Annotated in this window: 50 protein-coding genes, 1 tRNA gene and 1 pseudogene (1 of these 52 running past the window's edge); 15 read left to right on the forward strand and 37 right to left on the reverse strand. The window is 68.3% G+C overall.

All coding sequences use genetic code 11. The annotated features are described in order from the left end of the window. Nucleotides 1-797, forward strand: a 797-nt coding sequence (locus tag N0B51_RS12895; RefSeq protein ID WP_259962892.1) for a restriction endonuclease, incomplete at its 5' end; no start/stop codon positions are given. A 28-nt stretch (nucleotides 798-825) separates the two neighbouring features. On the opposite strand, the gene N0B51_RS12900 is transcribed toward N0B51_RS12895, so the two are convergent. The 4 genes from N0B51_RS12900 to N0B51_RS12915 all read right to left on the reverse strand — a co-directional run bounded on the left by N0B51_RS12900 (nucleotide 826) and on the right by N0B51_RS12915 (nucleotide 4,484). Then, complete coding sequence (locus tag N0B51_RS12900; protein WP_259962893.1) at nucleotides 826-1,053, reverse strand: hypothetical protein; 228 nt, start codon at nucleotides 1,051-1,053, stop codon at nucleotides 826-828. Nucleotides 1,054-1,151: 98 nt separating this feature from the next. Beyond that, a complete protein-coding gene (terL, locus tag N0B51_RS12905) occupies nucleotides 1,152-2,576 on the reverse strand; it encodes a phage terminase large subunit (RefSeq protein WP_259962895.1) in 1,425 nt (474 codons plus the stop codon). Beyond that, entirely contained in the window at nucleotides 2,573-3,049 is a 477-nt protein-coding gene (locus N0B51_RS12910) for a hypothetical protein (RefSeq protein WP_259962897.1), read from the reverse strand. Before N0B51_RS12910 ends, terL begins: the two co-directional genes overlap by 4 nt. A 1-nt stretch (nucleotide 3,050) precedes the next feature. Next, the gene (locus N0B51_RS12915) at nucleotides 3,051-4,484 is read right to left on the reverse strand and encodes a DNA modification methylase (protein WP_259962899.1); all 1,434 of its coding nucleotides are present in this window, start codon (nucleotides 4,482-4,484) and stop codon (nucleotides 3,051-3,053) included. A gap of 974 nt (nucleotides 4,485-5,458) precedes the next feature. On the opposite strand from N0B51_RS12915, the gene N0B51_RS12920 reads away from it, so the two are divergent. Next, entirely contained in the window at nucleotides 5,459-6,838 is a 1,380-nt protein-coding gene (locus N0B51_RS12920; RefSeq protein ID WP_259962901.1) for a hypothetical protein, read from the forward strand. 53 nt (nucleotides 6,839-6,891) lie between these two features. On the opposite strand, the gene N0B51_RS12925 is transcribed toward N0B51_RS12920, so the two are convergent. From N0B51_RS12925 to N0B51_RS12990, 14 genes and pseudogenes are all read right to left on the reverse strand, one after another. Continuing rightward, a complete protein-coding gene (locus tag N0B51_RS12925; RefSeq protein WP_259962903.1) occupies nucleotides 6,892-8,088 on the reverse strand; it encodes a tetratricopeptide repeat protein in 1,197 nt (398 codons plus the stop codon). A gap of 63 nt (nucleotides 8,089-8,151) precedes the next feature. Then, nucleotides 8,152-8,439 (reverse strand): annotated as a pseudogene (locus N0B51_RS14900) (winged helix-turn-helix domain-containing protein); the annotation flags it as partial. Between the two features lie 143 nt (nucleotides 8,440-8,582). After that, on the reverse strand, nucleotides 8,583-9,896 hold the full coding sequence (locus N0B51_RS12935; RefSeq protein WP_259962906.1) for a radical SAM protein: 1,314 nt from the start codon (nucleotides 9,894-9,896) through the stop codon (nucleotides 8,583-8,585). 31 nt (nucleotides 9,897-9,927) lie between these two features. Beyond that, nucleotides 9,928-10,146, reverse strand: a complete 219-nt coding sequence (locus N0B51_RS12940; RefSeq protein WP_259962907.1) for a hypothetical protein — start codon at nucleotides 10,144-10,146, stop codon at nucleotides 9,928-9,930. Then, complete coding sequence (ccoS, locus tag N0B51_RS12945) at nucleotides 10,143-10,289, reverse strand: cbb3-type cytochrome oxidase assembly protein CcoS (protein WP_259962908.1); 147 nt, start codon at nucleotides 10,287-10,289, stop codon at nucleotides 10,143-10,145. Before ccoS ends, N0B51_RS12940 begins: the two co-directional genes overlap by 4 nt. Further along, nucleotides 10,286-12,409, reverse strand: coding sequence for a heavy metal translocating P-type ATPase (locus N0B51_RS12950; protein WP_259962909.1), 2,124 nt, complete (start codon nucleotides 12,407-12,409; stop codon nucleotides 10,286-10,288). Before N0B51_RS12950 ends, ccoS begins: the two co-directional genes overlap by 4 nt. Next, nucleotides 12,406-12,852 (reverse strand): FixH family protein, encoded by a 447-nt coding sequence (locus N0B51_RS12955; protein ID WP_259962910.1) that lies wholly within the window; start codon nucleotides 12,850-12,852, stop codon nucleotides 12,406-12,408. The genes N0B51_RS12950 and N0B51_RS12955 overlap by 4 nt, the downstream gene beginning before the upstream one ends. After that, a complete protein-coding gene (ccoG, locus tag N0B51_RS12960; RefSeq protein ID WP_259962911.1) occupies nucleotides 12,849-14,303 on the reverse strand; it encodes a cytochrome c oxidase accessory protein CcoG in 1,455 nt (484 codons plus the stop codon). The genes N0B51_RS12955 and ccoG overlap by 4 nt, the downstream gene beginning before the upstream one ends. After that, entirely contained in the window at nucleotides 14,290-15,201 is a 912-nt protein-coding gene (gene ccoP, locus N0B51_RS12965) for a cytochrome-c oxidase, cbb3-type subunit III (protein ID WP_259962912.1), read from the reverse strand. The genes ccoG and ccoP overlap by 14 nt, the downstream gene beginning before the upstream one ends. Continuing rightward, complete coding sequence (locus tag N0B51_RS12970) at nucleotides 15,191-15,355, reverse strand: cbb3-type cytochrome oxidase subunit 3 (protein WP_259962913.1); 165 nt, start codon at nucleotides 15,353-15,355, stop codon at nucleotides 15,191-15,193. Before N0B51_RS12970 ends, ccoP begins: the two co-directional genes overlap by 11 nt. Then, nucleotides 15,352-16,158 (reverse strand): cytochrome-c oxidase, cbb3-type subunit II, encoded by an 807-nt coding sequence (gene ccoO, locus N0B51_RS12975; protein ID WP_259962915.1) that lies wholly within the window; start codon nucleotides 16,156-16,158, stop codon nucleotides 15,352-15,354. The genes N0B51_RS12970 and ccoO overlap by 4 nt, the downstream gene beginning before the upstream one ends. A 15-nt stretch (nucleotides 16,159-16,173) precedes the next feature. Further along, a complete protein-coding gene (ccoN, locus tag N0B51_RS12980) occupies nucleotides 16,174-17,841 on the reverse strand; it encodes a cytochrome-c oxidase, cbb3-type subunit I (RefSeq protein WP_259962916.1) in 1,668 nt (555 codons plus the stop codon). Nucleotides 17,842-17,921: 80 nt separating this feature from the next. Next, nucleotides 17,922-18,638, reverse strand: coding sequence for a helix-turn-helix domain-containing protein (locus N0B51_RS12985; protein WP_259962917.1), 717 nt, complete (start codon nucleotides 18,636-18,638; stop codon nucleotides 17,922-17,924). 122 nt (nucleotides 18,639-18,760) lie between these two features. Continuing rightward, a complete protein-coding gene (locus tag N0B51_RS12990; protein ID WP_259962919.1) occupies nucleotides 18,761-20,056 on the reverse strand; it encodes a hemolysin family protein in 1,296 nt (431 codons plus the stop codon). A 200-nt stretch (nucleotides 20,057-20,256) separates the two neighbouring features. On the opposite strand from N0B51_RS12990, the gene N0B51_RS12995 reads away from it, so the two are divergent. Then, nucleotides 20,257-20,943: a YiaD family glycine zipper/OmpA-like lipoprotein gene (locus N0B51_RS12995; RefSeq protein ID WP_259962920.1), complete on the forward strand. Its 687-nt coding sequence runs from the start codon at nucleotides 20,257-20,259 to the stop codon at nucleotides 20,941-20,943. A 461-nt stretch (nucleotides 20,944-21,404) separates the two neighbouring features. Here N0B51_RS12995 and N0B51_RS13000 read toward each other — a convergent pair whose 3' ends face one another. Beyond that, the gene (locus N0B51_RS13000; RefSeq protein ID WP_259962921.1) at nucleotides 21,405-22,184 is read right to left on the reverse strand and encodes a 3'(2'),5'-bisphosphate nucleotidase CysQ; all 780 of its coding nucleotides are present in this window, start codon (nucleotides 22,182-22,184) and stop codon (nucleotides 21,405-21,407) included. Between the two features lie 116 nt (nucleotides 22,185-22,300). On the opposite strand from N0B51_RS13000, the gene sucC reads away from it, so the two are divergent. The 4 genes from sucC (at nucleotide 22,301) to N0B51_RS13020 (ending at nucleotide 26,230) form a co-directional block, all read left to right on the forward strand. Then, on the forward strand, nucleotides 22,301-23,500 hold the full coding sequence (gene sucC, locus N0B51_RS13005; RefSeq protein WP_259962924.1) for an ADP-forming succinate--CoA ligase subunit beta: 1,200 nt from the start codon (nucleotides 22,301-22,303) through the stop codon (nucleotides 23,498-23,500). Nucleotides 23,501-23,570: 70 nt separating this feature from the next. Continuing rightward, entirely contained in the window at nucleotides 23,571-24,323 is a 753-nt protein-coding gene (locus N0B51_RS13010; RefSeq protein ID WP_259962926.1) for an electron transfer flavoprotein subunit beta/FixA family protein, read from the forward strand. Nucleotides 24,324-24,349: 26 nt separating this feature from the next. Continuing rightward, nucleotides 24,350-25,279: an electron transfer flavoprotein subunit alpha/FixB family protein gene (locus tag N0B51_RS13015; RefSeq protein ID WP_259962927.1), complete on the forward strand. Its 930-nt coding sequence runs from the start codon at nucleotides 24,350-24,352 to the stop codon at nucleotides 25,277-25,279. A gap of 63 nt (nucleotides 25,280-25,342) precedes the next feature. Beyond that, complete coding sequence (locus N0B51_RS13020) at nucleotides 25,343-26,230, forward strand: energy transducer TonB (protein WP_259962928.1); 888 nt, start codon at nucleotides 25,343-25,345, stop codon at nucleotides 26,228-26,230. Here the strand turns inward: N0B51_RS13020 and N0B51_RS13025 are convergent. From N0B51_RS13025 to N0B51_RS13075, 11 genes are all read right to left on the reverse strand, one after another. Continuing rightward, entirely contained in the window at nucleotides 26,217-26,750 is a 534-nt protein-coding gene (locus N0B51_RS13025; RefSeq protein WP_259962929.1) for a GNAT family N-acetyltransferase, read from the reverse strand. The genes N0B51_RS13020 and N0B51_RS13025 overlap by 14 nt on opposite strands. After that, nucleotides 26,747-27,997, reverse strand: a complete 1,251-nt coding sequence (locus tag N0B51_RS13030; RefSeq protein WP_259962930.1) for a DUF445 domain-containing protein — start codon at nucleotides 27,995-27,997, stop codon at nucleotides 26,747-26,749. The genes N0B51_RS13025 and N0B51_RS13030 overlap by 4 nt, the downstream gene beginning before the upstream one ends. Before the next feature lie 38 nt (nucleotides 27,998-28,035). Further along, nucleotides 28,036-31,512, reverse strand: coding sequence for an efflux RND transporter permease subunit (locus tag N0B51_RS13035; protein WP_259962932.1), 3,477 nt, complete (start codon nucleotides 31,510-31,512; stop codon nucleotides 28,036-28,038). 10 nt (nucleotides 31,513-31,522) lie between these two features. Continuing rightward, a complete protein-coding gene (locus N0B51_RS13040; protein WP_259962935.1) occupies nucleotides 31,523-32,695 on the reverse strand; it encodes an efflux RND transporter periplasmic adaptor subunit in 1,173 nt (390 codons plus the stop codon). A gap of 152 nt (nucleotides 32,696-32,847) precedes the next feature. Then, a complete protein-coding gene (locus tag N0B51_RS13045; RefSeq protein ID WP_259962937.1) occupies nucleotides 32,848-34,626 on the reverse strand; it encodes a hypothetical protein in 1,779 nt (592 codons plus the stop codon). Then, nucleotides 34,623-35,042 (reverse strand): GtrA family protein, encoded by a 420-nt coding sequence (locus N0B51_RS13050; RefSeq protein WP_259962939.1) that lies wholly within the window; start codon nucleotides 35,040-35,042, stop codon nucleotides 34,623-34,625. Before N0B51_RS13050 ends, N0B51_RS13045 begins: the two co-directional genes overlap by 4 nt. A 118-nt stretch (nucleotides 35,043-35,160) precedes the next feature. Beyond that, the gene (locus N0B51_RS13055; protein WP_259962941.1) at nucleotides 35,161-36,744 is read right to left on the reverse strand and encodes an NAD(P)/FAD-dependent oxidoreductase; all 1,584 of its coding nucleotides are present in this window, start codon (nucleotides 36,742-36,744) and stop codon (nucleotides 35,161-35,163) included. A gap of 73 nt (nucleotides 36,745-36,817) precedes the next feature. Then, nucleotides 36,818-37,468: a PilZ domain-containing protein gene (locus N0B51_RS13060; protein ID WP_259962943.1), complete on the reverse strand. Its 651-nt coding sequence runs from the start codon at nucleotides 37,466-37,468 to the stop codon at nucleotides 36,818-36,820. A 154-nt stretch (nucleotides 37,469-37,622) separates the two neighbouring features. Further along, a tRNA-Leu gene (locus N0B51_RS13065) sits at nucleotides 37,623-37,707 on the reverse strand. 989 nt (nucleotides 37,708-38,696) lie between these two features. Further along, on the reverse strand, nucleotides 38,697-38,978 hold the full coding sequence (locus N0B51_RS13070) for an integration host factor subunit beta (protein WP_259962945.1): 282 nt from the start codon (nucleotides 38,976-38,978) through the stop codon (nucleotides 38,697-38,699). Between the two features lie 114 nt (nucleotides 38,979-39,092). Then, on the reverse strand, nucleotides 39,093-39,434 hold the full coding sequence (locus N0B51_RS13075) for a GntR family transcriptional regulator (protein ID WP_259962947.1): 342 nt from the start codon (nucleotides 39,432-39,434) through the stop codon (nucleotides 39,093-39,095). Nucleotides 39,435-39,673: 239 nt separating this feature from the next. Here N0B51_RS13075 and N0B51_RS13080 point away from each other — a divergent pair, with 239 nt between their 5' ends. The 6 genes from N0B51_RS13080 to N0B51_RS13105 all read left to right on the forward strand — a co-directional run bounded on the left by N0B51_RS13080 (nucleotide 39,674) and on the right by N0B51_RS13105 (nucleotide 46,505). Next, a complete protein-coding gene (locus N0B51_RS13080) occupies nucleotides 39,674-41,254 on the forward strand; it encodes a peptide MFS transporter (RefSeq protein WP_259962948.1) in 1,581 nt (526 codons plus the stop codon). Between the two features lie 79 nt (nucleotides 41,255-41,333). Continuing rightward, nucleotides 41,334-42,695: an amidohydrolase gene (locus N0B51_RS13085; protein ID WP_259962950.1), complete on the forward strand. Its 1,362-nt coding sequence runs from the start codon at nucleotides 41,334-41,336 to the stop codon at nucleotides 42,693-42,695. Continuing rightward, nucleotides 42,692-44,092, forward strand: coding sequence for an amidohydrolase family protein (locus N0B51_RS13090; protein ID WP_259962951.1), 1,401 nt, complete (start codon nucleotides 42,692-42,694; stop codon nucleotides 44,090-44,092). Before N0B51_RS13085 ends, N0B51_RS13090 begins: the two co-directional genes overlap by 4 nt. Next, nucleotides 44,089-44,601: an FKBP-type peptidyl-prolyl cis-trans isomerase gene (locus tag N0B51_RS13095; protein ID WP_259962953.1), complete on the forward strand. Its 513-nt coding sequence runs from the start codon at nucleotides 44,089-44,091 to the stop codon at nucleotides 44,599-44,601. Before N0B51_RS13090 ends, N0B51_RS13095 begins: the two co-directional genes overlap by 4 nt. A gap of 55 nt (nucleotides 44,602-44,656) precedes the next feature. Beyond that, entirely contained in the window at nucleotides 44,657-45,337 is a 681-nt protein-coding gene (locus N0B51_RS13100) for an NnrU family protein (RefSeq protein ID WP_259962956.1), read from the forward strand. A gap of 46 nt (nucleotides 45,338-45,383) precedes the next feature. Further along, complete coding sequence (locus N0B51_RS13105) at nucleotides 45,384-46,505, forward strand: threonine aldolase family protein (RefSeq protein ID WP_259962958.1); 1,122 nt, start codon at nucleotides 45,384-45,386, stop codon at nucleotides 46,503-46,505. Here the strand turns inward: N0B51_RS13105 and dxs are convergent. Beyond that, nucleotides 46,502-48,436 (reverse strand): 1-deoxy-D-xylulose-5-phosphate synthase, encoded by a 1,935-nt coding sequence (dxs, locus tag N0B51_RS13110; RefSeq protein WP_259962960.1) that lies wholly within the window; start codon nucleotides 48,434-48,436, stop codon nucleotides 46,502-46,504. The two genes, N0B51_RS13105 and dxs, sit on opposite strands and share 4 nt — an antisense overlap. A gap of 137 nt (nucleotides 48,437-48,573) precedes the next feature. On the opposite strand from dxs, the gene N0B51_RS13115 reads away from it, so the two are divergent. Beyond that, complete coding sequence (locus N0B51_RS13115; protein WP_259962962.1) at nucleotides 48,574-49,170, forward strand: GNAT family N-acetyltransferase; 597 nt, start codon at nucleotides 48,574-48,576, stop codon at nucleotides 49,168-49,170. On the opposite strand, the gene N0B51_RS13120 is transcribed toward N0B51_RS13115, so the two are convergent. Genes N0B51_RS13120 through N0B51_RS13130 form a run of 3 tightly spaced genes read right to left on the reverse strand, consistent with a single transcriptional unit; the run spans nucleotide 49,115 to nucleotide 50,454 of the window. Continuing rightward, the gene (locus N0B51_RS13120) at nucleotides 49,115-49,576 is read right to left on the reverse strand and encodes a Fur family transcriptional regulator (protein WP_259962964.1); all 462 of its coding nucleotides are present in this window, start codon (nucleotides 49,574-49,576) and stop codon (nucleotides 49,115-49,117) included. The two genes, N0B51_RS13115 and N0B51_RS13120, sit on opposite strands and share 56 nt — an antisense overlap. Before the next feature lie 54 nt (nucleotides 49,577-49,630). Further along, nucleotides 49,631-50,302, reverse strand: a complete 672-nt coding sequence (gene msrA, locus N0B51_RS13125; protein WP_259962966.1) for a peptide-methionine (S)-S-oxide reductase MsrA — start codon at nucleotides 50,300-50,302, stop codon at nucleotides 49,631-49,633. Next, a complete protein-coding gene (locus tag N0B51_RS13130) occupies nucleotides 50,299-50,454 on the reverse strand; it encodes a hypothetical protein (protein WP_259962968.1) in 156 nt (51 codons plus the stop codon). Before N0B51_RS13130 ends, msrA begins: the two co-directional genes overlap by 4 nt. A 104-nt stretch (nucleotides 50,455-50,558) precedes the next feature. Here N0B51_RS13130 and N0B51_RS13135 point away from each other — a divergent pair, with 104 nt between their 5' ends. Further along, nucleotides 50,559-52,133, forward strand: coding sequence for a phytoene desaturase family protein (locus N0B51_RS13135; protein ID WP_259962969.1), 1,575 nt, complete (start codon nucleotides 50,559-50,561; stop codon nucleotides 52,131-52,133). Between the two features lie 61 nt (nucleotides 52,134-52,194). Here the strand turns inward: N0B51_RS13135 and purH are convergent, their stop codons facing one another. The 3 genes from purH to rpe all read right to left on the reverse strand — a co-directional run. After that, nucleotides 52,195-53,784, reverse strand: coding sequence for a bifunctional phosphoribosylaminoimidazolecarboxamide formyltransferase/IMP cyclohydrolase (gene purH / locus N0B51_RS13140; protein WP_259963101.1), 1,590 nt, complete (start codon nucleotides 53,782-53,784; stop codon nucleotides 52,195-52,197). A 112-nt stretch (nucleotides 53,785-53,896) separates the two neighbouring features. Beyond that, nucleotides 53,897-55,744 carry a heparinase II/III family protein gene (locus tag N0B51_RS13145; RefSeq protein WP_259962971.1) on the reverse strand — a complete coding sequence of 616 codons (1,848 nt, stop codon included), beginning with the start codon at nucleotides 55,742-55,744 and terminating at the stop codon, nucleotides 53,897-53,899. Then, nucleotides 55,741-56,372, reverse strand: the 3' portion of a protein-coding gene (gene rpe, locus N0B51_RS13150) for a ribulose-phosphate 3-epimerase (protein WP_259962973.1). The gene runs 34 nt beyond the window's last position; only the last 632 of its 666 coding nucleotides appear in the window; its start codon lies off the right edge, out of view — the gene reads right to left on this strand; its stop codon occupies nucleotides 55,741-55,743. Before rpe ends, N0B51_RS13145 begins: the two co-directional genes overlap by 4 nt.

The raw sequence follows: 56,372 nt of genomic DNA on the forward strand, positions 1-56,372 counted from the left end.
GAGTGCGCCAGCACTATCTTTCGCAAGGCCTGCGCCCGGCAACCGCAACGGGCTACCTCAACGAGACCCGCGCCTTCCACGATGCCGATCCCGACGTGCTGTGGATCACCTTTGCCCGCGGGCGACTGTGGTGGGCCTTTGCGGGGCCCGAGGTGCACTGGATCGGCGGTGCGGGCGAGGCGCACGGCACTCGCTACCGCGAGACCCTCGACGGCTGGCACGACCATGACCTTGCCGGCAAACGGCTCGATCTTGAACGCCTGAGCACGAGCCTGACCCAGCTGGCCGGCTACCGACGCACGATCTGCCGCGTTGGGGAAGCCGACTACTGCCTGCAGATGATCAACGCGCAAGCCGATCCCCTGCTCGTGCAAATAGGAGAAGCGCGGCAGCAGCTCGAGGTGCATCTCGGGTCGGCCATTGCCAGGCTAAGCTGGGCCGATTTCGAGCTGCTGGTCGAGCTGATCCTCACCCGCAGCGGCTGGCGGCGGATTTCGGCGATCGGGGGCACGATGAAGGATGTCGACCTGGTGGTCGAACAACCGTTCACCGGTGAGCGAATGCTGGTCCAGGTCAAGTCGAAGGCGGACCAGGCCGTGGTGGACGACTATGCCCGCCGCCTCGGTGCCCGCGCGGGCGAGGAACGGCTTCTGCTCGTGTGCCACTCGCCGCGAGGCCAGCTGCGCGAACCCGAGATTGCTGGCGGGCGCCGGCTGCAGGTCATGGTCGGCACTGAGATCGCGCGCCGGGCGGCCGCTTGCGATCTTGTCGACTGGGTGATCGAGCGCGCGCGCTAGGTCGGTGGTCCAGTGAGTGTGCTTTGGGCTACGCGGCGGAGCCGGTGGGATCTTCCGCGTTATTCACGAGCACCGCCGCCGCCGCTCCCAACGCCGTCAGCTCGGCGCCCAGCGTCGCCAGCGTCGCGGCGGTGGCGGCAGCGGCGGCGAGGTCGCGCGGCGAGGTGACAAGCTTAAGGTGCCGATCTTCGAGCAGCATCGCGGCGGTCGTGCCGAGCTGGCCCACCAGGCTGCGGACGTGCTTCTCGTCGAGCATGGGGCAGGCGTCCTTTCGCCATTACCCAAGCGCGAGAACGGCGGTGAAGTCGAGTCGCAGCTTTTTCTATATGCGATTGGGCCGGCCCGCGCAGGCCGTCAGCTGTACCCGGTGATGTACCTGCCGATATAGAGGTCATCCGTGCGGTCCCTCTTCCAAGCAAGCAGCTGGGCAAGGGTGTCGATCTGATCGTCGTGCGTACCGTTGGGGAACCGGCGGACCTCGCACAGGAATTCGTCGAGCCACGGCGCGCTCGGTGGAAGGAGAACGAGCCCGCCTTCGATTGCAGCGGACTGGACGTGCACCCGCGCTTCCTTGTCGTAGGGGCCCGGATCATAGGCAACGACCGGATAACCCTCGTGCTCGATCCGCAGGTCCTGTATCAACCCCGTCCCGCTGCCCTTATCCTCGATGAGGATCGTGCTGGGCCGCAGGCGCTGGGCCATCTCGATCACGCAGTGTTTCAGCACCGGGTATTCAACCCGGCGGCGCCAGACGTTGAGCAGGTAATACCGTCCCCGAGCAATCCTCCAGACGGTGATCACCGACCAGTCGTTGCGCGCCCCGGCCTTGTAAGCGGTGTCGATGCTGAACACCGTCTCGCCGTCATCAGGCACGTCGTCGTAGGTGCCGAACCAACCGACCTTGATCATCCCCCCTTCGAGCGGCACCGGCGCCTGCTGGTACTGCGCGGCAAAGTCGTGCGAGCCCATCTCGCGCTTCAGCCGCTCGAGCACCTCGATCGGCTCGCGGACCGGATCGAGCACATCTCCTGCACGCCGATAATGGAATCGCAGCGGGCGCTTGCTGATCAGGATCGGCTCATCGACCTCGGCAATCGCGGGCAGGTTTAGGTGCAGCCAACCGCCTGCGCGCAGCATATGGCCCGACAGGTCATCCTCGTGCTGGCGCTGCTGGACCATGATGATGCCCCCGCGGCTCTTGTCGTCCAGCCGGGTGAACAGGGTGTTCCTGGTCCAGTCGAGCGCTGCATCGCGGGCAGCCTCGGAATGGGCGTCGGGACCCTTCAGCGGATCGTCGACGATGATCAGGTCGCCGCCCTTGCCGGTGAGAGTGCCGCCGGTCGAGGTTGCGATCCGGTAGCCGCCAGCACTGGTATAGAACGCGGTCTCGGCTGCGCGGGACGGGATCACGGTCGAGGGGAACAGCGCCCGGTACCACGGCGACAGCATGACCTGGCGGGTCTGCCGACTGAACAGGTTCGCCAGTTCCTGGTTGTAGGAGACGACGATCACCCGGAACGTGGGATCGCGGCCAAGAAGGAACGACGGCAGCGCCACCGACGCGATGGTCGACTTGGCCGAGCGCGGCGGCACATTGATCACCAGGCGATCGGTCTCATGTTCGAGAGCAACAATGCCGATAAAAGTGCACATCGCCTCGTGCACCCAACTCTGGTGGAACGTTCGGCCGCGGTTGAGCTCGGCGAACACGCGGTGGACGAACGACAGGAAGTCGTTGCGCATCAGCGCCTGAAGCAGGCGGACCTTGTCGGCGTTCATGGCAGGTCTCCTTGGGGAAGATCAGATCCGGACTCCGCCAGGGGAGGAGTGGCGGGCGGGTCGCCGGCGAGCGGCTGGACGCCGATCAGCCCTCGCTCGAACGCGCTGGCGAGGATCACTTCGTCCTCGGCGAGCAGCAAGGTGGTCCGGTCGGGTTCGACCTCGATCGGGCTGTACTCGGAGAGCCGCTTGAGAAAGTGCTCGCGCGCGCGGTGGTCGCCCTTCAGCGCCTGCTCGCGCTCCTTGAGCACGATCCCTTCCTTCGAGGTTATACGCTTGCGCTTGCCCTTGATCTCGGCATCGACGGGGATCTCGGCTACCGCCTGGTAAACCGTCTTCAGGCTCTTGGCGCCCTTCTTGCGGCCCGGCCGGGTCCGGTTGTCGTCGACAGCGAAGCGAGTGCTCTTCGAGCCTTCAGCGTGCCCGCGGCCGTCGGGCTGTCCATCTAGCCGGAACTTGGCTTCCTTGGCCATGTCAGTTCTCCTCGCTGATGGAGGGGCTCGCCCGGCGCTCGGCGGCCACTTCGGAAAACGTCTGCCCGGTTGCGGCAAGCACCGGCTCTCCGAGGTCCAGGTCGCGCCAGCGCTCGAGTGTGACGTCGACATAGCGCGGCGACAGTTCGCACAAGTAAGCCACCCGGTCGGTCTTCTCGGCCGCGATGAGGGTCGTGCCGCTGCCCCCGAAGCTGTCGAGCACCGCTTCGCCTGGCGCGCTCGCGTCGAGCATCAGGTCGGCGACGAGCGCGACGTTCTTGACCGTCGGGTGCATCGCGAGCGCCTTCTTGCGCCCGCTGCTGCCCATCACGCCGGGATAGGATAGAACGTTCGAGCGATTGCGCCCGTGCTTGCCGAGCTGGATGTTGTTGCGCGCGGGTCCCTTGCCGTGCTTGAAGACGCCGACCAGCTCGTGGCCGGACCTGTAGAAAGAGCCCATGCCGCCTCCACCGCTGGCGGACTTCACCCAGACCAGGAGCTGCTTGTAGGCGAGACCCGCTGCTTCGGCTCCGATCACGAGTTCCACGATGTGCCGCCAGTCCATGAAGGTGTAGAGCAGCGCGCCGTCGCGCAGGTGGGGGACCGCGGCCACGAAGAAGCGCCGGATGAAGCGGGTGAATTCTTCGGCGCTCATCTCGCCTGCGCCCGCGGAAAAATCACCATGCAGGCCGCTGCTGGAGAATGCCTTGGTCGGGAGGTTGTAAGGCAAATCCGCAATGACCTGGCCGATCGTTGCCCCATCGACCAGTTCGTCGATGACGCGCGCGTCGGTCGAGTCACCGCAGATCAGGCGGTGTCGGCCGCACAGCCACAGCTCGCCACGGCGACTGACGGCCTCGCGCTCTTCGTCCGGCTCGTGCACATCGACGAGGTCGTTGAGCGCCTTTGTGCGAATGCGGTTTTCAACCGCGTCAATCTCGCCGATGCTGAACCCGCTGTCGGTAAGTACGATCTCTGGCTCGCTCAGCCGCAGCTCGGTGAACGTCAGCGCAAGCGCCTCCTCGTCCCACTCCAGATCCATCGCGAACTTGGTCTGGAAGATGCGCCACAATTCCAGCTGCTCTTCGGAAAGATACGCCGCCTGCACGACAGGCACTTCAGTCAGCCCGAGCAGCAGAGCTGCTTCGAGCAACTCGTGACCATAGACAAGGCCGAGCTTGCCGTCGGTAATGAGTGGGATGACCAATCCCCACCGGTCAATGGCAGCCGCCAGCTTCTTGACCAGCGCCTTCTGACGCTTGGTCAACTGGCGACGCGCGACGACTATCGTGAGCGGATCAACGTACTCAATGCGAAGCCGGATGGCGTCAAAGTTCGGCCGCGACGCGGACGTGAGTAATTCAGACTTGGTACGCATGGCAGAGACTCCAAGAAGAAAGGGAGGCGGCGCTCGGGTGGAGAGCCGCGCGAGCAAGTCGCCCGGTGGGCGAGAAACCTGGCCCGCTTCGCGCGCACGCGAGAGTTAGCCAGGGCGGGCACGAGGCCCGCCACGTCTTCTTGGGTGTGCTGTCGGATATCCGGCGGCACCGGTGCCGTCAGGTGTTCAGCGGCACGGGCGCTTTTTAGCCGGTTGGGTTGCGGTAGCCGACCCCCTTTCGTCACGCTGCTTTTCAGCGTGTTCCAAGGGTTTGAATCGCCGAGCGAAAGCACTGCAGAAAAGTTTCCACCCCCCGCTTATTCCACTTTGCTTCTGTGGCTGCCGGGCGCCGGTTCGGCTCCAATTCGGGCGCAACATTGCCCACAAAAGTGGGTTTGATTCCCATTTGGGTCGACTCGGGAAATCGGCTGCGCGCCGCAGACTTCGGCCGATTTTCGATCGCAGAATGGCTGCGTGAGCGCTTCAGGCGCCGGATTTCCCAATTATTCCCATTTAAAGGTGGGTATGGCGACTGAGACGCGTTCGCTACGGACTGCGTCGCGCACCATACACTTGGGATGGTAGTTTCCCTGACAACAAGCGCAGCGCGGGGCCCGTGACTTCGCGAGCGGTTTTATCGATGAAGGACGTCGGCCGGTCCGAGCAGCCGGATCGCACCCACTTCAATCGGGGCATCGCGGCCCAAATTTCCAGCCACCATGTCCCAGAAAAGCAGAGGCCAGGCTGGGCAATCGCCCCGAAAGGCAGGGGGCGGAGCGGGCCTTCAGAGCCGTTTGGAGGGGCGACCCGCGTACTCTCGACGTGAATCGCATCTGGCCAGACAGAGTTGCATGGCACGCGAGCGCCGCAGTTTCGCCGGGCGACACCGCGGATAGCCAAACGCCCCCGGCGCGCCACGCCGATCTTTCGCGAAATGAGAAAAAGATGACAGATCCGTAAGGGTTTGCTGGTCGCGCGCAGACGGCTGATGGGAGCAGGTGGATGATGGTTTCACACCAGGGAGAACCATCATGTCCTTAAAGTACCTCTCTTCGTGCGCCGCACTGGCGCTTGTTCTTGCGGTGCCGGCCAAGGCCGACCCGACGCCTGAGTGCAACGACGGCGCCGGAGCCGGTTCGACCGAATGCGGCACCAATTCGAGCACCGGGGCAGCACCGGGCGCGACCGCCATCGGCAACACCGCCACCGCGAGCGCGCTCAACGCGATTTCGGTCGGTGCGCTCAGCAGTTCGACCGGAACTGCCGCCGTCGCCGTCGGCGGTACGAATCCTGTCAGCGGTCGCACGACCAGTGCCGCCGGCAATGTCAGCATCGCGATCGGAGCCGGCGCACAGACCACTGCGAGCGGCCTGGCCGCTACCGCGATCGGGCCGACCGCAACTGCCGCGGGAACGGGCGCGATCGCCCTTGGCGGGCGCACGCTGGCAGGCTCCGACAGGACGATCGCGATCGGCGGTGAAGCCCTACCGGCAGGGGCCTCGGTCAGCCGGGTCGTGAGCGCGACCAGCGCCGGCTCGATCGCGATCGGGGCGGGATCGACCGCGAGCGGTTCGGCCGGCGCCAGTTCGCCGGGAAGTGCAATCGCGATCGGGCAATTGGCCGAAGCGAGCAACAGCCGCACCGTCGCGCTGGGCGAAACGGCCGTGGCGTCGGGAGAGAACGGGACTGCCGTCGGTGCCGAAACGACCGCCAGCGGCCTTTCGTCATCGGCCCTCGGCTACCAGGCGGCGGCAACCGGGATCGCCTCCTCAGCGCTGGGCCACAACACGCGGGCCACCGGCCTTGCCGCCACCGCGGTGGGCGTGAGCGCGCAGGCAACGCAGGCCGGGTCGACGGCAGTCGGGCGACTGGCGAACGCGGCGTTCGCCGGCTCGACCGCCATCGGTGCCAATGCGACGACGACTGCGGCTAATCAGGTGGCGCTGGGCGGAGCGGGAAGTTCCGTGCGCATCGGTGATATCGCCGCGAGCACTGCGGCGCAGACGGGTGTCGTGGGCGTAGCGACGGTCGACGCCAACGGGGTGCTTGGCCGCAACACCACGCTGCTGCCCGCGGTTGCCGCGCTCCAGGCGTCATCTGCCGCGATGCAGGGCATGCTCGATGCGCTGGGAGGGCAGGTTGGCACGCTGTTCGACCTGCGCCAGGCGGACCGCACCGATTTCAGGAAGGGCATAGCCGCCGCAACGGCAATGGGCGAAGCTCCTTTCCCCTCCGAACCGGGCAGGACGAGCTACGTGCTGAACGGAGCGATTTTCCGCGGCGAACCCGCAGTCGGTGGATCGTTCATGCATCGCTTCAACGGCGACACGCCGGTGGCCTTCGGACTGGGGTTCAGCCTTGCCGGGAAGAAGAACAACGCTTTCCGCGCCGGCGTAGCGGGCGAATTCTGACCGGTGTGGACGGGCGGCGGCGTTGGCAGTCGCCTGCTCCCTGGGAAGGGCGGTCAGCTCCGGCGAAAGTCGGGCTGGCTGCCCGACCGCTGCCAGTAATCGTCGAGACCTGATCGAGCGAGAAGGTCACGATATTGCGGCATCCCGGCCAGTTGCAGGAACGAAGGGAAGAACAGCATGGCGGTAGAGCGGGCCGTCCACTGATCGGGTGCTGGCCATTGCCTGCTCTCGACCGTTCCGCCCAGGAAATATGCTGCGGCCACCGCTAGCGCACGTGCCGGCTCGCCCAGCATCGCAAGCATCGGTGCAGCATCGCCAGCGACTTCGGCCTCGGTCAGTCTTCTGCGAACTTGGGAAACGGCGCTTGCCCTTGCCCGTTGGCCGCCGTCCGCGATCGCATCTGCCTCGGCCGCCATTGAGGCCACCATCTCGTCTCCAAAGCCATCCGGCCGCGACGCGCGCGACCTGACGAACTGGGACGCCTCGAGCGGGCGGCCCGTTTCCAGAAGCACGCGGTAGCGCGTAAGCCAAAGTGCAGGGTGGTTGGGCCATTGGGCGTGCGCGTGTTCGAGCGCCATGTCCGCTTCGTGGAGCCGGTTCGCCTGGAGCCTGTTGAGCGCAAGCAACGACCATGCGACCGGAATCTTGGTATCGATCGCGATGACCCGCTCACGAAATGCGAGCGCCTCGTTCGCTCGGCCAACATCCATCAGGAGTAACGCGAGCTGCGCGTTCGCGTACCAGTGGTCAGGGTGGTCGCGTACGATCCGGCGCAGCCTTGCCTCGCTTGCATTCCAGTCGCGATAGAACGGGCGCTCGAGGGCCTTGGCCAAACGCGCGTCGGCCTGATCGGGATCGAGTTTGAGGGCGCGGCTTGCCGCAGAGTCCATCATGACGGTCAGATTGCGCCGCTCGCCGGCAGCATATCCATTCATGGCGTGGCGATACATCAGGGCGAGGTAACCCCAGCCATCGGCATAAGTCGGATCGATCTCGACCGCCATCTCCAGATTGCTGGTCGCCTGGCGCGTCGATCCGGGCAGACCGCTCTTCATCAGCAGGTCTGCCTGACGCGTCAGCTCGACCGCGCGTGGATCGGTTCGCGGTCGGCGAAGCGCGGTCCAACCACCCAGTGCGGCCGCGCCGATTGCGAAGCCACCGGCAAGGACAATCTTGCGCCTGTCGGTCGACGCAGCGCCGATGGCGTCAGTCCCTCCCTTGTCGGGCAAATGGGCGCCTTCGTTCGTCACGATACGAAAGCCGACCTTGGTAATGGTTTCGAGCCTTACCGCATCGTCTGCGACCTCCAGCAACGCCTGGCGCAGCAAGGAGATGACGCGGTTGATCGCATTGTCACCGACGATCCTCCCTACCCACGCGAGCGCGACGAGATCGTCCCGCGACAGGACCAGGCCCGGTTCCTGCCCGAGCGCCACGAGAACCTGCATGACCCGAGGTTCAAGTATAACCCGGCGATCGCCATTGACGATCGTGCGAATTGGCGGATCGACGTGGACCGTTCCGATGTTGAATGGTGGCACGCGCGCAAGGTCGGCCGCACCAACAAAAGCGGGAATGCTGGACCGCATTTCCATCGGCATAACCTCGCGAGACGCGCTGTCTTCGAAGGTGAAGCCGGCAAGTTGCCAACGGACCGTCTGACGAACAAGCAGAATCTGGGTCTACTTCGCATTGCGGGCTACCCGTCCAATCACCTCATCTGCATGTGGCCTGATCTCCGGGATCAGATCGCGGAACTGAAGCGCCGCGTCTGGGCGATCCGGAACGCATCGAACAGCGCCGCGATCGGGCGCGCGTAGGGCAACCCTTCGGGCGTTATCGACAACCAGTCGCCATCCAGCGAAGCCAGTCCGCGATCGACGAACGGCGCGAGGCGTTCGGCGATGCCGGCCTGCAGGTCCGCGCCGACCCGCGCCCGCCCTGCGCACAGCAGTTTCTCGATGACGGCGCCCCTTTCCCGGTCCGCCGGCCCGCGTTCGATCCCCCGGTTGGCCGTGACCCGGTTCTGCGAGGCGATCATCCGGTAGCGGCCGCTGTTCTTCTCATTCTGCGCCAGCAAATGCGGGAACTGGCTGATCGCCGACGCGCCCAGCCCGACCAGGTTCGGCGCAGCGTCATCGGTGAAGCCCTGGAAATTGCGCCGCACCCGCCCCGCGAGCGCGGCGCGGGCGAGGGGGTCGCCGCCGGGCCGCGCGAAGTGGTCGAAACCTACCGGCACGTACCCGTGCGTGCACAGATAGGTGTATCCCAGCGCCGCCATCTCGAACCGTTCGTGCTGGCCGGGCAGGCCCGAGGCGTCGATCGCGCGCTGGCGCGGCACGACATGGGGAACGTGGGCATACCCGAACAGCGCGATCCGGTCGGGCCCCAGCACCCGCGCGCGGTGCAGCGTGTCGACCAGGTCCGCGCGGGTCTGGCGCGGGAGGCCGTACATCAGGTCGAAATTGAGCGATGCCACCCCGGCGCCGCGCAAGAGGTCGACGGCGCGCACGATGGTGTCCTCGTCCTGGACCCGGCCGATCGCCCGTTGGCAGTGCGCGGCGAAGGTCTGGACCCCGAGGCTTGCCCGCTCGATCCCAACCGTCGCGATCGCCCGGGCCCAGTCGGCGGACATCGTGCGCGGGTCGAGCTCGATCGAGTAGACCGGATCGGTCAGCCGGAACGCGACGGTCAAACGGTCGACGAGGCGGATGAAGTCGACCGGGTCGAGCGCGTTCGGGCTCCCCCCGCCGAACGATACGCGGCGCACGATGGCGTCATGCGGAAGCCGCGATGCGACCGACCCGATCTCGAGCGTCAGCGCCGCGAGGTACGAATCGAGCCGCTGCCGCTTGCCGGCCGCGCCGGTGTTGCACCCGCAGTAATGGCAGATTTTCTCGCAGAACGGGATGTGGACGTAGAGCGAGATTTCGCCTTCCGCCTGCTCGAGGGCGGCTTCGTGCAGCGCGGGCGCGATTTCCGCGAACTCGGCCGCGGTGGGATAGCTGGTGTAGCGCGGAACCGGCGTCGCCAGCAGGTCGGGATGATAGGGCCACATGGCGCCTCCCTGGCCGCCGCCGCGCCCGCGGTCATTGCGCTGGATCAAGCCGCTTGCGGTTGCAGGTCGCGTGGCAGCCCTTCTGCGGGCAGGACGCCGGGGCCTTGCGCTCCCGCGATGGCAGCGGGATCGCGACCGTTCCGCCGTTGCACAGCCGGAGCGCAAGCACGCCGTCGCGAGCGGCTTCCTGCGGCAGGGGGCCGGCCATTGCCGGGATCAGTGCCGCCAGCGCGAAGACAGCCGGGTTCATGCCTCGTCGTCCTCGATCAGAATCCGGTAGGCGGCCCCATCGAGATCGTCGTACTGCCCGTCGCGCATCGACCAGAAGAACGCGGCGAGCCCGCCCAGGCTCAGGGCAAGCGCGACCGGGATCAGGAAGGCGAGGCCATTCATCCGGCGGCCTTCGCCAGGCGGAGCGAATTGAGCACGACCGCCAGCGAGCTGACCGACATCGCGACGGCGGCGATCAACGGAGTGACCAGTCCGGCGATCGCGAGCGGAACGGCGAGCAGGTTGTAGAGGACCGCGAAGGCGAAGTTCTGCCTCACGACCCGCATCGTTGCCCGTGCGACCCGCACGCCGAGCGCGACCGGCATCAGGCCGGCCCCGACGAACACCGCGTCGGCCGCCTGCTGGCTGACGTCGCTGGCGGTGCCCGGGGCGATCGATGCGTGCGCGGCGGCCAGCGCGGGACCGTCGTTGAGGCCGTCGCCGACCATCAACGGGCGGCGCCCGGCCGCGGCGAGCCGTTCGAGTTCCGCGAGCTTGGCCTGCGGCCCGGCCGACCCTCGCGCGAACAGCCCGAGCGCGCGCGCGACCGGGGCCACGGCCTCGATCCGGTCCCCCGAGAGGATGCGGCTGTCGAGGCCCATGTCGCCTAGCGCCCTGATCGACTGTCCCGCGTCCGGGCGCAGCCCGTCGGCAAAGACGACCGGCATTCTCCGCTCGCCGACGACGAGCGTCACGGTCATCGCGCCGCCATCCTCCGCCCCTTTGCACAAGGCAACGGCGATCCCTCGCGCGGTTCCAAATACGCCCTCGCCGGCGCGTTCTTCGACGCGCTCCAGCGGAGCCGGAGAAACGCCGGTCGCCTCCAGGGCGCGGACGAGCCCGCGAGACAGGGGATGGCGGCTGTTCTGCGCCAATGCGCGGGCGATCGCGCGGTCCGCGGGATCGAGACCGTCCAGGCAGGGCTGCGGCTCGCCCATTGTCAGAGTCCCCGTCTTGTCGAAGAGCACGGTGTCGACCTCGGCGAGGCGCTCGAGCGCGCTGCCGTCCTTGACCAGCAAGCCCCGCTTCATCAGCGCGCCCGCGGCGACGACCTGAGCGGCCGGCACGGCAAGGCCCATCGCGCACGGGCAGGTGATGATCAGCACCGCGATCGCGACCACCAGCGCCTGGTGCAGCCCCGCCCCCGCCAGCATCCAGCCGGCGAAGCTCAGCGCGGCGAGCGAGTGTACCGCGGGGGCATAGAGCCGCGAGGCGCGGTCGGCGATGCGAACGTAGCGACCGCGCGACTGACCGGCTTCCTCCATAAGGCGCGCGATCTCGGCGATCGCGGTATCCTCGGCGGCGGCTGTGACCCGCACGCGCAGGGGCTGCAGGAGATTGATCGTGCCGGCGTGGACCGCCGTGCCGGGCGCGACCGGCTCGGGCCTGCTCTCGCCGGTCAGCATCGCGTTGTCGATCGCGCTATGGCCGGCCTCGACCGTCCCGTCCGCGGCGAGAGATTCTCCCGCCGCGACGAGCATCGTCATGCCCGGTTCGATGCGTTCGGCGGCGACCCGGCGAACCCCGCCATCGGGCTGGACGATGCCCGCGCTCCGGCCCATGCGCGACAGCAGCGCGCCGATCTCCGCCCGGGTGCGGCCGCGCATCGCCGCGTCGAGCGCCCGTCCTGCCAGCAGGAAGAAGAGCAGCATCGTCGCGCCGTCGAAATAGGCGTGTTCGCCGCCCGCGACGACCTCGTAGAGGCTGAGGCCCGTCGCCAGCAGCACCCCGATCGAGATCGGCACGTCCATGTTCGTGCGGCCGTGGCGCAGCGCCTTCGCGGCGGAGGCAAAGAACGGTCGTCCGGCGTAGGCGATCACCGGCATCGCGATGAGCGCGGAGAGCCAGTGGAACAGGTCGCGGGTCGCGCCCTCGGCCCCCGACCACACGCTGACCGACAGCAGCATGACGTTCATCATCCCGAACCCCGCGACGGCGAGTGCGCGCAGCAGCTGTCGTCTTTCGGCGTCGTCGGCGGCCGGCGCGGCGCGGGTGACCGGCTGCGCATCGAACCCGATCCCCGCCAGCGCGGCGACCAGGACGTCCTCGCTCATGGCGGGGTCGTGACGGACGGCGACCCGCCTCGCCGAGAAGTTGACCCGCACGGCCGCTACCCCGTCGAGCCTCGCCAGCTCCCGCTCGATCTTGCCGATGCACCCGGCGCACTTGATCCCGGGCACCACGAACCGGCTGTCGACCAGGGGCAGGGCGACGAGCGTCCTGGGATCGAGCGGTGCGTTCATCCCAGCGGGCCTTCGCTGCGGAACCGCTTGCCGTCCGCCTGCACCGTCACGCGCAGGATCCAGCGTCCGGGGGGCAGCGGCTCGTCCGACACGGCGGAGCCGTCCGGCGCAGGCAAGAAATGCAGGGCGGTGTCGGGGACGCGGCCAAGGGGATGCCGTGCGCTCCCCGCGATCCGGGCGCCGGCGGGAATGCCGGTCAGTGCAAGCGCGACGCGGCCGTCGGCGCGGCGAGCGGGTTCGACCCGCCAGCCGAGCGCGCGTTCCCTGGCCGCTTCCTCGAGCCAACCGTTGAAATCCTGGCTGGCGGCGTAGGAGTTTTCGACCACGATGCCGCCGAACGTCCGCTTGGCGATTACCGCGGCGCCCAGGTTGACCGAGATCACCACCGCGAACCCCGCGACGAGAATCGCGGCCATGTGGCGGCCATCGAACGCATTTTTCATGGCCGTTCTCCCGTCGGTGTTTCGAAATTGGTGACGACCCGCTGGCTCTCGCGCGCTGCGTCGAGCGTGGTCACGGCGAAGGAAAATTCGCTCTGCGGCGTCGCAGCGGGGGCGACGACGTAGGCGCGCACCGACCGGGTGCTGTCGGCCGGGACGGTCACCGCGAGCGACCGCGCGGCATCGGCCCGTTCGGTCAGGTCGGTCCACATAGCAGCGCCCGGCAGGCCCTCGAGCGAAACGCTCATGCGCCTCGGCCGGGTCGCCATGTTGCGCAGGCGCAGGGTGTAGGCGTTGCGGACTGACCCGTCGCTGAGCAGCATGAACGGCGGATTGCGGTCGGGCGCGACCGAGAGCCCCGCGTGGCTGCGGGCGCCCAGCGCGAACAGCATGGCAAGACCGATCGAGCTCCAGATCAGCAGGTAGGCGATCGTCCGCGGGCGCAGCAGCGCCTTCCATGCCGGGCGCGGCGGGGCACCGGCCGCCTCGGCCTCGCAATCCTCGAGCGTGGCATAGTCGATCAGTCCGCGCGGGCGCCCCACCTCCGCCATTACCCGGTCGCAGGCGTCGATGCACAGCGCGCAGGTGATGCAGCCGATCTGTGGACCCTCGCGGATGTCGATCCCCGTCGGGCAGACCTGCACGCACATCGTGCAATCGATGCAGTCGCCGAACATGCCGGGGTGCTTCTCGGCCTTCTTGACGCTGCCGCGCGGCTCGCCGCGCCAGTCCTTGTAGGTCACCAGCAGCGACTTCTCGTCCATCATCGCGGTCTGGATGCGCGGCCAGGGGCACATGTAGATGCACACCTGTTCGCGCATGAACCCGCCGAGGGTGACGGTTGTCAGCGTGAGCACGGCGACGGTTATGTACGCCGCCGGCGCCGCTTCGCCGCGCCAGAAATCGTGCACCAGCGTAGGGGCGTCGGCGAAGTACATGATCCACGCGCCGCCGGTCCAGAAGCCGATGAACAGGTAGATCGACCATTTGAAGGCCCGCCGGGCGACCTTGCTCCAGGTCCACGGCGCGGCGTCGAGCTTCTGCCGCGCGAACCGGTCGCCGTCGACGAAGCGGTCGACGTGCTGGAACAGGTCGGTCCATACGGTCTGCGGGCAGGCATAGCCGCACCACGCGCGGCCGACGGCGCTGGTGACGAGGAACAGGCCGATGCCGGCCATGATCAGCAGCCCGGCCACGAAATAGAACTCGTGCGGCCAGATCTCGATGCCGAACATGTAGAACCGGCGGTGGACCAGGTCGACGAGGACCGCCTGGTCGGGCGCATAGGGGCCGCGGTCCCAGCGGATCCAGGGGGTGACGTAATAGATCGCCAGGGTGACGATCATCATCGCCCACTTGAATCGGCGGAAGGGTCCGTCGATCCGCCGGTTGTGGACCGTCCCTTTCGCCTCGTAGAGCGCGTTCAGCGGGGTTTGCGGATCAAGGCTGTTCATCGACCTTCGCCGCCGGGTCGGCGCCTCGCGCGACCGCTGTCTCGCCGCCGCCGAGCGAGTGGACATAGGCTGCCAGCATCTTGATCGTCACGGGATCGAGCTTGTCCTGCCACGCGGGCATCCGGCCCACCCGGGGGCGCAGGACCTGCCGCGCGATGTCCTCGCGCGTGCCGCCGTAGAGCCAGATCGCGTCGTTCAGGCGCGGCGCGCCCTGCGCCCGGTCGCCTTCGCCGTTGGAGCCGTGGCAGCTCGTGCAGTTGTCAGCGAATATCTGTGCGCCGACTCGGTTGGGCTTTGCCTTGCCGCTCAGCGACAGGACATGCTCGGCGAGCGCAGTCAGCTGCGCAGTGTCGAACACGCCCTCGAAGGGCGGCATTTCCCCCTGGCGCCGGTCGTCTCCCTCGGGCTGCCTGACGCCGTTGGCGATGGTGTACTCGATCGAGGTCAGGTCGCCGCCCCACAGCCAGTCGTCGTCGTTGAGGTTGGGGTAGCCGAGCGTCTGGCTGCCCGCCGCGCCGCTGCCGTGGCATTGCGAGCAGTGGACGCGGAACGCCGCCCGCCCGCCGGCAATCGCCTGCCGCATCAGCTCCGGCTTGCCCGGAAGCTTTTCGATGTCGGTCGCCGCGATCGCTTCGCCGACCGATCGCTTCGCCTGGTCGGCGAGGGTCATGTCCTTCGCCAGCTGCCCCCGGCTGGTCCAGCCCAGGACGCCCTCGGTCCCCTGGTCGATCAGCGGCCACGCGGGATAGAGCACGACGTATACCAGCGCCCACGCGATCGTCAGGTAGAAGGTCCACAACCACCACCGCGGCATTGGGGTATCGAGTTCCTCGATGCCGTCCCATTCGTGGCCGACGGTCTCGGTCCCGGTCGGCTGGTCGACCCGCTTATTCGCCATCGTCTTCGCCTTCGAAAATGGATTGCGCCATGCGGCGGTTGGTGTCGCGCCGGCCCGGCAGGAAGGGCCATGCGCACAGCAGCACGAAGATCACCGCCATGGCGGCAAGGCCGACGGTGTCGGCGAGCCGGCGGAGGGTCTCGTAATCGGTCACCGGCCCTTCTCCGCGGCCAGATCCTCCTGCGCCGCGGCGCCGTTCACGTCGACCAGGGTTCCGAGCATCTGGAGGTAGGCGACGAGCGCGTCCATTTCGGTCAGCCGCGAAGGATCGCCATCGAAGTCGCGCGCCTGGGCCTTGGGATAGCGGGCGAGCAGGTCCGCCACGTCCGCATCCGGATCGGCCTGCGCCTTGAGGTCGGCCCCGGCTGCGGCGATGTCCTTCTCGCTGTAGGGGACGCCCACGCGCGCCAGGGCGCGAAGGTGCGCGGACGGGTCGGTCATCGCGAGATCGGTTTCGGCGAGGAAGCCGTACTGGGGCATCACGCTTTCGGGCACGACGCTTTGCGGGTCCTTCAGGTGCTGGACGTGCCACGCGTCGGAATAGCGGTTGCCGACCCGCGCAAGGTCGGGGCCGGTGCGCTTGGAACCCCACTGGAACGGGTGGTCGTACATGCTCTCGGCGGCGAGGCTGTAGTGGCCGTAGCGTTCCACCTCGTCGCGGAACGGGCGGATCATCTGGCTGTGGCAGGTATGGCACCCTTCGCGCACGTAGATGTCGCGGCCCGCCTGCTCGAGCGGGGTGTACGGGCGCATGCCCTCGACCTTCTCGATCGTGTTGTCGATCCAGAACAGCGGCGCGATCTCGACCAGGCCGCCGATGGCGACGACGATCAGGGTGGCGACGCCCAGCAGGGTCACGTTGCGTTCGAGGCGGGCGTGCCCCTTGACCACCGCCTCGACGTCGGGCGGCTCCTCGGACAGGGGGCGGGCGGCGAGGGGTTCGTTGCTGGTGCTCATGGTGCTTGGCTCGTCCTATTCGGCCGGCACGGCGGTGGCGGGGATCGGGCGGTCGAGCGCCGGATCGGGCGGCGTCTCGGTCATCGGCGCCTCGGCCCGCACCTTGCCGGCAAGGGTCTGGGCCACGTTCCACAGCATGACCGCGAAGCCGGCGAGGTAGAGCAGCCCGCCGAACGCCCGCATCAGGTACATCGGGTGGATCGCGGCGACGGTGTCGGCGAAGCTGTTCACGAGGTAGCCGTCGGCCCCGTATTCGCGCCACATCAGGCCCTGGGTGATCCCGGCCACCCACATGCTCGCGGCGTAGAAGACGATCCCCAGCGTCGCGAGCCAGAAGTGCCAGTTGATCATCCGCAGGCTGTACATCCTCTGCTGCTTCCACAGCCGCGGCACGAGGTAATAGAGGCAGGCGAACGTGATCATCCCGTTCCACCCCAGCGCGCCGGAATGGACATGGCCGATCGTCCAGTCGGTGTAGTGCGACAGCGAGTTGAAGAACTTGATCGAGAGCATCGGCCCTTCGAACGTGCTCATCCCGTAGAACGCGAGCGCCATCACCATCATGCGGATGATTGGGTCGGTGCGGACCTTGTCCCACGCGCCGTTGAGCGTCATCAGCCCGTTGATCATGCCGCCCCAGCTCGGCATCCACAGCATGATCGAGAACACCATGCCCAGCGTCTGTGCCCAGTCGGGCAGCGCGGTGTAGAGCAGGTGGTGCGGACCGGCCCAGATGTAGAGGAAGATCAGCGACCAGAAATGGATGATCGACAGCCGGTAGGAATAGACCGGCCGCTCGGCCTGCTTGGGCACGAAGTAATACATCATCGCCAGGAAGCCGGCGGTCAGGAAGAAGCCGACCGCGTTGTGGCCGTACCACCACTGCACCAGCGCGCCCTGCACCCCGCCGAACAGCGGATAGGCCTGCGACCCGGTCAGGCTCACCGGCACGTCGATGTTGTTGACGACGTGCAGCATCGCCACGGTGACGATGAAACCGAGGTAGAACCAGTTGGCGACGTAGATGTGCGGTTCGTGCCGCTTGAGGATCGTGCCGACGTAGACGGCCAGATAGGCGACCCAGACGACGGTCAGCCACCAGTCGACGTACCACTGCGGCTCGGCGTATTCCTTGCTCTGGCTGATGCCCAGCAGGTAGCCGGTCGCCGCCAGCACGATGAACATCTGGTAGCCCCAGAACACGAAGCGGGCGAGCGCGGGAAACGCCAGCCGGGTCCGGCAGGTGCGCTGCACGACGTAGAAGCTCGTCCCGATCAGCGCGTTGCCGCCGAATGCGAAGATCACCGCGCTGGTGTGCAGCGGGCGGACCCGGCCGAAATTGAACCAGGGCTCGAAGTTGAGCTCGGGCCAGGCCAGCTGGGCGGCGATGAACAGCCCCGCCAGAAACCCGGCCAGGCCCCAGAACAGCGTGGCCAGCGTCGCCCAGCGGATCGGGTCGTCGTCGTACCGCGTCTCGCCCTCGGGCATCCGGAAGAACCCGCGCGCTGGGCTCAGCGGATCGAACCGCGCGGCCGAGGCCAGCACCAGCCCGAGCGCGACCAGCCCGACGATCGCCGCGTGGACCGCTAATCCGGTATCCGCCGCCGAGACGTAGGCGACGATGGCGAGCAGCATGACCGCGAACCACAGGCCCGCTCGGCTGAGGGCAGCTTCGGCTTGCATGAAAATCTCCGTCCGTTTGGCCGGCCCTAATCAGAGCCGGCCCTCGCCATCATTGATCCAGCGCAAATTTCGCGAATTGTTCAGAGAGGAGCCCGCGCGTGACCCGCTCGGTCCGCCAGCCCCGCCAGATTGCAGACCCGAACGTGCGAACGGCCGTGGGTTTCGATCAGCTGCGCGGCACGCAGCTCGCTGAACTGGCGACTCACGGTTTCGATTGTCAGCCCCAGGCTGTCGGCGATGTCGCGGCGTGACATCGGCAGGTCCACTTGCGGCCCCAGCGCATCCCCGGTGCCGATGCGGTCCGCCATCGTCGCGAGGAATCCGGCGATGCGCTCCTGCGCGGTCTTCCGGCCGAGCGAAACGGACTTTTCACGGCTGCGGAGGAGCGCCTGCTGCATCCGTTCGAACAACGCCTTCATCACGGCCGCGTCGCTTTCGACGATCGAAATGAACGCGGTCGCCGGAAACGTCACCAGCGTGGTCCCGGCCAGGGCTGCAAGCAGGTAGTCGTGCGCCGGGGGGGACGCGATCCACAGGAGGTCCCCGGCGAAGTGGAAGGCGACGACCTGCTCGCGCCGGGCCGATGCAAGCGCCACCAGCTTCGCTGCACCCGATGCGATGAAAACGAACCGGTCGGCCCCCCTCTCGATCCGAAAGGTCTGGCCGCCCTCCAGCGCGACGGTCTGCGCGATTGCGCGCAGCGGCGGCGCCAGGGCCGGGGCGGAAGGTGCCGGGAGGACCGTCTCGACGAAATGCGGGAACGGGTCGCGCGGCGGGGAACGATGGCGATTCGTCATGCGCGCCGTTTGCGCCGGAAGCGCCCCGGCGATCATTGACCTGGGTCAACCGCCGACAACCGGCCCGGCGTGTTGGCCGGCAGCGCGGGGGCCGGCAGCGCGGGGGCCGGCGGCGCGCGCGCCTAGTCGGTGGCGGTCGCGATCAGCTTGTCGATCTTGCGCCCGTCCATGTCCGCCACCTCGATTCGCCAGCCCTGGTCGATGAAGCTCTCGCCCTCGTCGGGCAGCTTCTTGAGGTGCCACAGGACATAGCCGGCGGCGGTTGCGAATTCGTGGTCTTCGGGCAGGTCGATGGCGAGCCGCTCGGCCATTTCGTCGACCGGCAGCGCGCCCGAGATCAGCAGCGAACCGTCCTCGCGCTCGACGATCGCCGGCGCTTCGCCAAGATCGCTGTCGGAAGCGAAGTTGCCGACGATCGCGGTCAAGAGGTCGACCGGGGTGACGATCCCCTCGAGATGGCCGTACTCGTCATGGACCATCGCCATGGCGATCTCGGCCTGCTGCAGCGTGCGCAGCGCGTCCATCGCGTCGAGCTGGTCGGGGATCACCTCGGGCTTCTTCATCATCGCGGCGAGATCGACGGTCTTGCCGGCAAGCAGCCTGCCGAGAACCTCCCGCACCTTGACCACGCCCAGCACCTTGTCGGGCGACCCTTCGGCCACCGGCAGCAGCGAGTGCGGGCTGGCGTCGATCCGTGCGCGCAGCTCGGCCTCGGGCGCGTGGAGATCGAGCCAGTCGAGCTCGGTCCGCGGCGTCATCAGCGCACGGACCGGGCGGTCGGCGAGCCGGACCACGCCGGCGAGGATCTCGCTCTGCCCCGCCTCGATGACACCCGAGTGCGTGGCTTCGGCGAAGATCATGTGCAGTTCTTCGGCGGTCACCGCCCCTTGCGAACTCGGCCGCACCCCGAGCAGGCGGATGATCAGCGACGACGACCTGTCGAGCAGCCAGACCAGCGGGGCGGCGATCCGGGCGAGCAATGCCATGGGCCGGCTGGCGACAAGCGCGATCGGCAGGGCGGCGCGCAGGGCAATCTGCTTGGGCACCAGCTCGCCGACCACGAGGGTGGCATAGGTCGTCAGCCCGATGACGACGGCGAAACCGATTTCCCCGGCGTAGGCGGGCGGCACGCCGAGGAGCGCCAGCCGCTCGCCGGCCGGCCCGCCCAGGCTCGCGCCCGAGTAGGCGCCGGCCACGATACCGACGAGCGTGATCCCGATCTGCACCGTCGAGAGGAACTTGCCCGGGTCCGCCGCAAGCGAGAGCGCCGTCCGGGCCGCGCGGCTGCCACGCTCGGCCGCGCTCTTCAGGCGCGCGGGCTTGGCTGAAACGATCGCCAGTTCGCTCATCGCGAACAGGCCGTTCAGCACGATCAGCCCGGCGATGATCAAGAGGTCGGTCCAGGGAAATGGGGTCACGCGGCCGACCGCTAGCAGATTTGCCGGCCCGCGCCAGCGCCAAGCAGAGGTGCGCCAGTGTGGGGGACGCAACAGGCGACGGGAACGGCGCGCGGCAAGCGACGTTTCATGCACCGAGGCGCGGGTTGGGCGCGCTCGCCTTCATGCGCGCGCCGGCCTTAACCGACGCGCCGAACGATAACAGGAAAAGGGACATACCCATGCAGATTTCGCGCAAGATCACCGCCGGCTTCGCCGCGCTGTCGCTGCTGACCGTGTCGGCCTGCGTTACCGATCCGAACACCGGAGAGAAGAAGATTTCCCGCACCGCCATCGGCGGCGTCGGCGGCGCGGCCGCGGGTGCGCTGCTCGGCGGGCTGATCGGCGGCAAGACCGGGCGCATCGTGGGGGCCGTGGGCGGCGGCGCGATCGGCGGCGTCGTCGGCTACAAGATGGATCAGCAGATCAAGGAGCTGAAGGACCAGACCGCCGGTTCGGGCGTGGACGTGACCTCGGTCGACGGGGGCAACGCGATCCTCGTCAACCTGCCCGACGGCGTGACCTTCGCCACCGGCAGCTACGCGATCAGCCCCGGCTTCCAGACCCTGCTCGACCGCGTGGCGAACAGCCTGATCCAGTATCCGAACAGCCTCGTCGACGTTTATGGCTATACCGACACGGTCGGGTCGGCGGCGTCGAACCAGCGCCTGTCGGAACAGCGCGCGCAGGCGGTCGCCAACTACCTGATCAGCCGCGGGGTCAGCTCGGCCCGCATCCGCTGGATGGGCTTCGGCGAAACCAACCTGAAGGTGGCCACCGGCGACAACGTAAACGAACCGCTGAATCGCCGGGTCGAGATCAAGATCGTCCCGCTGTCCGAGGCCGAAATCCGCGCTGCACAGGGATAAGCCTCAGCCCCCTTGGGGTCGCACGCGAAAGGCCGGTCTCCGCAAGGGGGCCGGTCTTTTGCGTGTGGGGTCAGGCCGGGCAGTCGTCGGTGCGCCGCTTGCTGAAATTGCACGGCCTGCTCTTTGCGCGAACGGCCGGCGCGACCGCATCGGCTGGCGTCGATGCCTGCGGCCTGGGCGCGCTCAGCGGGGCGGGCTGCTGCACGCCGGTGGCCGCTGGGCGGGCCGGCTGCCCCCTGTCCGGTGGCGCCTTTGCCGGCTGCTGTTGAACCGTCGTCGCCGCCATCAGCGCGGGCACGACGGCCAGGGATAACAGGATTGCTCGAGGTGGAGTCATGCGCGCCGCTCCTTTGCAGGGCGTCCAGAATTGGACCGGGCTGTACGACTCGCTTCCCGGACGGAAGCTCACTCGCCTTGCAGAGTGCGCCTCTCCCCGGAGAATGCAAGCCTCGCGGCCGGTCTCACCCCGCGATCGCCGCGGCCCGTGCCGCCAGCCGGTCCACGGCGGCGCCGTGGATGCCCGGTGCGCTGATCAGCAGTCCGAACGCGCGCGGATCGCGCTTGTTGTAGGCCAGCGGCCGGCCGAATGCGTCGGTGGTCTCGGCGCCCGCCTCGCGCGCGATCAGCGCGGCGGCGCCGATGTCCCACTCCCAGCCCCAGCGCAGCGTGGCGAGGAGGTCCGCCTCGTCTGCCGCGACCATCGCCGCACGCAGCGCGATCGAGTTGGGCTTGTCGACCGGCACCAGGTCGCGGTCTTCCTTCGGCAGCGCGTCGGTCGGTACCCGCGCGCCGGGGAAGCTCTCGCGCTGCGAGGCCGCCAGCCGATCGCCATTGCGCCACGCGCCCTGGCCGGCAATCGCGTGCCAGAATTCCTCGCGTGCCGGCGCAGCGAGAAAGCCGACCAGCGGGCGCCCCCCGCTGATCAGCGCGACCGACACCGCCCAGCCGGTCCGGCCGCGAATGAAGTCGCGCGTGCCGTCGACCGGATCGACCAGCCAGATCAGGTCGCGGTCGAGCCGCGAGGGGTCGTCGGCGGTTTCCTCGCTCAGCCATCCGGCGGCGGGCAGCAGCGCGCCCAGTTCGCGCTTGAGGAAGGCGTCGACCGCGAGGTCCGCGTCGCACACCGGGTTTCCGGGGGTCTTGTCCCACGCCTTGAGCGCGTGGCCGGTCCCCGGCCACATCGCATGCGCGACCCGGCCCGCTTCGCGAACGATCGCCTCGAGACGCGCGGCGTCTATCATGCGGCACAGAACATCTTGCCGCCTTGGCCGGGGCGGTCGGCCTTTTCAAGCACGCCGATCCATGCTTAGGCCGCGCGCGAATCCCTCTTTCCCACGCAAGGCACGCGAACCTCCCGATGAACATCCACGAATACCAGGCCAAGGAACTCCTCGCCAAGCACGGCATCCCCGTCCCCGCCGGTCACGCGGCGCTCTCGGTCGAAGAGGCTGTCGAGGCGGCGAGGAAGCTTCCCGGGCCGCTCTATGTCGTCAAGGCGCAGATCCACGCGGGCGGGCGCGGGAAGGGCACCTTCGCCGAGCTTCCCGCCGGATCGAAGGGCGGCGTGCGGCTGGCGAAGAGCCTCGAGGAAGTCGAGGCGAACGCGAAGGAGATGCTCGGCAACACGCTGGTGACCGTGCAGACCGGCGCGGCGGGCAAGCAGGTCAACCGCCTCTACGTGACCGATGGGGTCGACATCGCGAAGGAATACTACCTCTCGCTGCTGGTCGACCGCGCGAGCGGCCGGGTCGCGTTCGTCGTCTCGACCGAGGGCGGTATGGACATCGAGGCGGTCGCCCACGACACGCCGGAAAAGATCACGACCTTCACCGTCGACCCGGCGCAAGGGTTCCAGCCGCACCACGGTCGCGCGGTGGCGTTCGCGCTCAAGCTGAAGGGCGATCTCAACAAGCAGGCGCAGAAGCTCGCCCGGCAGCTCTACGACGCGTTCATGGCGACCGACTGCTCGATGCTCGAGATCAACCCGCTGGTCGAATCCGAGGACGGCAAGCTGCTGGTGCTCGACGCGAAGATGAGCTTCGATTCGAACGCGCTCTACCGCCATCCCGACATCGAGGCGCTGCGCGACGAGACCGAGGAAGATCCCGCCGAGGTCGAGGCGAGCGAGTACGACCTCGCCTACATCAAGCTCGACGGCAACATCGGCTGCATGGTCAACGGCGCGGGCCTGGCGATGGCGACGATGGACATCATCAAGCTGAACGGGGCGTTCCCGGCGAACTTCCTCGACGTCGGCGGCGGTGCCTCGAAGGAGAAGGTCACCGCCGCGTTCAAGATCATTCTCAAGGACCCGGCGGTCGAGGGGATCCTCGTCAACATCTTCGGCGGGATCATGAAGTGCGACGTGATCGCCGAAGGGATCGTCGCTGCGGCCAAGGACGTGAACCTGTCGGTCCCGCTCGTCGTCCGGCTCGAGGGCACCAACGTCGAGAAGGGCAAGGACATCCTTGCCAACTCAGGGTTGCCGATCGTCGCCGCCGACGATCTCGGTGACGCCGCGCGCAAGATCGTCGCGGAGGTCAAGCAGGCGGCGTGAGTCGGTTGACGCTTACGTAAAGGTCATTTAGACGGCGCGGCAACGGCGCTGAAACGAAGGAATGGATGCCATGAAGATCCTCGTCCCGGTCAAGCGGGTGATCGACTACAACGTGAAGCCGCGGGTGAAGGCCGACGGCTCGGGCGTCGATCTCGCCAACGTCAAGATGAGCATGAACCCGTTCGACGAGATCGCGGTCGAGGAAGCGCTGCGGCTGAAGGAAAAGGGCGGGGCGACCGAGGTCGTGGTGGTGTCCATCGGCCCGGCCAAGGCGACCGAGACGCTGCGTACCGGCCTCGCGATGGGTGCCGACCGCGCGATCCTCGTCCAGGTCGACGACGGGACCGAGGTCGAGCCGCTGGCGGTCGCCAAGATCCTCAAGGCCATCGCCGACGCCGAGCAGCCTGGCCTCGTGATCCTCGGCAAGCAGGCGATCGACGACGATTCGAACCAGACCGGCCAGATGCTCGCCGCCCTCATGGGCCGGCCGCAGGGCACCTTCGCCAACACCGTCACCGTCGAGGGCGATTCGGTCACCGTCAAGCGCGAGATCGACGGCGGGCTGGAAACCGTGAAGCTGTCGCTTCCCGCGATCGTCACCACCGACCTGCGCCTGAACGAGCCGCGCTACGCCTCGCTGCCGAACATCATGAAGGCGAAGTCCAAGCCGCTCGATACCAAGTCGCCCGCCGACTTCGGCGTCGACATCGCGCCGCGCCTCAAGACCGTGAAGGTCGCCGAGCCGCCGGTCCGCCAGGCGGGCGTGAAGGTCGCCGACGTCGACGAACTGGTCGCCAAGATGAAGGCGCTGGGCATCGCCTGAGCATTTCCCGAGGAAGGTTTAGACACATGAAGACTCTCGTTCTCGTCGAACACGACAACGCCTCGGTGAAGGATGCCACGCTGGCCGTGGTCACCGCCGCAGCGAAGCTGGGCGAAGTGCACCTGCTCGTCGCCGGCAAGGGCTGCGCGGGCGTGGCCGATGCCGCCGCGAAGATCGCCGGCGTGGGCAAGGTCCACCTGGCCGACGACCCAGCCTACGAGCATCAACTGCCCGAGAACGTCGCCCCGCTCGTCGCGGGCCTGATGGACAGCCACGACGCGTTCCTCGCGCCCGCCACGACCACCGGCAAGAACATTGCCCCGCGCGTCGCCGCGCTGCTCGACGTGATGCAGGTGTCCGAGATCATCGGGATCGAGGGCGAGCGGACGTTCACCCGCCCGATCTATGCCGGCAACGCGATCGCCACGGTCGAATCGAGCGACCCCAAGCTCGTCATCACCGTGCGCGGCACCGCGTTCGACAAGGCCGCGACCGAAGGCGGCAGCGGCACCGTCGAGGCGGTCTCCGGCCCCGGCGATGCCGGCACCTCGAGCTTCGTCGGCAGCGAGCTCGCCAAGAGCGAACGGCCTGAACTCACCAGCGCCAAGGTGATCGTCTCGGGCGGCCGCGCGCTGAAGGACGCCGACACCTTCAAGGAGGTCATCCTGCCGCTTGCCGACAAGCTCGGCGCGGGCGTCGGCGCGAGCCGCGCGGCGGTCGACGCGGGCTACGTGCCCAACGACTACCAGGTCGGCCAGACCGGCAAGATCGTCGCCCCGGAAGTCTACATCGCGATCGGCATCTCGGGCGCGATCCAGCACCTTGCGGGGATGAAGGATTCCAAGACCATCATCGCCATCAACAAGGACGAGGACGCCCCGATCTTCCAGGTCGCCGACATCGGCCTCGTGGCGGACCTGTTCAAGGCGGTGCCGGAGCTGACCGAAAAGCTCTGACCGGCAACCCATTGCATCGATCCCCTCGCGCGCGCTATTCTGGCGGGCGGGGGGAGATCGATCATGCCGAAGCGCGTGATGGCCGCAATCGCGGCGATGTCCGCAACAGTCGCGGGGGCGGCATCCCCGGCACTTGTCGAGCTCAAGCCGAGCACCAGTTGGCATCTCGACTATGCCGAGACCTATTGCCGCCTCGCCCGCGAGTTCGGGACCGACGGACACAAGACGCTGTTCTACCTCGAGCAGTACGAGCCGGGCGCGGGCTTTGCCGTGCTGGTTGCAGGACACGCCATCGAAGCGGAGAAGCTTCGCAGGCCATCGGTGCGGTTCGCGCCCGTCGGGGGTGCGGCTGTGGGTGACCGTCTCACCCCGTCGACCATGGAGACGTACGGATCGGGCTTCCTCGTCAGCGGAATGCCCCTGCTCGCTGAAGACGAGGGAGCAAGCCGCCCCGCGGACCCAGGGGTTCGCGCAGCGGCGCGAAAGCCCGTCGATCCGCGCGATGCCGCACCCATCACCGCCCTGGAGGTTCTCGGCGGGAATACCGTGAAGCTGCGGTTGCTGCTCGGCCCGATGGACAGGCCGGTAGAGGCGATGAACGCCTGCACCGAGGAGCTCCTGACCCACTGGGGGATCGACGTGGCACAACATCGCACGCGGATGCAGGCGCCCGAACCCGCGAACTATCCGGGCGACTGGCTGAACGCGAGCGACTATCCGAAGGATCTGCTTCAGGTTGGCGCGCAGGGCCTCGTCTGGATCCGCCTCAATGTGGACGAAAACGGCAATCCCACCGCGTGCGAAGTCCAGCAGAAAACCGATCCGCCGGGCTTCGCCGACGTGGTTTGCCAGCAGGTGATGAAGAAGGCCCGATTCCGGCCGGCACTCAATGCCGAAGGCAAGCCGATGAAGTCCTATTGGCGTACCTCGGTGCGGTTCAAGAGCCCCTGACCCCGGGCCGACTGAACAGGCGTACAGGGGACCCGTCCGGCAAGGCGCTGTCCCGGGTCGGTGCGAAGCCGAGCCGCTCCGCCAAGGCGATCGAGGGGGCATTGTCCGGATGGATAATGCAGACGACTTCGCGCGGGCCGTGGACACGATCGAACCAGGCGAAAACCGCCTCCATCACCTCGCGGGCATAACCCTTCCCGGTTTGGTCCGCGGCCATGATCCAGCCGGCTTCCGGCTTGTCGTCGAAGTCTTCGCCGAGTCCGCGCCACGTGTGGAATATTCCGCAGTTGCCGATGTAGGCGGGCCTGCCCCTCTCGCGAACCGCAAAGCTGCCGTATCCGTGCAGCAGCCAGCTGCCCGCGTTGCGCATGAAGCGCGTGACGTGATCGAGGCGCGTGGGCGGGGCGCCGAAGTAGTGCCAGGTCCGCGGGTCCTGCATCATCGAGAAATTATCCGGTTCGTCCGCGGCGACAGGCTGCCACAACTCCAGCCGTTCCGTGGTCAGCAGCGGTCCGCTCAAAACACGGCGTCCAGCGCGTGGATGGTCACCCCGACGAGGCCGCCGACGAGCGTGCCGTTCATGCGGATGAACTGGAGGTCCCGGCCCACCGCGCTCTCGATCCGGTCGGTCACCGTGCGCGCGTCCCACCGGCGCACGGTTTCCGACACCAGCCGAACGATCTGCCCGCCGTAACGCTGGGCGATGCCGACCGCGGTACGCCTGGCGAGGCGGTTCACCTGCATCTGCAGCCGGGGGTCGCCCGCGAGCGAGCCGCCGAGATCGGTCAGGCTTTCGGTGACGATCCCGGGCAGCCCCCCGCCCGGTTCGCGCGCGGTCTTGATCAGGCTCGCGCGCAGCCGTTCCCACACGCCGAGCCACCACGTCGCGACGGCCGGATTGTCGAGCAGGTCGTTCTTCGCCTTCTCGACTTTCGCGCGGGTCGCGGGATCGTGCAGCAGGTCGTGCGCGAGCTTCTCGAGACCCTCGTTGAGCTTTCCGCGCAATGGATGCTCCGGGTCGATCAGCACTTCGGCAAGCAGCTTGTACAGGCCATCGAGCACCGAGTTCGCCAGCTTCTCGTCGAGCCCGGTCCAGCGCACGAGTCCGTTGGCCTTCTCGTGGATCATGTCGCGGATCAGCGTCTCGTTCGCCTCGATCGTCAGGCCGGTCCAGCGGATCGCCGAATCGATCAGCGGAAGGTGGCGCCTGTCGGCGATGGCGGCGGTCAGCATCTGGCCCAGCAACGGGGCGACCTCGACCCGCGCGGCAATCGCCTTGAGCCCGCCGCGCACCTGCGTGCCGAGCCGTTCGGGATCGAGCGATTCGAGGAACTCGGCGATCAGTTCCCCTGCGCCCGCGCGCAGCCGCGCCCCGGTGCCGCCCTGGGCCGGGGCGGCGAGGTATTCGCCGACCGCCTTTGCCAGGTTCATGTCGCTCATCCGCCGCGCGACGACGGCGGGGGTGAGGAAGTTGTCCTGCAGGAACGCCGCCATGGTGTCGGCGATGCGGTCCTTGTTCTCGGGAATGATCGCGGTGTGCGGGATCGGCAGGCCCAGCGGACGGCGGAACAGCGCGGTCACCGCGAACCAGTCAGCAAGACCGCCGACCATGGCCGCCTCGGCGAATGCGCGCAGGTAGCCGATCGAGGGGTGAACGCCGAGGTACTGGCCCGTAAGCACGTACAGGCCCGCCATCGCCACCAGCATGCCGGTGGCGGTGCGGCGCATCGTGCGCGCGCGATCGGGATCGAGGCGAGTGCCCCCCATGCGCTGCCAACGCGCGAGGGGGGGCGGGGTTTCGCCGCTCACTCGGCCGGCAGGCCTTCGGGAGGTTTCGCTCCGGGACGCCGCGGCACCGTCACCTTGTCATCGCCCGGCCGGAAGGTGAGGAACCGCTGGCGAAGCCAGGGACCGGCGCGCTTCTCGAAGCCGTCGGCCAGGCTGAACCCGGCGGGAATCAGCACCAGGGTGAGCACGGTCGACAGGATCAGGCCGCCGATCACCACCATCCCCATCGGCGCTCGCCAGGCGCCATCCCCCGACAGCGACAGCGCGGTCGGCACCATGCCGGCCACCATCGCGACGGTCGTCATCACGATCGGCTGGGCGCGCTTGTGGCCCGCGTCGAGGATCGCCTCGCGCTTGGGCACGCCGTGTTCCATTTCCTCGATCGCGAAGTCGATGAGCAGGATCGAGTTCTTCGCAACGATGCCCAGCAGCATGAGGATGCCGATGTAGACCGGCATCGAGATCGGCACAGGGCTGCCGTTGGCGATCATGCCGATGAGCCACAGCCCGATGAGGCCGCCGAGCGGCGCGAGCAGCAGCGATGTCATGTTGACCAGCGGCGAGATGAACCGCCGATAGAGCAGCACGAGCACCGCGAAGACGAGGAAGATGCCGCTGATCACCGCGACGAGGAACGACTGGATGACCTCGGCTTGGCGCTTGTCCTGGCCCACCGGTTCGCTGCTGACCCCCTGCGGAAGGTCCTGCATGATCGGCAGCTTGCGGATCTCGGTCATCACGGGACCGGACACCGCGTCGGGCCCGAGATCGGCGCCCACGACAACCCGGCGCGACTGGTTGTACCGCTGGATCTGGGTGGGGCCGGCGCCGAAGCTGATCTCGGCCACGCGGCTCAGGGGAACCGATCCGCCGGTCGCCGTCGGCACCGGCAGGTTCTCGATCGTCGACAGGTCCTGCCGCGAGCTGCGGGCAAGGATCACCCGGATCGGGATCTGGCGATCCGACAGCGAGAACTTGGCTGAATTCTGGTCGATCTCGCCCAGCGTGGCGATGCGGATCGCCTGGCTGAGCGCCGCCGTCGTGACGCCAAGCGAGGCGGCCAGGTCCATGCGCGGGCGGATGATCAGCTCGGGCCGCTTGAGGTCGGCCGCGATCCGCGGCGCAACCACGCCCGGGACCGAGCGCATCTGTTCGACCAGCGTCTGTGCGGTTCTTTCGAGCAGCGCGGGATCGCTGCCCGAGAGCATGACCGACAACGCCCGGCCGCTTCCGCCGCCGCCGCCGTCGAAGCCCTGGAAGTTGACCTGCGCGTCGGGGATCGTCTGGAGTTCGGGCGTCAGGCGCTTCTCGAACTCCGCGGTCTTGATGTCGCGTTCCGCCGCGGGCTTGAGCGCCACGTAGAGCGTCGCCGAACCTTCGCGTACCGATTCGAGGACCCGGACCACTTCGGGCTGGCGCTGCAGCAGGTCCGATGCGCGTTCGGCGAGGGCCGCGGTCTGTTCCAGCGTCGTGCCGGGGACCATCTGCAGCGAAACCCGGGTCGTATCGTTGTTCTCTTCGGGCTGGAACTGGCTGGGCATCATGGCGAACATCGCGATCGTCGCGATGAAGGCGAGGAAGCCGACGCAGAAGGCATAGAAGCGGTGGTCGCGCGCGCGGGCCAGGAATCGCTTGCCGGAAAAGCGCGTGCGCTCGGTCCACCCGTTCGCATCGAAACCGCGGACCGCGCCGTAGAGCAGCCCGGCGAGGAACGTCGCCAGCCAGCCGGCCAGGAACGCCGGAACGAAACCCCCGAACAGCGCGCCCACCGTGATCGCGAACGTCGATGGCGGCTCGACCAGCGGATTCACCGGTGCGTTCGCCGCCTGCACGATCGATCCGGCCATGGCCAGCGCGCCGAGCAGAAGGGCCGGAACGTAGTAGGCCAGCCGGGCGGGCGCATAGGCGACCCGCGCCCGCATCGCGTGGCTCCGGCGCGAATCGAGCGTCCAGTTCAGGACGCGCATGTAGAAGTCCATCGCGCGGCCCTCGCCATGGGCAGCTTCGCCGTGCGCGCGCAGGAAATAGGCGGCGACCATCGGGGTGATCATGCGGGCGACGGCGAGGCTGCACAGCACCGCGACCACCACCGTCAGGCCGAACGGCTTGAAGAACTCGCCCGGGATGCCCGGCATGAGGCCGACCGGCAGGAACACCGCCACGATCGAGAACGTCGTCGCGACGACCGCCAGCCCGATCTCGTCGGCCGCGTCGATGCTCGCCTGATAGGCCGACTTGCCCATGCGCATATGGCGCACGATGTTCTCGATCTCGACGATCGCGTCATCGACCAGCACCCCCGCCACGAGCCCGAGTGCCAGCAGCGACAGCGTGTTGAGGTTGAACCCCAGCAGGTCCATGAACCAGAACGTGGGGATCGCCGACAAGGGGATCGCGATCGCGCTGATGATCGTCGCCCGCCAGTCGCGCAGGAAGAAGAACACGACCACAATGGCGAGGATCGCGCCCTCGATCATCGCCGCCATCGAGCTTTCGTATTGGCTCTTGGTGTAATCGACCGGGGTGAACAGGTCGGTGAAGCGCACGCCCGGGTTCTCGGCCTCGATCTTCCTGAGCACGCGGACCGCGTCGTCGTAGACCGATACGTCGGACGTGCCCCGTGCCCGCTCGATCGAGAAGGTGACGACTTCGCGGCCGTTGAGCTTGGAATACCGCGTCCGTTCCGAATAGCTGTCGGTGACTTCCGCCACGTCGGCCAGCTTGACCGTGCGGCCGCCGCCGAGGTTGATCTGGCTCTGGCCCAGTTCGTAGGCGCCCTGGGCGTTGCCCAGAACGCGGACCGACTGGCGCGAGCCGGCGATCTCGGTCTGGCCGCCGGCGGCGTTCACGTTGGTCTGGCGCAGGACGTTGTTGATGTCGCGCGCGGTCACCCCCAGCGCCTGCATCCGCGCGGGATCGACCACCACGCGAATCTGCCGGTCGACGCCGCCGCCGCGGCTGACCTTGGCCATGCCCTCGACCGAAAGCAGCTGGCGGCTGACGGTGTCGTCGATGAACCAGCTGAGCTGTTCGAGCGTCATGTCGTCGGCGCTGACGGCGAAGTAGCCGAGCAGGCTGCCGCCGTTGACCTCGACCTTGCGCACCTGCGGCTCGAGAATGCCTTCGGGCAGGTCGCCGCGGATCTGGTCGACCGCGTTCTTCACCTCGGCCACCGCGTCGTTCGAATCGGTGCCCACGGTGAAGAACACGAAGGTGTTCGAATTGCCTTCCGACGCGGTCGAGGTGATTTCCTCGACCCCGTTGATCGAGCGGACCGCGCCCTCGATCTTCTGGGTGATCTGGGTCTCGACCTCGGTCGGTGCCGCGCCGGGCTGGGTGACGTTGATGGTCACCGCCGGAAAGTCGACTTCCGGGAAGTTGATCACCGTCATCCGGTTGAAGGCGACAAGCCCGGCGATGAGCAGGCCGGCGAACAGGATGATCGGGATCACCGGGTTGCGAATCGACCAGGCGGAGATGTTGCGCAGGTTCATGGGTCGCGCCTCAGCGGCCAGCCGTGGGCTTGACCTTGTCACCCTCGGCAAGGAACCCGCCGGCACGCAGCACGACCCGTTCGGCTCCGGTCAGCCCTTCGACGACCGCGATCCCGTCGGGAGTGATGAGCCCGGTCTTGATCGGCCGGCGCTCGACCTTGTCGTCCTTGTTCACGATGAGGACGAACGGCCCCCGCTCGTCGCTCTGGATGGCGGATTCGGGGAGCTTGGGAGCGACCAGGGTGCCGCTCGCGATTTGGGCCGTGGCGAAGCCGCCCGGCCGCAGTTCGGGCGCGTAGGCCAGCGCGATGCGCGCCTCGCCCTGGCGGGACTGCTGGTCGATCGTGGGGCTGATCTGCCAGACCTGCCCAGTGAACGAGGCATCGCTCGACACCGGGGTGACCGTGGCCGCAGTACCGACCGAAATCCGGGCGAGGTTTTCCTCGCTCAGCCGGGCGCGCAGTTCCATCTCGCCGTCCTTGGCGATCGTGAACAGCGGACCGCCGCCGGCGCCGACCGTCTGGCCCGGTTCGACCGACCGGGTCAGTACCAGGCCCGAGGCCGGTGCATAGATGTTGAGCCGCGCGGTGCGCGCTTGAAGCTCGCCGAGCGTGGCTCGGGCCACGCCAACGCGGGCGCGGGCGGCGTCGCGGGTGGCGGTCAGCCGGTCGACATCGGCCTGGGAAATGAAACCACGATCCACCAGCTTGAGCGCCCGGTCGAGGTTGGCCTGCGCGAGGTTGAGGTCGGACTGCGCAACCCCGATCTGCGCGCGGGCACCTTCGATCTGCTGGTTCTGCACCGAGCGGTCGATCGAGACGAGAACCTGGCCCTGGCGCACCCAATCGCCCTCGTCGGCGGAAACTGCGACCACCCGGCCGCCTTCGCCGACCGAGCCGACGGGAATCTCGCGGCGCGCGGCGAGCGTGCCGTTGGCGCTGATCGTCCCTTCGATCGTCGCGCGGCCCGGGCTCACCACGGTGACCACGGGGACCAGCGCATCATCCCCGGCCGGAGCTGCGCTATCGGAACCACTGGCATAGACATAGATCGCGACGACGAGCGCGAAAGCCGCGGCAATACCCCAGATTGCCAACTTTCGCCGACGCTTCGCACCTTCGCCGGAATCGTCCAGCACGGGTACGGCTTCTTCGTCTGGTACGACGGTGGTTTCGTAGTTCATCTGATCCTGCCCTGCCGAGCCCCGCGGTGTATTACGCCAATAGGGCACTGCGCGCAAGCGCGCCAGATGGGCATAGACCCAGGGGAGAGACAGGGCAATTGCGCGCTCGACGGGCGGTCGGTCGGGACCGACGAGCGTCGCCCGCGGACGAATCAGCCCCGCACGCGCCAGACCAGCAGGCCGCTGCCTTGCGGGATGGCGACCGGCTCGAGCCAGTCGGGGACCTGTCCGGCGAGCAGCGCGGCCATGAAGCCGTGCGGTGCGGCGGCGGCATACCGCATCGGCTCGACCAGGTCGGGGCAGATCGCGACATATCGCGTACCGCGCCGAAGCAGGGTGGCGTGGGTCGTTTCATCGGGACCGATGAAGGCCGTGATAGTGGTCCGCATCGCGGCGGCGCCGCGGTGATGACCGGTCGCGATGACCGTGCGGTCGGTGGCGAACAGGATCTGGGGGCCGACGTCGAGCGGGGCCAGAACCTCGCCCGGGGGAAGCTGGTGGAACACCGCCGCGCCCCGGTCGACCCGGCAGGCGGATACCCGCGGGGCGATCTCGCCGCTGGCCGCGCGGGCGGGGCGCGCGATCGCGAAGAGGGTAATCGGCATGGCCGGCAGCAGCGCGAGCGCCATGGCCGCCAGCGCCAGCGCCCGCCGTCCGGGTCGGCGCAGGTTGCGCGCCGAGCGCAACCATTCCCGCACCAGCCAGCCCAGTGGAACGGCCGCCAGCGCACCGGCGACCGCGCCGGCGCGCACGACGAGAAGCGAGATCATGAACGCCGCGCCCAGGATCAGCGAGTAGTCCTGCCACCAGCGCCGCAGCCATCCCGAGCTGCGGCCGGCGAGCTGCAGGGAGGCCATGAGCGCCACCATCGGGGGAATCACGACCTGAAGGATGACCGCCGCCGGCTGTTGCCACACCGGCAGGCCTTCGCCGACCGCCTGATACCAGAACGTGTCGACGAGGGGATCGAGCTCGGCGAAGGCACCGGTCGTGCAGCTTGGCGCGAACGACACCAGCGTCGCCGCACCGAGTGCCGCGACAAGGGTGAGTCCCGTCACTTGCGCGAAGCGTGGCAACGGCTCGAGGCGGGCCAGGCCCGTGGTCGCAAGGGCGCCCAGCGTAAACGCTCCGAGGTGCGCGGGACTGATCGCGTCGCAATGCTGCGACAGGTCGGCAAACCCGCGGGTCATCGCAAAAAGCGCGAGCGAACCGGTCGCGAGACCCTGCATGGTGCCCACGAACCACCACTTGTCGTGGCGGTCCCGCAGCCAGCGCAGGGCGGTGACCCCGCAGATCGCGGCGGCCAGCGGCAGCCCTTCGATCGATATCGACAGCCAGGCCGCCATCGCCAGCCCGGCGATCCATCCTCCGAGGTACGGGCGGCGCGCCATCAGCGCATTCATCACTGCGAGCGCGCAGACGATCTGCCAGCCGTGGTGATCGATCCGCATCGGTCGCATCTGCTCGATCACCGGAACCGACAGCGCCATCGCGAGACACGCGAAGCCGGCCGTTTCCCCGCCGAGCAGTCGCCAGGCGATGCGGCCGGCAAGGAGAAGCGCGACGGCCATGGTGGCCAGCGGCACGACGATCAGCGCGACGGTTTCGGCGGCAGGCTGTCCAACCAGCCCGCGCAGAAGCAGCACGACCGCCGCGATCGGCAGGTCGACGAGCCGCGACCAGTGCATCGGCACACCCCCGTTGACGGCGTCGATCCGGTGCTGGCTGAGGTCGAACCAGTTCTGGCCGGCGATGAGATCGCGGACCTGCAGGAGCCGCAGCGTGTCGTCGGGATCGGGAAACTGGTAGGCGATGATCGCCGACAGGTTGGTGACGATCAGCAGCGCCGAGATCATCAGCCATGCGAGCACGGCACGCGCGACAAGTTCGGACGTGAAGGCCGGTCGTCGCCGCTCCACGAACAGGGTCATGCCGCCGCTCCATCGCCGCGGAACACGATCCGGTTGCGCAGCATCCATGTGACGGTGAAGCTCGCCGCGATCGCGATCAGCTTGGCGAGCCGCGGGTCGAAGCCGGCGAGGTCGCCGATCCCGACGATGCAAGTCGTCAGCGCCAGGCCGACCATCGCCGAACCGACGAACAGGGCCTTTTGCCGGGTCCGCCGGATGCCCCGCTCGGCGACGCTGTCGGTAAAGACCGTGCGGCTGGATAGCAGCCAGTGGGCCGCGATGCCGAAAGCATAACCGGCGGCCGACGCGGCGGCGGCAGGCACGGCGAGCGCGAGCAGGGCCAGGAAGCTGCCCATGTCCACTGCAAGCGCGCCCACGCTCGCCAGGCCGTAGCGGACGAGCCGCCGATCGGCGATGCTGACGAGTCTGGCGAACATCGAACCCGCTCCCGGTAGTGCCTGCACGCACGCGCGCGCGGCAGCGTGGACCGATTGTCGGACGATCTGGTTAAGGATTGCAGAATCCACGCGCCTTCCCTCCCGCGCGCGCCGTCGGTCAGGCGACCTTGCGGCCGACGGACACGCGGGTCGGAACCGCGCGGACCGAACCGAGCGCAGCAGCCTGGTCGTCGGTGATCTCTCGCTGCGGAAGGGCCTTCTCGGCACCCCCGAATTGACCTTCGTCGCCCGCCTCGTGGTACTCGGCATCCTCGTTCACGCACCAGGTGTCGTATAGACGAGTCCCGGCGAGGATGTTCTCGACCGTCAGCATCGCGGTCATCATCGCGTGGTCCTGGTTGTTGTAGCGGTGCATTCCGTTGCGGCCCACGAGGTGGAGCGTCGGGTGCTTCTCCTCGAGCTCGAAACGCATCGCGGCGACATTCGCGGCATACGTCTCGTCGTAGACCGGATAGGCCTTTTCCTGGCGCACGACCGCGCCGCCCTTGACCTTCGCCGGGTCGAGCAGGCCGAGGATTTCCATCTCGTCGGTCGCGAGCCTGACGAGGTCGTCGTCCGCCATCGACCACAGCCCGTCGCCTTCGAAGCAGAAGTATTCGAGGCCGACGCAGGCCATGTTCTCGTCGGGCACCATCTCGGGGCTCCACGAACGGAAGTTCTGCACGCGGCCGACCTTCACCTTGCTGTCGTGGATGTAGATCCAGTTGTCGGGAAACAGGTCCTCGCCCTCGACCATCAGCGCGACGGTCAGGAAGTCGCGGTACTTGAGGTTCGCGGCGTTGAGCGTCGTGTCGGGCAGCGGGTGCAGGCGCGCGGCCAGCTCGCGCATCGGCGCGCTGCTGATCGCGTTCGCGGCCTTCACGACGACCTTGCGGCCATCCTTCGCGGTCGCGGTCATCCGCCAGCCGCCGCGGCCGTCGGCGGCGAGCTGCTCGAGGCCGTGTCCCATCACGACCGTGCCGAGCCCGGTCGCCTCGATCTTGTCGCGCGCGGCGTCCCACATCATGCCGGGGCCCTGGCGCGGGTAGCGGAAGGTCTCCAGCAGCGTCTTGACCGCCTGCCCGTCGTTGGGCCGCTTGTTTAGCCCAAGCGACCGCTTGAGCCCGTCGATCACCGCGCCCCACAGCGACAGGCCCTTGATCCGCTGCGCGGCCCAGTCGGCGCTCATCTCGTTGCAGGGCATCCCCCACACCTTCTCGGTATAGGTCTTGAAGAAAATCGAATAGAGCCGCTTGCCGAACTGGTTGCTGGTCCAGTCCTCGAAGCTGCGCACCTCGCGCACCGGGAATAGCTTGGACCAGGCATAGCTTGCCATGCAGGCGGCCGAACGCAGCACGCCCAGGTTCCACAGCGCCTCGAACGCGCGCAGCGGATAGCTGTAGAACTTGCCCTCGTAGTAGATGCGGCTCATCCGGGGGCGCTGGATGAAGTCGTCGGGCAGGATCTCGTTCCACAGGTCGACGACCGCCTGCGACTTGGAAAAGAACCGGTGACCGCCGATGTCGAACCGATAGCCTTCGTGCTCCACTGTCCGGCTGATGCCGCCGACGTAGGTCGCGTCCTTCTCGACGATGGCGACGGTCTTGCCGGCCTTGGTCAGCAGGTATCCCGCGGTCAGCCCCGCGGGTCCGGCGCCGATGATCGCGACGTCGACAGTCAACTCGTGCGGCGTATTCGTCATGCAAGCCCCCCAATTCGATTGACCGGGGAGTGAAGGAAATTGGTTACCGGGCGGTAAACGCGCGGCGGTAACGTCAGCGGCGCAGCGACACCTTGCAGCGCGGGCCGTCCATCAGGCCGGGGTCCTGGGCGCCGGCGGCGAACAGCGCGAGCTGGTTGAGGCTGAACGTATCGTCGAAGACCAGGCCATGAACGTCGCCCTTGCGCCACCGCACGCGGGCGCGCACCTCGGGCAGGATGTCCGACACGATCCGCAGGGGCTGGTCGATGGCGAGCAGCTCGCTGCATTCGATGCGCGCGCCCTGCTGGGAAACGTTGACGACTTCGGCCGCCACCCTGCGCCCGAGGAAGGCGAGTTCGACCGGAAAGGCGATGTTGAGCCGCAGCTGGCGCTTGGGATAGCGACCCGCCTCGGCGATCAGCCGGACGATGTCGACCTGGTCGAGAAACCTGTAACCGGTCTCGCTGCCGTGGTCCCAGACCGCCTCGATCCGGTGCCGCTCGCCGGTTTGCAGTTCGAGCATGAGCGGATCGCCCGCGGGCAGGGGATGGAATCCGCGCAGCGAGATGCCGCTTTCCGAGACGTCGCGGATGACCGCGATGAACTCCCCCGAAGGCGCGATCAGCTTGGCAGCCCGGATGAGCAGCGTGAAGCGGGGCGCCGCGCGGTCCTCGCACGGCGTGGCCTCCGCTTCGTGCGGCAATTCAATACGTCCCTGCTCCATTCGCGCACCCCGATTGCTACGGCACCCCTGCCGCGGAGCATTTCCTGACAGAAAACGGTCTCGACAGTGCTTCCTAGAGGATAGGGGTAATTACGGTGTTATGGCGCACGGTTAACCGGCCTTAAGGGACCCGCTTCGATTCGTCGCGGCAAGCTGGTGCGGGTGGTGGGACTCGAACCCACACGACCAAAGGTCAGGGGATTTTAAGTCCCCAGTGTCTACCATTCCACCACACCCGCACAGTTCTAGATCGTATCCGAAACATTAGAAAAACAAAGGAAAAACCATCGATGCCAAAAGGGAAATGACCCAGATAGTTCGCGAATTTCGTCCCCATTGCCCCTCAAGCGGTCCCCCGCGTATCCCTTGGCCCTGCCTCTACAGCGGAAGTCGGACTAGATCGCAGTCTAGCTCGGGGTTGGTATCGGCTCCGGCGCTCATGTGTGTCCCTGGTTGATCTTGAAAGGGTGAGAAGCGCAGACTGTTTGTGGACTGTCTTGCATCAGGCTCCGATCGCTATGAGATATTCGACGACGTATCGGCCGGAGCAACGTGGTCTGGTTCGTGCAAGCTAGACCGAAGAGAGTGCTGTAACCGAAGCCCAAAAGCGACCTCTTCTGCTAGACGTTGAATGTCCGACTTCCGCCACTCCATAGGCGCGTCACGCAGGGCAATCGATAACACAGGTATCAGTTCTTCGGCATTGACACTCGCGCCGGTCAGCGGGACGCCGAAATGATCCGACAGTTTGATCGCTTCCTCCACCCAGAGGCGCCGGGGCCGCTCGTGACCACGTCTGAACAGGTTCGGACCCCGCGACGATGGTAGCCCGAGAACGTTGAGCACCGCCTGTCTAGTGGGAGCTTTTTTAAGGACTCGCTCAAGAAAAGAGTAGCGGTCAAAAATCATTACGCTGCATTAGCGTCAATCGGGGGTGGCGCTAGGCCGAACGCGGACGCTGTGCCAAATTTTTGCACTGCGTCGAATGCACGTGTTTAAGCTCAAGTGTGTGGGTCTGAGAGAAGGTTGGGGTCTGATGGCGCCCACAATAGCCCCCGCGCCCGCGGCTCCTTATCAAAAAACGCAATGGTTTCAATAATTTATTCACACGGCTACCTTGCTTAAGGGCGATTTTAAGTCCCCGGCGTCTACCGTTCCGCCACACCCGCTGATCCGCGCGGCCTAGCGTGCCGCGCGGCCGCCGGCAATTTGCCGGAGCGGGTATTGCTCAATCGTCGTTGAGGACGCGGCGCATTTCCTTGCCGGGCTTGAAGTAGGGGACCTTCTTCGCCGGCACGTCGACTGCTTCGCCGGTGCGCGGATTGCGGCCCTTGCGGGCATTGCGGTCGCGGGTGGAGAAAGCGCCGAAACCGCGCAGTTCGACCCGGCCGCCTTCGGCGAGCCGCTTGCCGATCTCGTCGAAGAAGATGTCCACGACCTGCTCGACCTCTTCGGTCCTGAGTTCGGGATTCTCCTTGGCGATGGCCTGCAAGAGTTCCGATCTTATCACCTAACCACCCTCCGATCGCGACCATTGTCTGGCTGAGCGCGACCAGCCCGCCATGTTGCGTGGAGAGTGCCAGAGAGCGCGGCCGAGCGCAATCTCAGTTGTCGGGCAATGGTTTCAGGCGCTTTCGAGCAGATCGGCGGGGTCGATTCCCAGCCGTTCGATCCGCGCCGCGATCTCGGGCCATTCCTCGTCGATGAACCGCCGGCGTTCCGCGCGCAGCAGCCGCTCGGCGGCGCCGGGGGCGACGTACATCCCGACCCCGCGCTGGACTTCGACCAGTCCCTCGCTCTGGAACAGCTGGTATGCCTTGGCGACGGTCAGCGGGTTGGCACCCTGGTCGGCCGCGAAGGCGCGCACCGACGGAAGCATCTCGCCCTCGCGATAGCGGCCCTCGATGATCGCCGCCGCTATCATGTCGCGCAGACGCAGGTACACGGGCTGGCTCTGCTGCATCATGGGCTGTCCTCTTCGCGATCGGGCGGCGCTGCCCGCGGGGAGCGGATGCGAGCGCCGATGGTGCATCAGTGCCATAATACAGCGCGGCGCGTCAAGGCAGGGCGGCCGCCCTCGCCCAAGGGCCCGGCCCGGCAAGTTGCGCGTGAAACTAGCACTTCACATGGGAAATCTTGCCGCTAGGGTGCGCGCGATTCCGGCTCGGGGCGCGCCGGCGACAGATACAAGAGGGTTCAGCACGCATGGCTTCACAGCAGCTTCCGCACGGCGACAGTGCCGGCACGTTCCTGGGGCACCCGAAGGGCCTGTTCATGCTCTTCTTCGCCGAGATGTGGGAGCGGTTCTCCTACTACGGCATGCGGGCGCTGCTGATCTTCTACCTGACCAAGCACTGGCTCTTCAGCGACAGCGAGGCGGGGGTGATCTACGGCGCCTACACCGCGCTGGTCTACATCACCCCGGTCGTCGGCGGGTACCTCGCGGACAAGTATCTCGGCCAGCGCAAGGCGGTCCAGTTCGGCGCGGTCCTGCTCACGGCGGGCCATTTCTTCATGGCGTTCGAGGGCGACGCCGCCGCCGGGCATACCGGCAACCCGATGATCAACGTGTTCTGGCTGGCGCTTGCCCTGATCATCGTCGGATCGGGCTTCCTCAAGGCGAACATCTCGGTGATCGTCGGCCAGCTCTATCCGCGCACCGACGTGCGGCGCGACGGCGCCTACACGATCTTCTACATGGGGATTAACCTCGGCGCGGCGCTCGGCTCGCTGCTGTGCGGCTACATCGGCGAGACGTATGGCTGGGCCTACGGCTTCGGCCTCGCCGGGATCGGCATGCTCGCCGGCCTTGCGGTCTTTGTCTTTGGCCGGGGTCTTCTGCTTGGCCGGGGCGAGCCGCCCGCCGCGCTCGCCAAGGGCCGCGAATTCGCGATGTACGGCGTCGGCCTCGGCCTTGTCGCGCTGTGCTGGGTGCTGGTCCAGAACCAGGACGTGGTCGGCTGGCTGCTCGGCGGGTTCGGCGGGCTTCTCGTACTCTACGTCATCGGGGTGTCGGTGGTTCGGCTGCAGCCCGACGAGCGCGACCGCATCTTCGCCGCGCTGTTCCTGATCATCACGTCGATCATCTTCTGGGCGCTGTTCGAACAGGCCGGCTCGAGCCTCAACCTGTTCACCGATCGCCATGTCGACCGGGGCGGGGTCCCGGCATCGGTGTTCCAGTCGATCAACGCGATCTACATCATCCTGCTCGCGCCGGTCTTCGCGACCCTGTGGACCGTCCTTGGCCGCAAGGGGCTCGAACCGTCGACTCCGTTCAAGTTCGGCCTCGGCGTGGTGCAGGTCGGGCTCGGGTTCCTCGTGCTCGTCTGGGGCGCGGCCTCGGTCGGCGTCGACGTGCCGACCCCGGTGGTGTTCATCTTCCTCATCTACCTGCTGCATACCACCGGCGAGCTATGCCTCAGCCCGGTCGGCCTGTCGGCGATGAACCGGCTGGCGCCGGCCCACATGGCCTCGCTGATCATGGGCGTGTGGTTCTTCGCCTCGGCCACCGGCAACTTCGCGGCCGGCCTGATCGCTTCGGCCACCGGCGCCGAGGGCGTGGGCGAGGAAGCGGGCAAGCAGGTCGTGCTCGACGTCTATTCGACCGTCGGCTGGGTCGCCGTCGGTGTCGGCGTGGTCGTCCTCGTGATCAGCCCGCTGATCAAGAAGCTGATGCACCTCGACACGCTGCGCGACGACAACGTCGGCGACGACCTCGAAGGCCAGGCCGAAGGGCCCGGCGAGCCGCAGGGCGCGGGCATCCATCCCGCGACCCGCCAACCGTAATTCAACCACACGCACACGCGGTCCCCCGGGCGCGTCGCCTGGCGGGCCGCGCGGTCGCAGTACGCCAGGGCCAGACGTCATGCTCAGAAACTTCCTTCTTGCCACCGCCGCCGCAACGGCCCTGTCTGCCTGCGCCGCAACCGGGGACCAGCCGGCGAAAAGCGCCAGCGCGGCGGCGATCGACAAGAACCCTTATCCATCGACCTACCGGCCCTATCCGGGCACGCCGACGGCGCTCGTCGGCGCCACGGTGTTCGACGGGGCGGGCGGCCGGATCGACAACGGTACGGTGCTGTTCGAGGGCGGCAAGGTCACCGGGGTCGGCGGCCCGGACCTTGCGATACCGGCCGGTTTCACCCGCATCGACGGAACGGGCAAGTACGTGACGCCCGGCGTGATCGACATCCACTCGCACCTCGGCGACTATCCCTCGCCCGGCATCCAGGCGCTGTCCGACGGAAACGAGGCGACCAGCCCGACCACGCCCGAGGTCTGGGCCGAACACTCGGTCTGGCCGCAGGACCCCGGCTTCAGCCGCGCGCTCGCCAACGGCGGGGTGACGAGCCTGCAGATCCTTCCGGGTTCGGCCAACCTTGCCGGCGGACGTTCCGCCATCCTCAAGAACGTGCCCGCGCGCACGGTGCAGGGGATGAAGTTTCCGCAGGCCCCCTACGGCTTCAAGATGGCCTGCGGCGAGAACCCCAAGCGCGTCTACGGCAGCAAGGGGCGGATGCCCTCGACCCGCATGGGCAACATCGCGGTCGACCGCCAGATGTGGCTCGATGCCAAGGCCTACGACGGCAAGAAGCGCGACCTGGCCAAAGAAACGCTCAAGGGCGTGCTCGACGGGGAGATCCTGGTCCAGAATCACTGCTACCGGGCCGACGAGATGGCCATCGTCATGGATATGGCCAAGGAGATGGGATACAAGGTCACCGCGTTCCATCACGCGGTCGAAAGCTACAAGATCGCCGACCTGCTCAAGGAAAACGGCGTGTGCAGCGCGATCTGGGCCGACTGGTTCGGCTTCAAGATGGAAAGCTACGACGGCATTCCCGAGAACGCCGCATTCCTTCAGAACGCGGGCGCCTGCGTGATCGTCCATTCCGACGACGAGAACGGCATCCAGCGCCTCAACCAGGAAGCGGCCAAGGCGCAGGCCGCCGGGCGCCGCGCGGGCATCGCGATTACCGATGCGGAGGTGATCCGCTGGATCACCCTGAACCCTGCACGCGCGATGGGGATCGACACGTGGACCGGCAGTCTTGCCGCCGGCAAGATGGCCGACGTGGTGCTGTGGAACGGCAACCCGCTGTCGGTCTATTCGCGTCCCGAGAAAGTCTGGATCGATGGTGCGCTGATGTACGATGCCGATGACCCCAAGCGCCGACCGGTGAGCGACTTCGAGCTTGGCCAGCCCGGCGAAGGAGACGTGAAATGATCGCCCCCCGCGCCATGCGGCTGATGCTCGGCGCCGCCCTGCTCGCCCCCCTCGCCGCTCTCGGAGCCGCTCCGGCGGCCGGGCAGGACTTCGCGATCACCAACGCCACCCTCGCCACCGGCGACGGCAGCGAGCCCGTCCCCGGAGCGACCGTCGTGGTGCGCGGCGGAAAGGTCGTTGCCGCGGGCACCGGGGTCGCGGTGCCGGCGGGAATCCAGGCGGTCGACGGGACCGGCAAGTGGGTTACCCCGGGCGTCTTCGCGGCGATGACCTCGCTTGGCCTGTTCGACGCCGAAGGGATCGAGGAATCGGACGATTCGAGCGCGCGTGGTTCGCCGTTCGGCGCTGCACTCGACGTGGCACCGGCGCTCAATCCGGTCTCGCAGCACGTGGCGGTCGCGCGCATGGCCGGCATCACCCGGGCCAGCGTTTTCGGCACCCCCTCGGGCTCGATCTTCGGGGGTCAGGGCGCGGTGGTCGACCTTGGCGCCGATCCGCAGATGGTCGTGCGCCCGCGCGCCTTCCAGCTGGTCGTGCTAGGCGAGCGGGGCGCCCGGATCGCCGGCGGCAGCCGGGTGAGCGCACACGCCCTGCTGCGCAACGCCCTGCGCGAGGCGCGCCAGTATGGTTCGGATGCAAAGATCACTGGCGGGAGGGGCGGCCAGCCCTTGCGCACCGGGGACGACATCCCGGTCGATCCGCGGCTGCTCGACACCGCGGCGAACCGCGAGGACGTCCTGCTCACCCGGTTCGACGCCGCCGCGCTGGTGCCGGTGGTGAACGGTACGCAGCCGCTCTACGTGGCGGTCGAGCGCGCATCCGACATCCGCGCGGTGCTTGCGCTGAAAACCGAGTTTCCCAACCTCAGGCTGGTGCTCGTCGGGGCGAGCGAGGGCTGGCTCGCCGCGCGCGAGATCGCCGCAGCGGGCGTTCCGGTGATCGCCGACCCGGTCGATGACCTGCCGTCGCGCTTCGAACAGCTCGCCGCGACGCAGAGCAACGTCGGGCGAATGGTGGCCGCGGGGGTCAAGGTGGCGCTCGGCAACCTGGCGGGCTCGACCGGCGACCAGCCCAAGAACCTGACCCAATACGCCGGCAACCTCGTCGCCCTGACCAGGGTGCCGCGGGCAAGCGGGCTGTCGTGGGGCAAGGCGTTCGCCGCGATCACGTCAGTCCCCGCCGCGATCGCCGGCTACGAGGGACGCTTCGGCGTCCTTGCGCCCGGGGCGGCGGGCGACCTCGTTGTCTGGGACGGTGATCCGCTCGAAGTCTCGACGGCGGCCGAGCGGGTGTTCGTCGACGGGGTCGAGCAGCCCCGCGACAACCATCAGTCGCGGCTGCGCGATCGCTATCGCGAACTCGACGAAAGCCAGCTGCCCGAGGCGTACGACTGGTGACCTGGAAATTCGCCGGAGAGAGCGGAGCGACCCTCGCGCTGGGAGCGGCGCTGATCGCGGGCGCGGCGGCGCTGGCGCAGGACGGCGGCGCCGGCGCCCCGCCCGATCGCAGCCAGGACATGGCGTGGGTCAGCGCGCAGCAGGCGGCGCTGGCCGAGCGTGCGGCGCAGCCCGGCTGGCAGACCGCGGAAGGCGGCGTGCTCTGGCGCCGCGTGGCGGGAAGCGGCGAGGGAAAGCGCCCGACCGTCCGCGACGTCGTCACCGTACATTACACCGGCACGTTCGTCGATGGAGCGGTGTTCGACAGTTCCGAAGGCGGCGAACCGGCGACCTTTCCGCTCGGCAGGCTGATCCCGGCCTGGCAGGTCGCGATCCCGCAGATGGCGGTCGGCGACACGATCGAGATCGCCGCCCCGGCGACCGCGGCCTACGGCATGAAGGGCAAGGGGCCGATCCCGGGCGGCGCTACGCTGCTGTTCACTGTCCGTCTGCTGGCGATCGACGAATAGTAAGTTGCAATAGCGAACCCAGCGTGTTCTACCCGGGTGCGAAGGGAGACCGCCGATGGACCCGGCCCTGGCCCAGCTGCTCGCCGCCGCGATCGCGTTCGTCGGCACGCACTTCGCGCTGTCGCATCCACTGCGCGCGCCGCTGGTAAGCCGGATCGGCGAGGGCCCCTTCCTCGGCCTCTATTCTCTTGTCGCGGCGGCGACGCTCGGATGGACGATCGTCGCCTTCCGCGCGGCCCCGGCGGCCGACATTCCGGGGGCGACGGGAGACGCCGGCTGGGTCTCGGCCAGCTTGCTGACGATCCCGGCACTGCTCCTGTTCCTCGGTTCGCTGTGGAAGAACCCCGCCTTGCCCAACCCGGGTGCCGCGAACACCATCGACCGTGCGGCGACGGGCGTATTCGCGGTGACGCGCCACCCGATGATGTGGGGTTTCGCCCTCTGGGCGCTGGCGCACCTCCTGCTGGGGTGGAGCTGGCGGACGACCATCGTGTCAGTGGCGGTGGGCTTCCTCGCGCTGGTCGGCGCGCATCTTCAGGACCGCAAGAAGGAAGCCCTTCTGGGGGCAGCCTGGGCGGAATGGGAAGCGAAGACCAGCTACTGGCCGCGCTGGCAATACCTGTTTCGGGCTGGGTGGGCGCTGTGGGCGGTCACGCTGCTCCTGTGGCTGGTGATCACCTGGTCGCACATCCACGCCGCCGGGGTGCCCGCGGGCATCTGGCGGTGGCTGTCCTGACAGGCGGGGCTTGCGGCCGAGGCCGCTCGCCCGCATCCGTCGCCACATGACGTCATCCGATGATCGCGAAGCCGAGCGCGCCCGGCTCAAGCGTGCCAGTCGCCACCTGTTCGGTGCCGGGCCGCGCGACCCGGCAGACGAGTTCGAGGCGATCGCCGCGTGGCTGCGCGCCCACGACGTGCTTCCGGACACCTACGGCGCAGGTCCGCTGGTCGAGGAGTTCGAGCGCGAGGTCGCAGACCTCTTCGGCATGGAAGCGGCGCGATTCATGCCCTCGGGCTGCATGGCACAGCCGATCGCCTTGCGCGTCTGGAGCGATCGCGCCGGCGTTCCGGTGACGGCGTTCCACCCGACCTCGCACCTCGAACTGCACGAGGAGCACGGATATCGCGAACTCCACGGCCTGGCGGCGCACCTGCTCGGCGATGTCGACCGGCCTACCACCGCCGACGACCTCGCCGCGCTGGTCGGCCCGGGCGGGGCGGCCCACGGCAGCGGGCTGGCGAGCCTGCTTGTCGAGCTTCCGTTGCGCGAGATCGGCGGGCAGCTGCCGTCGTGGGACGAACTGGTCGCGTTGTGCACCCCTGCGCGCGCAAAAGGCATCCGCCTCCACCTAGACGGGGCGCGCGTGTGGCAGGCTGCGCCCGCCTATGGCCGCAGCCTCGCCGAGATCGCCGCGCTGTTCGATTCGGTCTACGTGTCGTTCTACAAGGACGTCGGCGCGCTGCCGGGCGCGATGCTGCTCGGCCCGCGCGACTTCATCGACGAGGCCGCGGTGTGGCAGCGCCGCCAGGGCGGCACGCTTTACACCGCGATGGCCAATGTGGTGTCCGCACGCCTGCACCTGGGCGAATGCCTCGAACGGATGCCGCGGCTCGTGGAACGTGCGCGGGAAGTCGCCGCGTTGTTCACCGCGCACCCGCGCGCGACCGTCACCCCCGACCCGCCGCAGACGAGCATGTTCCACCTTCGCATCGAAGGTGACGCCGAAACGCTCCTCGCCGCCCGCGACGAGGCGGCGCGGCGGACCGGCATCTGGCTGACTACGACGCTGAAGCCCGTTCCCGGCGAACGCGCCGCGACGACCGAGCTGGCGATGGGTGTGTCGAGCCTGGCGATCGGCGACGCCGAGCTGGCCGAGGCGATCGCCATCCTTCTCGCGGACTAGGCCCGGGCCTCTTCCACGCGCTCTTCGGACCCGGCGCTGTTGTGGCGCAGCGCCTTCAGCACGGTATCGACGATGTGCGGGGCATTGAGGCCGGCCTCGTCGTACTGCTTCGCCGGATCGTCGTGGTCCTGGAACACGTCGGGCAGGCGCATGGTGCGGATCTTGAGCCCGGCATCGAGCAGGCCCTCGTCGCTCGCGTGGGTGAGCACGTGCGCGCCGAGCCCGCCGATCGCGGCTTCCTCGACGGTGACGACGACTTCGTGGTCCCGCATCAGGCGGTCGATCAGCCCGGTGTCGAGCGGCTTGGCGAAACGCAGGTCGGCGACCGTCGTGGAGAGGCCCTTCGCCTCGAGCGCGTCGGCCGCTTTCTCAGCCTCGGCGAGGCGGGTCCCGAGCGACAGGATCGCGACCTTGGTGCCTTCGCGGATCACGCGGCCCTTGCCGATCTCGAGCAGCTGCGGCGTCTCCGGGAGCGCCACGCCAGTACCGCCCCCGCGCGGGTAGCGGAACGCGATCGGGCCCGAATCGTGCATCGCTGCGGTGTAGGTCATGTGGACCAGCTCGGCCTCGTCCGCGGCGGCCATGACGACCATGTTGGGCAATGTCGCGAGGTAAGTGACGTCGAACGAACCGGCATGCGTGCAGCCGTCCGCGCCGACCAGCCCGGCGCGGTCGATAGCGAAACGAACCGGCAGGTTCTGGATCGCGACGTCGTGGACGACCTGGTCGAACGCGCGCTGGAGGAAAGTCGAATAGATCGCCGCGAACGGACGCATTCCCTCCGCCGCCAGACCCGCGGCAAAGGTCACCGCGTGCTGTTCGGCGATGCCCACGTCGAACGCCCTGTCGGGGTGCGCCCTGGCGAAGCGGTCGACCCCGGTCCCGCTCGGCATCGCGGCGGTGATGGCGCAGATGCGCGGGTCGGTCTCGGCGAGCTTCGCGAGGGTGTCGCCGAACACGTTCTGGTACGCCGGCGGCCCGCCCGCGCTTTTCTTCTGCTCGCCGGTGATGACGTCGAACTTCTGCACGCCGTGGTACTTGTCGGCGGAGTTCTCGGCCGGGGCGTAGCCCTTGCCCTTCTGGGTCACGACGTGGATCAGGATCGGCCCCTGCTCGCTGTCGCGCACGTTCTCGAGCACCGGGATCAGGTGGTCGAGGTTGTGGCCGTCGATCGGGCCGACGTAGTAGAAGCCCAGCTCCTCGAACATCGTGCCGCCGGTGACCATGCCGCGGGCGTATTCCTCGGCCTTTTCCAGCCCGCTGAAGACCCGGCGCGAGAGTTTCTTGGAAATGCGCTTGGCGAGGCTGCGCAGGCCGAGGTACTCGCTCGAGGAGACCATCCGCGCGAGATAGGCCGACAGGCCCCCGACCGGCGGGGCGATCGACATGTCGTTGTCGTTGAGGATCACGATCAGCCGGTTGCCCGCCTGCTCGGCGTTGTTCATCGCCTCGTAGGCCATGCCCGCGCTCATCGCGCCGTCACCGATCACCGCGATGCCCTTGCCCGGCTTGCCCTGAAGCTTGTTGGCGACGGCGAAACCCAGCGCGGCGGAGATCGAGGTCGACGAGTGCGCCGCGCCGAACGGGTCGTATTCGCTCTCGCTGCGCTTGGTGAAGCCGCTGAGGCCGCCGCCCTGGCGAAGGGTGCGGATGCGGTCCCTGCGCCCGGTGATGATCTTGTGCGGATAGGCCTGGTGACCGACGTCCCACACCAGCTTGTCGGTCGGGGTGTCGAACACGTAGTGGATGGCGACCGTCAGCTCGACCACGCCGAGGCCCGATCCCAGGTGCCCGCCGGTGCTGCCCACTGCGCTGATCATCTCGGCGCGCAGCTCGTCGGCCAGTTGGCGTAGCTGATCGGGCTTGAGCCTGCGCAGGTCGGTGGGCGTATCGACGGTGTCGAGCAGCGGCGTTTCCGGATGGGTCGTCATCGCGCAGTCCCTACAACGCGGCGCCGGGCGTGTCGATGAACGGTTGCCGATGTAACCATGAGGAATGCGTGAGCGATGCGCAAATCGGCGCACCGGGGCGTTGACGCGAGGGTGCGGCCGGCCGCACATCGAGCGCGATGGGCGACACGCGGATTCGGAACGCGACGATGGAGGACATCCCGGCGATCGTCGGGGTAATGGAACGCGCCATCGCCGAACTGCAGAAGCCGTTCCTCGACCCCGAGCAAATCGCGGCCAGCCGGCGCAGCATGGGGCTCGACACCCAACTGGTCGCCGACGGGACCTATTTCTGCGTCGAGATCGATGGCGCGCTCGCCGGATGCGGCGGCTGGAGCAAGCGGGCAACCCTCTATGGCGGCGACCATTCGGCCGAGACGCGCGACGATCGCCTGCTGGACCCCGCGACCGAACCTGCGCGTGTGCGCGCCATGTACACCGACCCGTCGTTCGTCCGCCGCGGGGTGGGCCGGCTGATCCTCGAGGCCTGCGAGGACGCGGCGCGCGCGGCGGGTTTCCGGCGGCTCGAGATGATGGCGACCGCGGCGGGCGAGCCGCTCTACGCCGCCTGCGGCTATCGCGTGGTCCGGCGGGTCGAGCGGATGGCTGCCGAGGGCGTGGCCGTGCCCGGCGCGGTGATGGCCAAGGACCTGGTCCAGGTCAGCGGCACTCGGCGCACAGGCCGCGGATCTCGATCACCGGGCGCTCGGGCTTGAAGTCGGCCGCCTCGGCCAGCCCGCGCACGGTCCTGCTGACCGCGTCGTTGTCGATGTGCGTCGCCTCGCCGCATTCGTCGCAGACCAGGAAGATGCAGTCGTGCAGGCAGCCCGGGTGGCTGTTGGCGAGGTAGGCGTTCGACGATTCGACCCGCATCGCGAGGTTGTTCGTCACGAACAGGTCGAGGATGCGGTAGATCGAGTTCGGCGCGATGCGCTTGCCGCGCTTGGCGGAAACCTCGTCGGCGATGTCGTAGGCGCTGGCCGGGCTGGCGTGGGTGGCAAGCGCGCCGAACACGTCGGCGCGCAGGTCGGTCCACTGCTCGCCCGCGCCGGTCAGGGCGGCTTCGGCTGCGTGGACGAGGTCGTGTCCCGAATGCTCGTGATGGTGGTGTTGGGCGGCCATGGCGGCCAATGTAATGCGCGCCGGCCCGCGGCGCCAGAGCTTCGACCCGTCCGGTCAGCCGGGTGTGAAGCTGCTTTTCCAGACGCCCGGATACATCGCCTTGAGCGCGGCGACCTTGGGCGCGTCCCAGCGGCGGATGTAGGGATGGGCCGGGTTCTTGTCGGCGAAGTCCTGGTGGTAGCTCTCGGCCGGGTAGAACGTTCCGCTTTCGATCGTGGTGACGATCGGACGGCTCCACAGCCCGGCCGCACCGAGCTGCGCGATATAGGCCTTCGCCACCGCGGCCTGTTCCGCGCTCCGCGGGAACAGCGCGGTGCGATACTGCGGACCGGTATCGGGGCCCTGGCGGTTCTTCAGGGTGGGATCGGCGATGACCGAGAAATAGATCCGCAGCAGCTGGTCGTAGCGGATGACGCTCGGGTCGTAGGTGACCTTGACCGCCTCGGCGTGCCGGGTCCGCCCGCTCGACACGACGTCGTAGTCGGCGTCGGCCTTGTCCCCGCCGGCATAGCCGCTGACTGCGCTGGTCACGCCCTTGACGTGGCTGAACACCGCCTCGACGCCCCAGAAGCAGCCGCCGGCGAAGACGGCGGTCCTGAGGCCCTTTTCGCTGGCGGCGCGCTTGGCCTGCGGCGCGGCCACGGTGCTTTCGCCCGCGAGCGCGGGCTGCTGGCACCCGGCGAGTGCGAGGCCCGCGGCGGCGAAGAGGAGCGCACCGCGCCTCACCGCGCGGCGGCGGGCGCGTCGGCCGTGGCGGCGTGCGCCTGGGGGACGAGGCTGTCGGTCATGTTCGGTGCGATCTGCCATACCACGATTGCCGCGCCGAGCGCGAATCCGATGGCGAAATTGCGGTAGAGATCGGGTGTGAACAGGCCCATGGCGTCGTCTTCTTTCGTCTGCTTGTGAGGCGGCGCTACACGAAGCGGGGTTGCAAGCGGCTTAATGCGCGGGTTGCGCGGGGTTCAGGAAACGAGGGGGGCGAATGCTCGACGCGGTCATCATCGGGGCAGGGCACAACGGGCTCGTCTGCGCCTTCTACCTCGCCCGCGCCGGGCTGAAGGTGCGGCTTTGCGAATCGCGCGGCGTCGTCGGCGGGGCCGCGGTGACCGAGGCGTTCGCGCCCGGGTTTCGCAACTCGACCGCGAGCTACACGGTCAGCCTGCTCCAGCCCAGGGTCATCGCCGACATGGAGCTGGAGCGGCGCGGCTACCGGGTGATCGAGCGGCCGGTGTCGAACTTCCTGCCGCTCGACGGCGATCACCTCGTACTCGGCGGCGGGCTCGAGGCGACGCAGGCTGAGTTCGCGCGGTTTTCCGCGCGCGACGCCGCCGCGCTGCCCGGCTACTACGCGATGCTCGAAGGCGTGGCCGAGGTCCTGCGCGATCTCGCACTCAAGGTGCCGCCCGACCCCGCCGGCGGCCCGCGCGCGCTGATCGACGCCGTGTTGCAGTCGCGCAAGGTCGCGGGGCTGCCGCTGGCGGCGAAGCGCGACGTGCTCGCGCTGTTCACCCGCTCGGCGCGCGAGGTGCTCGACGCCTGGTTCGAAAGCGATCCGGTCAAGGCCGCGTTCGGGTTCGATGCGTGCGTCGGGAACTACGCCTCGCCCGATGCGCCAGGCAGCGCCTATGTCTTGCTCCACCACGTGTTCGGGGAGGTGAACGGCAAGAAAGGCGCCTGGGGCCATGTGCCCGGCGGGATGGGCACGATCACGCGCCTCATGGCCGAGGCGGTGCGCGAGGTGGGCGGCGAGATCGTGACCGAGGCGCCGGTCAGCCGCGTGCTGGTGGAGGGCGGCCGGGCGGTCGGCGTACGGCTGGCGAGCGGGGAAGAGGTGCGCGCGAAGCGGGTGATCGCGAACTTGGGGCCCAAGCCGCTGTTCGACCGGCTGGTGCCGCCGGGGGCCGTGCCCGAGGACTTCGCCCGCGCGATGACGATGTTTGCCGGCGGTTCGGGGTCCCTGCGCATGAACCTCGCGCTGTCGGGCCTGCCGCGGTTCCGGCACGCGCCGCCGGGAGAGGATCACCTGAAGGCCGGGATCGTGATCGCGCCGAGCCTCGATTACATGGACCGCGCGTGGCGCGACGCGCGGGAGCACGGCTTCAGCCGCGCGCCGATCGTCGAGATGCTGATCCCGAGCCTCGTCGACGACAGCCTGGCACCCACCGGGCAGCACGTCGCCAGCCTGTTCTGCCAGCACGTCGACCCCGACCTGCCCGAAGATAGCGAGGACGCGGCGGTCGAGGCGGTTCTGGCGACGATCGAGCACCACGCGCCGGGCTTTCGTGCACAGGTCTTGCACAGGCAGGTCCACACCCCGCGTGCGCTCGAAGCGAAGTTCGGCCTGTGGCGCGGCGACATCTTCCACGGCCGGATGAGCCTTGACCAGCTCTGGGCCGCGCGCCCCGCGCTGGGGGCCGGGAGCTACAAGACGCCGGTGCCGGGGCTGTGGCTATGCGGCTCGGGCTCGCATCCCGGGGGCGGCGTCACCGGAGCGCCCGGCCACAACTGCGCCCACGCGATCCTGCGGAGCAGATCGCGCTTGCCCTTCGGTCGCTAGAGCACGGTCCGCGACCAGCAGACCGCACGGACGAACGCGCGGAGGCGCGCTCGAAAATCTGTCAGTGCCGGAAGTGCCGCATCCCGGTGAACACCATCGCGAGGCCGGCCTCGTCGGCGGCCTTGATGACTTCCTCGTCGCGGATCGAGCCGCCCGGCTGGATCACCGCGGTGGCGCCCGCCTCGGCGGCGGCGAGCAGCCCGTCGGCGAAGGGGAAGAAGGCATCCGAAGCCACCGCGCTGCCGACGGTGCGCGGCTGGTCCCAGCCCAACTTCTCCGCCGCCTCGGCCGCCTTCATCGCGGCGATGCGCGAGGAATCGCGGCGGTTCATCTGCCCCGCGCCGATCCCGGCCGTGACGCCGTCCCTGGCGTAGACGATCGCGTTCGACTTGACGTGGCGCGCCACGGTCCAGGCGAACAGGCAGTCCTTCAATTCCTGTTCGGTCGGCGCGCGCTTGGTGACGACCTTGAGATCGGCCTCGGCGATCGCGCCGTTGTCGCGGTCCTGCACGAGGATCCCGCCGGCGATGATCGCCAGCGTCTGGCCGGGCCGGCCGGGGTCGGGCAGGTCGCCGGTCAGCAGCAAGCGCAGGTTCTTCTTTTTCGCGAAGGCGGCGCGCGCCGCCCTGTCCGCGCCCGGCGCGACGACCACCTCGGTGAAAATCTGGCAGATCGCCTCGGCCGTCGGCCCGTCGAGCGGGACGTTGGTGGCGACGATGCCGCCGAACGCCGAGACGTCGTCGCACGCGAGCGCGCCCTGCCAGGCATCGAGCAGCGTGTCGGCCTGTGCCACGCCGCACGGGTTGGCGTGCTTGACGATCACCACCGCCGGCTTCTGCCCGCGAAACTCGGCGGCCAGCTCGAGCGCGGCATTGGCGTCGTTGTAGTTGTTGTACGACAGTTCCTTGCCCTGGACCTGCTCGGCCTGCGGGAGTCCCTGGGTATGCGGACCGCCGGGCAGGTAGAGCGCCGCCTCCTGGTGTGGGTTCTCGCCGTAGCGCAGCGGTCCCGCGAGAACGCGGGTCATCGACACCGAGGGGGGGAACTTCTGCCGCTGGTCGGCGAACGCGAACCACTGGCTGATCATGCTGTCATAGGCAGCGGTCGCGGCGAAGGCCTTGGCCGCCATGCGCCTGCGGAACTCGATCGTGGTCGCGCCGTCGTGTTCGCCGAGCTCGGCGAGCAGGTCGTCGTAGTCGGCCGGGTCGGTGACGATCGTCACGTATTCGTGGTTCTTCGCCGCCGAGCGGACCATGCTCGGGCCGCCGATGTCGATGTTCTCGATGATCTCGTCGCGGTCGGCGCCGCGCATCACGGTGGCCTCGAACGGGTAGAGGTTGACCACCACGAGGTCGATCGGGCCGATGTCGTGCGCGTCCATCGCGGCGGCGTGCTCGGGGTTGTCGCGCACCGCCAGCAGGCCGCCGTGGATCATCGGGTGCAGCGTCTTCACCCGCCCGTCCATCATCTCGGGAAACCCGGTCACGTCCGATACGTCGCGCACGTCGAGGCCGAGGTCACGGATCGCCTTCGCGGTGCCGCCGGTCGAGATCAGCTCGACTCCGGCATCGGCCAGGGTCGCGGCCAGCGCGGCAAGCCCGTCCTTGTCGGACACCGAGAGCAGCGCCCGCCTGATGGTCACGTCTGTCACGTCGAAAACCTCTTTCGTCATTGCGGGCGGCACAGTGGCGCGGGCAAGCCGCGGCCGCGCCTCGATCGCGGATAGCCTCGTCCTGCGCCCTCGCAACGACGGGGAAGCGCCGTCAACCCATTTTCTTGAACACCCAGGCGAAGCTGCCGCCGCTGCGGGGGGTCAGTCCCTGTATCACGATCTGCTGGATCGGCTGCGGGCGGCCCTGCCCGTCGATCCACAGGCTTTCCTCGATTGACAGCTCCACGCCCTCGCCGGTCTGGCCGAGGCGGAATTGCCAGTAGCTGCCGTCGGGCAGCGCCAGCCCCGCGCCGCGCCTGTCGTCGGACAGGCCAAGCTCGATGCCGGGGCCGATGTGAAACCGCAGGGCAAAGCCGATCTTGCCGCGCTTCGCGGTCTTGCCGGCGGGGATCAGCAGGTCCTCGCCCCGCAGTTCGCTGCCGTCGTCGCGCAGGATCAGGATGCGCCGGTGCGTGAGGCCGTGGCGGCCCGCGTAGCCGTCGTGGCTCGCCTCCAGCCGAGTGGCATTGCCGTTGCCGAGCGGCATCACCCGGCGGTCGATCTCGACCTCCGTGACCCCGGCGCCGAGCTTGCCGTGGAGCAGGACCGCGGTCGAGTTGGCGTCGTCGAGCACGAGGGTCGAGTGCGCGGCGGTCGCCCGCAGGCCCTGCTCGATCCGTACCGGGACCTGGCCGCCGGCAAACGCCGCGCCGCCGCAATTGACGACGATCCGCTGCGGACCGTGGCTGAACTCGAACGCGAGCGTGGAGGCGCAGCCCGAGCGCGCGTGCTTCGCGAGCGGCGGCGGGGCGGCGTCGAACTGCAGCACCGCCTTGCCGCCGGTGGCGCGCTGGTAGCCCCACTGGCGGGCTTCCTTGAGCGGGCGGGTGCGCACCCCGCTGGCGGCGACGAGCGCGGAAATCCGCTCCGCCGACACCGCGCCCGCGCCCTGCCACGAGCCCAGCCCGCCGTCGCCGTGCGTCAGCGCCAGCAGCGGCGGGACCAGCAGGTTCAGCATCGCCTCGATCGCCGGCGGCGGGTCGCGCCGGACCGCGCGGTAGCAGGCCTTGAGCTCGGTCAGCAGCGCGATGGTCTCGATCTGGGCGAGCGGGCTGCGCGACAGCGTCCCCCCGTCCTCGGCGACGAGCTCGCCCAGTGCCTTGATCAGGCCCGCTTCGCCGTAGAGGCGGCGGGGCTTGCCGTCGGGCAGCAGCAGTCCGGCGGCGACGATCGCGGCCCAGCCGGTCACTTCGCCGAGCCCGTCGGGCGCCTTGGTCACGTTGCGGTCGAGCCAGCGGGCGGTTGCTTCCATCGCCGCCAACGCGCGGGCGCGCAGCTTGCCGTCACCCGAGAGAATGAGCGGCGCATGGACGAGCCAGTTCAGCAGGCGGCGCCCGGCGTTCTCGACGTGCCAGGGCGCGCCCTTGCCCGGCTTCGGGTTGGCCGCAAGCCAAGCGGCGAGGATGCGCTCGGCGGTGGCGGTGCACTGCTCGCGCGGGGCGCAGGCGGCCAGATCGCGCAACCAGGTGAAGCCGTGGACCGTGCGCGCGAACGGCGGGGTCAGCGGCGCGGCGGGGGCGAAGTCCATCTGCGCGATGGGCGCCTTGACCCCGTGGACGAAGAAGTGCCCGGCCCGCAGCGCCACGCCGGGGGCGCGCTCGCCCGGAAGGGGGCTGTTGACGGTGCCGAGCAGCCGCGGCTTGGCGGGCTTGCCGAAGGGACGCGCCAGCGTGCTGCCCGAAACGCCCATGCGGTAGGCGAGCCGGATCAGCGCCTCGCCCGCACCCACAGACGGCGGGGCGAAATCGGCGATCGCCAGGGCGCGGCCGGGCTCGATGACCTCTCCGGGCGCCGTGTAGAGCGCGTGCGGGTCGACGCCGGGGCCGAGCGGCAGCGCGCGCTTCGCGGCACCGGCGTCGGGAGCGCGCTCGCGGACCTGCTCGAGCGCGGCGTCGCTCATCCCTCGCCGCCCTTCAGCGCGGCGATGTTCGCCGCATATCGTTCCGGCCCGCCCTTGAAGGTCGCCGAGCCGGCCACGAGCACGTCGGCCCCGGCGTCGACGCACTGGCGGGCGGTGACCGCGTCGACCCCGCCGTCCACCTCGAGGTGAATGTCCCGGCCCGACGTGTCGATCATCTTGCGCACCGCCTCGATCTTGCGGAGCTGGCTGGCAATGAAGCTCTGACCGCCGAAGCCGGGATTGACGCTCATCACAAGGACGAGGTCGATGTCGTCGACGAGGTAGTCGAGCATCTTGGCGGGCGTCGCGGGGTTGAGGCTGATGCCGGCCTTCTTGCCGAGCGCCTTGATCGCCTGGACGGTGCGGTGGACGTGCGGTCCGGCCTCGGGGTGGACGGTGATGATGTCGGCGCCGGCATCGGCGAACGCTTCCAGCCAGTTGTCGACCGGGCTCACCATCAGGTGGACATCGAACGGCTTGGCGGTGTGCGGGCGCAGCGCCTTGACCACGCCGGGACCGATCGTGAGGTTGGGGACGTAGTGCCCGTCCATCACGTCGACGTGGATCCAGTCGCACCCGGCATGGTCGATCGCGCGCACTTCCTCACCCAGCCGTGCGAAGTCGGCGG

Source organism: Tsuneonella litorea (genome assembly GCF_025154015.1).
Classification (GTDB): domain Bacteria; phylum Pseudomonadota; class Alphaproteobacteria; order Sphingomonadales; family Sphingomonadaceae; genus Tsuneonella; species Tsuneonella litorea.

Excerpts from the sequence above, each read along its gene's own strand:
- N0B51_RS12920 (WP_259962901.1), top strand. The coding sequence starts at position 5,459 with ATGTCCTTAAAGTACCTCTCTTCGTGCGCCGCACTGGCGCTTGTTCTT.
- ccoO (WP_259962915.1), bottom strand. The coding sequence starts at position 16,158 with ATGAGCACCAGCAACGAACCCCTCGCCGCCCGCCCCCTGTCCGAGGAG.
- N0B51_RS12935 (WP_259962906.1), bottom strand. The coding sequence starts at position 9,896 with ATGTGGCCCTATCATCCCGACCTGCTGGCGACGCCGGTTCCGCGCTAC.
- ccoN (WP_259962916.1), bottom strand. The coding sequence starts at position 17,841 with ATGCAAGCCGAAGCTGCCCTCAGCCGAGCGGGCCTGTGGTTCGCGGTC.
- N0B51_RS13020 (WP_259962928.1), top strand. The coding sequence starts at position 25,343 with ATGCCGAAGCGCGTGATGGCCGCAATCGCGGCGATGTCCGCAACAGTC.
- sucC (WP_259962924.1), top strand. The coding sequence starts at position 22,301 with ATGAACATCCACGAATACCAGGCCAAGGAACTCCTCGCCAAGCACGGC.
- dxs (WP_259962960.1), bottom strand. The coding sequence starts at position 48,436 with ATGACGACCCATCCGGAAACGCCGCTGCTCGACACCGTCGATACGCCC.
- N0B51_RS13035 (WP_259962932.1), bottom strand. The coding sequence starts at position 31,512 with ATGAACCTGCGCAACATCTCCGCCTGGTCGATTCGCAACCCGGTGATC.
- N0B51_RS12910 (WP_259962897.1), bottom strand. The coding sequence starts at position 3,049 with ATGGCCAAGGAAGCCAAGTTCCGGCTAGATGGACAGCCCGACGGCCGC.
- N0B51_RS12985 (WP_259962917.1), bottom strand. The coding sequence starts at position 18,638 with ATGACGAATCGCCATCGTTCCCCGCCGCGCGACCCGTTCCCGCATTTC.
- N0B51_RS13145 (WP_259962971.1), bottom strand. The coding sequence starts at position 55,744 with ATGAGCGACGCCGCGCTCGAGCAGGTCCGCGAGCGCGCTCCCGACGCC.
- ccoP (WP_259962912.1), bottom strand. The coding sequence starts at position 15,201 with ATGGCGAATAAGCGGGTCGACCAGCCGACCGGGACCGAGACCGTCGGC.
- N0B51_RS12955 (WP_259962910.1), bottom strand. The coding sequence starts at position 12,852 with ATGAAAAATGCGTTCGATGGCCGCCACATGGCCGCGATTCTCGTCGCG.
- N0B51_RS13105 (WP_259962958.1), top strand. The coding sequence starts at position 45,384 with ATGACGTCATCCGATGATCGCGAAGCCGAGCGCGCCCGGCTCAAGCGT.
- N0B51_RS12950 (WP_259962909.1), bottom strand. The coding sequence starts at position 12,409 with ATGAACGCACCGCTCGATCCCAGGACGCTCGTCGCCCTGCCCCTGGTC.
- N0B51_RS13100 (WP_259962956.1), top strand. The coding sequence starts at position 44,657 with ATGGACCCGGCCCTGGCCCAGCTGCTCGCCGCCGCGATCGCGTTCGTC.
- N0B51_RS13045 (WP_259962937.1), bottom strand. The coding sequence starts at position 34,626 with ATGACCCTGTTCGTGGAGCGGCGACGACCGGCCTTCACGTCCGAACTT.
- N0B51_RS12940 (WP_259962907.1), bottom strand. The coding sequence starts at position 10,146 with ATGAACCCGGCTGTCTTCGCGCTGGCGGCACTGATCCCGGCAATGGCC.
- N0B51_RS13080 (WP_259962948.1), top strand. The coding sequence starts at position 39,674 with ATGGCTTCACAGCAGCTTCCGCACGGCGACAGTGCCGGCACGTTCCTG.
- N0B51_RS12995 (WP_259962920.1), top strand. The coding sequence starts at position 20,257 with ATGCAGATTTCGCGCAAGATCACCGCCGGCTTCGCCGCGCTGTCGCTG.
- terL (WP_259962895.1), bottom strand. The coding sequence starts at position 2,576 with ATGAACGCCGACAAGGTCCGCCTGCTTCAGGCGCTGATGCGCAACGAC.
- N0B51_RS13135 (WP_259962969.1), top strand. The coding sequence starts at position 50,559 with ATGCTCGACGCGGTCATCATCGGGGCAGGGCACAACGGGCTCGTCTGC.
- N0B51_RS13040 (WP_259962935.1), bottom strand. The coding sequence starts at position 32,695 with ATGAACTACGAAACCACCGTCGTACCAGACGAAGAAGCCGTACCCGTG.
- N0B51_RS13130 (WP_259962968.1), bottom strand. The coding sequence starts at position 50,454 with ATGGGCCTGTTCACACCCGATCTCTACCGCAATTTCGCCATCGGATTC.
- N0B51_RS13090 (WP_259962951.1), top strand. The coding sequence starts at position 42,692 with ATGATCGCCCCCCGCGCCATGCGGCTGATGCTCGGCGCCGCCCTGCTC.
- N0B51_RS13015 (WP_259962927.1), top strand. The coding sequence starts at position 24,350 with ATGAAGACTCTCGTTCTCGTCGAACACGACAACGCCTCGGTGAAGGAT.
- ccoS (WP_259962908.1), bottom strand. The coding sequence starts at position 10,289 with ATGAATGGCCTCGCCTTCCTGATCCCGGTCGCGCTTGCCCTGAGCCTG.
- N0B51_RS13030 (WP_259962930.1), bottom strand. The coding sequence starts at position 27,997 with ATGGGGGGCACTCGCCTCGATCCCGATCGCGCGCGCACGATGCGCCGC.
- N0B51_RS13085 (WP_259962950.1), top strand. The coding sequence starts at position 41,334 with ATGCTCAGAAACTTCCTTCTTGCCACCGCCGCCGCAACGGCCCTGTCT.
- ccoG (WP_259962911.1), bottom strand. The coding sequence starts at position 14,303 with ATGAACAGCCTTGATCCGCAAACCCCGCTGAACGCGCTCTACGAGGCG.
- N0B51_RS13115 (WP_259962962.1), top strand. The coding sequence starts at position 48,574 with ATGGGCGACACGCGGATTCGGAACGCGACGATGGAGGACATCCCGGCG.
- N0B51_RS12900 (WP_259962893.1), bottom strand. The coding sequence starts at position 1,053 with ATGCTCGACGAGAAGCACGTCCGCAGCCTGGTGGGCCAGCTCGGCACG.
- N0B51_RS13050 (WP_259962939.1), bottom strand. The coding sequence starts at position 35,042 with ATGTTCGCCAGACTCGTCAGCATCGCCGATCGGCGGCTCGTCCGCTAC.
- N0B51_RS13120 (WP_259962964.1), bottom strand. The coding sequence starts at position 49,576 with ATGGCCGCCCAACACCACCATCACGAGCATTCGGGACACGACCTCGTC.
- N0B51_RS13055 (WP_259962941.1), bottom strand. The coding sequence starts at position 36,744 with ATGACGAATACGCCGCACGAGTTGACTGTCGACGTCGCGATCATCGGC.
- N0B51_RS13010 (WP_259962926.1), top strand. The coding sequence starts at position 23,571 with ATGAAGATCCTCGTCCCGGTCAAGCGGGTGATCGACTACAACGTGAAG.
- N0B51_RS13000 (WP_259962921.1), bottom strand. The coding sequence starts at position 22,184 with ATGATAGACGCCGCGCGTCTCGAGGCGATCGTTCGCGAAGCGGGCCGG.
- N0B51_RS13075 (WP_259962947.1), bottom strand. The coding sequence starts at position 39,434 with ATGATGCAGCAGAGCCAGCCCGTGTACCTGCGTCTGCGCGACATGATA.
- N0B51_RS13060 (WP_259962943.1), bottom strand. The coding sequence starts at position 37,468 with ATGGAGCAGGGACGTATTGAATTGCCGCACGAAGCGGAGGCCACGCCG.